This is a genomic window from Cupriavidus sp. 05N39 (genome assembly GCF_056397325.1).
The window spans coordinates 1-54,988 of record NZ_JBFTNE010000024.1 but is presented as its reverse complement, the minus strand read 5'-3'; the positions used below and the strand labels follow the sequence as shown (position 1 = coordinate 54,988).

57 protein-coding genes, 1 tRNA gene and 1 riboswitch (1 of these 59 cut by a window edge) are annotated in these 54,988 nt (G+C 66.1%); of the genes, 23 read left to right on the top strand and 35 right to left on the bottom strand.

The window, feature by feature from the left end:
- From AC1DN0_RS14025 to glyA, 12 genes are all read right to left on the bottom strand, one after another.
- Positions 1–180: the 5' portion of a pilus assembly protein gene (locus AC1DN0_RS14025; protein ID WP_477111663.1), read on the bottom strand. 1,809 nt of this gene lie to the left of the window's left edge; the window shows 180 of its 1,989 coding nt (coding positions 1–180); its start codon is at positions 178–180; its stop codon lies off the left edge, out of view.
- Positions 177–827 carry a pilus assembly protein gene (locus tag AC1DN0_RS14020; protein ID WP_477111662.1) on the bottom strand — a complete coding sequence of 217 codons (651 nt, stop codon included), beginning with the start codon at positions 825–827 and terminating at the stop codon, positions 177–179. Before AC1DN0_RS14020 ends, AC1DN0_RS14025 begins: the two co-directional genes overlap by 4 nt.
- Positions 821–1,786 (bottom strand): PilW family protein, encoded by a 966-nt coding sequence (locus AC1DN0_RS14015; RefSeq protein ID WP_477145790.1) that lies wholly within the window; start codon positions 1,784–1,786, stop codon positions 821–823. Before AC1DN0_RS14015 ends, AC1DN0_RS14020 begins: the two co-directional genes overlap by 7 nt.
- Positions 1,783–2,241, bottom strand: coding sequence for a type IV pilus modification PilV family protein (locus AC1DN0_RS14010; RefSeq protein WP_477102319.1), 459 nt, complete (start codon positions 2,239–2,241; stop codon positions 1,783–1,785). The genes AC1DN0_RS14015 and AC1DN0_RS14010 overlap by 4 nt, the downstream gene beginning before the upstream one ends.
- Before the next feature lie 128 nt (positions 2,242–2,369).
- Entirely contained in the window at positions 2,370–2,915 is a 546-nt protein-coding gene (locus tag AC1DN0_RS14005; RefSeq protein ID WP_441624845.1) for a GspH/FimT family pseudopilin, read from the bottom strand.
- Positions 2,912–3,355, bottom strand: coding sequence for a type IV pilin protein (locus tag AC1DN0_RS14000; protein ID WP_441624843.1), 444 nt, complete (start codon positions 3,353–3,355; stop codon positions 2,912–2,914). The genes AC1DN0_RS14005 and AC1DN0_RS14000 overlap by 4 nt, the downstream gene beginning before the upstream one ends.
- Complete coding sequence (locus tag AC1DN0_RS13995; RefSeq protein WP_477145789.1) at positions 3,352–7,224, bottom strand: pilus assembly protein; 3,873 nt, start codon at positions 7,222–7,224, stop codon at positions 3,352–3,354. Before AC1DN0_RS13995 ends, AC1DN0_RS14000 begins: the two co-directional genes overlap by 4 nt.
- 35 nt (positions 7,225–7,259) lie before the next feature.
- A complete protein-coding gene (locus tag AC1DN0_RS13990; RefSeq protein WP_477102317.1) occupies positions 7,260–7,883 on the bottom strand; it encodes a pilus assembly PilX family protein in 624 nt (207 codons plus the stop codon).
- On the bottom strand, positions 7,880–8,905 hold the full coding sequence (locus tag AC1DN0_RS13985; protein WP_477102316.1) for a PilW family protein: 1,026 nt from the start codon (positions 8,903–8,905) through the stop codon (positions 7,880–7,882). The genes AC1DN0_RS13990 and AC1DN0_RS13985 overlap by 4 nt, the downstream gene beginning before the upstream one ends.
- Entirely contained in the window at positions 8,905–9,492 is a 588-nt protein-coding gene (gene pilV, locus AC1DN0_RS13980; RefSeq protein WP_441624835.1) for a type IV pilus modification protein PilV, read from the bottom strand. The genes AC1DN0_RS13985 and pilV overlap by 1 nt, the downstream gene beginning before the upstream one ends.
- Before the next feature lie 180 nt (positions 9,493–9,672).
- Complete coding sequence (gene nrdR, locus AC1DN0_RS13975; RefSeq protein WP_035863927.1) at positions 9,673–10,140, bottom strand: transcriptional regulator NrdR; 468 nt, start codon at positions 10,138–10,140, stop codon at positions 9,673–9,675.
- 158 nt (positions 10,141–10,298) lie between these two features.
- On the bottom strand, positions 10,299–11,546 hold the full coding sequence (gene glyA / locus AC1DN0_RS13970) for a serine hydroxymethyltransferase (RefSeq protein ID WP_276287961.1): 1,248 nt from the start codon (positions 11,544–11,546) through the stop codon (positions 10,299–10,301).
- Positions 11,547–11,669: 123 nt separating this feature from the next.
- Positions 11,670–11,772, bottom strand: a riboswitch (ZMP/ZTP riboswitch).
- A gap of 162 nt (positions 11,773–11,934) precedes the next feature.
- Between glyA and ybgC the strand changes: the two genes are divergently transcribed.
- The 10 genes from ybgC (at position 11,935) to AC1DN0_RS13920 (ending at position 19,709) form a co-directional block, all read left to right on the top strand.
- On the top strand, positions 11,935–12,339 hold the full coding sequence (gene ybgC / locus AC1DN0_RS13965) for a tol-pal system-associated acyl-CoA thioesterase (RefSeq protein WP_441624832.1): 405 nt from the start codon (positions 11,935–11,937) through the stop codon (positions 12,337–12,339).
- Positions 12,336–13,019: a protein TolQ gene (gene tolQ / locus AC1DN0_RS13960; RefSeq protein WP_035863933.1), complete on the top strand. Its 684-nt coding sequence runs from the start codon at positions 12,336–12,338 to the stop codon at positions 13,017–13,019. The genes ybgC and tolQ overlap by 4 nt, the downstream gene beginning before the upstream one ends.
- Before the next feature lie 43 nt (positions 13,020–13,062).
- Positions 13,063–13,500, top strand: coding sequence for a protein TolR (gene tolR / locus AC1DN0_RS13955; protein ID WP_035863937.1), 438 nt, complete (start codon positions 13,063–13,065; stop codon positions 13,498–13,500).
- 15 nt (positions 13,501–13,515) lie between these two features.
- On the top strand, positions 13,516–14,676 hold the full coding sequence (gene tolA / locus AC1DN0_RS13950) for a cell envelope integrity protein TolA (RefSeq protein ID WP_477102315.1): 1,161 nt from the start codon (positions 13,516–13,518) through the stop codon (positions 14,674–14,676).
- Positions 14,677–14,901: 225 nt separating this feature from the next.
- Positions 14,902–16,230 carry a Tol-Pal system beta propeller repeat protein TolB gene (gene tolB / locus AC1DN0_RS13945; protein ID WP_441624828.1) on the top strand — a complete coding sequence of 443 codons (1,329 nt, stop codon included), beginning with the start codon at positions 14,902–14,904 and terminating at the stop codon, positions 16,228–16,230.
- 17 nt (positions 16,231–16,247) lie between these two features.
- A complete protein-coding gene (gene pal / locus AC1DN0_RS13940; RefSeq protein WP_441624826.1) occupies positions 16,248–16,763 on the top strand; it encodes a peptidoglycan-associated lipoprotein Pal in 516 nt (171 codons plus the stop codon).
- 18 nt (positions 16,764–16,781) lie between these two features.
- The gene (gene ybgF / locus AC1DN0_RS13935) at positions 16,782–17,540 is read left to right on the top strand and encodes a tol-pal system protein YbgF (protein WP_035863945.1); all 759 of its coding nucleotides are present in this window, start codon (positions 16,782–16,784) and stop codon (positions 17,538–17,540) included.
- Between the two features lie 139 nt (positions 17,541–17,679).
- Positions 17,680–18,363: a 7-cyano-7-deazaguanine synthase QueC gene (queC, locus tag AC1DN0_RS13930; RefSeq protein WP_441624824.1), complete on the top strand. Its 684-nt coding sequence runs from the start codon at positions 17,680–17,682 to the stop codon at positions 18,361–18,363.
- A gap of 83 nt (positions 18,364–18,446) precedes the next feature.
- Positions 18,447–19,562 carry a YeeE/YedE family protein gene (locus AC1DN0_RS13925; protein ID WP_441624822.1) on the top strand — a complete coding sequence of 372 codons (1,116 nt, stop codon included), beginning with the start codon at positions 18,447–18,449 and terminating at the stop codon, positions 19,560–19,562.
- 71 nt (positions 19,563–19,633) lie between these two features.
- Positions 19,634–19,709 (top strand) — tRNA-Lys (locus AC1DN0_RS13920).
- A 109-nt stretch (positions 19,710–19,818) separates the two neighbouring features.
- Here the strand turns inward: AC1DN0_RS13920 and AC1DN0_RS13915 are convergent.
- The 5 genes from AC1DN0_RS13915 to AC1DN0_RS13895 form a co-directional block, all read right to left on the bottom strand.
- Positions 19,819–21,714 (bottom strand): S9 family peptidase, encoded by a 1,896-nt coding sequence (locus tag AC1DN0_RS13915; RefSeq protein WP_477111659.1) that lies wholly within the window; start codon positions 21,712–21,714, stop codon positions 19,819–19,821.
- Positions 21,715–21,760: 46 nt separating this feature from the next.
- On the bottom strand, positions 21,761–22,921 hold the full coding sequence (locus AC1DN0_RS13910) for an AI-2E family transporter (protein WP_441624818.1): 1,161 nt from the start codon (positions 22,919–22,921) through the stop codon (positions 21,761–21,763).
- A 148-nt stretch (positions 22,922–23,069) separates the two neighbouring features.
- Positions 23,070–23,570, bottom strand: coding sequence for a DUF3318 domain-containing protein (locus tag AC1DN0_RS13905; RefSeq protein WP_441624816.1), 501 nt, complete (start codon positions 23,568–23,570; stop codon positions 23,070–23,072).
- Positions 23,567–23,947, bottom strand: a complete 381-nt coding sequence (locus AC1DN0_RS13900; RefSeq protein ID WP_441624814.1) for a phage holin family protein — start codon at positions 23,945–23,947, stop codon at positions 23,567–23,569. Before AC1DN0_RS13900 ends, AC1DN0_RS13905 begins: the two co-directional genes overlap by 4 nt.
- Positions 23,948–24,117: 170 nt before the next feature.
- Positions 24,118–24,435: an ElaB/YgaM/YqjD family protein gene (locus AC1DN0_RS13895; RefSeq protein WP_324291756.1), complete on the bottom strand. Its 318-nt coding sequence runs from the start codon at positions 24,433–24,435 to the stop codon at positions 24,118–24,120.
- Positions 24,436–24,664: 229 nt separating this feature from the next.
- Here AC1DN0_RS13895 and AC1DN0_RS13890 point away from each other — a divergent pair, with 229 nt between their 5' ends.
- A complete protein-coding gene (locus AC1DN0_RS13890) occupies positions 24,665–25,303 on the top strand; it encodes a peroxiredoxin (protein ID WP_441624812.1) in 639 nt (212 codons plus the stop codon).
- 162 nt (positions 25,304–25,465) lie between these two features.
- On the opposite strand, the gene AC1DN0_RS13885 is transcribed toward AC1DN0_RS13890, so the two are convergent.
- Positions 25,466–26,659 carry an acyl-CoA dehydrogenase gene (locus AC1DN0_RS13885; RefSeq protein WP_035863960.1) on the bottom strand — a complete coding sequence of 398 codons (1,194 nt, stop codon included), beginning with the start codon at positions 26,657–26,659 and terminating at the stop codon, positions 25,466–25,468.
- Between the two features lie 212 nt (positions 26,660–26,871).
- Here AC1DN0_RS13885 and AC1DN0_RS13880 point away from each other — a divergent pair, with 212 nt between their 5' ends.
- Positions 26,872–27,687 carry an IclR family transcriptional regulator gene (locus AC1DN0_RS13880; RefSeq protein ID WP_477145788.1) on the top strand — a complete coding sequence of 272 codons (816 nt, stop codon included), beginning with the start codon at positions 26,872–26,874 and terminating at the stop codon, positions 27,685–27,687.
- Positions 27,688–27,738: 51 nt separating this feature from the next.
- Here the strand turns inward: AC1DN0_RS13880 and kynA are convergent, their stop codons facing one another.
- From kynA to kynB, 3 genes are read right to left on the bottom strand one after another with little or no spacing between them, the layout of a single operon-like run.
- On the bottom strand, positions 27,739–28,602 hold the full coding sequence (kynA, locus tag AC1DN0_RS13875; RefSeq protein WP_477111671.1) for a tryptophan 2,3-dioxygenase: 864 nt from the start codon (positions 28,600–28,602) through the stop codon (positions 27,739–27,741).
- A 39-nt stretch (positions 28,603–28,641) separates the two neighbouring features.
- Positions 28,642–29,898 carry a kynureninase gene (kynU, locus tag AC1DN0_RS13870; RefSeq protein WP_441624807.1) on the bottom strand — a complete coding sequence of 419 codons (1,257 nt, stop codon included), beginning with the start codon at positions 29,896–29,898 and terminating at the stop codon, positions 28,642–28,644.
- A gap of 37 nt (positions 29,899–29,935) precedes the next feature.
- Positions 29,936–30,592, bottom strand: a complete 657-nt coding sequence (gene kynB / locus AC1DN0_RS13865) for an arylformamidase (protein WP_477102312.1) — start codon at positions 30,590–30,592, stop codon at positions 29,936–29,938.
- A 163-nt stretch (positions 30,593–30,755) separates the two neighbouring features.
- Between kynB and AC1DN0_RS13860 the strand changes: the two genes are divergently transcribed.
- Positions 30,756–31,238, top strand: a complete 483-nt coding sequence (locus tag AC1DN0_RS13860; RefSeq protein WP_035863970.1) for an Lrp/AsnC family transcriptional regulator — start codon at positions 30,756–30,758, stop codon at positions 31,236–31,238.
- Positions 31,239–31,257: 19 nt separating this feature from the next.
- Here AC1DN0_RS13860 and AC1DN0_RS13855 read toward each other — a convergent pair whose 3' ends face one another.
- Together AC1DN0_RS13855 and AC1DN0_RS13850 are read right to left on the bottom strand one after the other, a co-directional pair.
- Complete coding sequence (locus tag AC1DN0_RS13855; protein WP_441624803.1) at positions 31,258–31,704, bottom strand: MarR family winged helix-turn-helix transcriptional regulator; 447 nt, start codon at positions 31,702–31,704, stop codon at positions 31,258–31,260.
- 28 nt (positions 31,705–31,732) lie between these two features.
- On the bottom strand, positions 31,733–32,275 hold the full coding sequence (locus AC1DN0_RS13850) for a flavin reductase family protein (protein ID WP_045236038.1): 543 nt from the start codon (positions 32,273–32,275) through the stop codon (positions 31,733–31,735).
- A 168-nt stretch (positions 32,276–32,443) separates the two neighbouring features.
- Here AC1DN0_RS13850 and AC1DN0_RS13845 point away from each other — a divergent pair, with 168 nt between their 5' ends.
- The 4 genes from AC1DN0_RS13845 (at position 32,444) to AC1DN0_RS13830 (ending at position 37,222) form a co-directional block, all read left to right on the top strand.
- Positions 32,444–33,532 carry a 2,5-dihydroxypyridine 5,6-dioxygenase NicX family protein gene (locus AC1DN0_RS13845; protein ID WP_477111658.1) on the top strand — a complete coding sequence of 363 codons (1,089 nt, stop codon included), beginning with the start codon at positions 32,444–32,446 and terminating at the stop codon, positions 33,530–33,532.
- Between the two features lie 2 nt (positions 33,533–33,534).
- Complete coding sequence (locus tag AC1DN0_RS13840; RefSeq protein WP_441624799.1) at positions 33,535–34,356, top strand: alpha/beta fold hydrolase; 822 nt, start codon at positions 33,535–33,537, stop codon at positions 34,354–34,356.
- An 83-nt stretch (positions 34,357–34,439) separates the two neighbouring features.
- The gene (locus AC1DN0_RS13835; RefSeq protein ID WP_477111657.1) at positions 34,440–35,684 is read left to right on the top strand and encodes an acyl-CoA dehydrogenase family protein; all 1,245 of its coding nucleotides are present in this window, start codon (positions 34,440–34,442) and stop codon (positions 35,682–35,684) included.
- Positions 35,681–37,222: a class I adenylate-forming enzyme family protein gene (locus tag AC1DN0_RS13830; RefSeq protein ID WP_441624796.1), complete on the top strand. Its 1,542-nt coding sequence runs from the start codon at positions 35,681–35,683 to the stop codon at positions 37,220–37,222. Before AC1DN0_RS13835 ends, AC1DN0_RS13830 begins: the two co-directional genes overlap by 4 nt.
- Positions 37,223–37,246: 24 nt before the next feature.
- On the opposite strand, the gene AC1DN0_RS13825 is transcribed toward AC1DN0_RS13830, so the two are convergent.
- Positions 37,247–38,137 carry a LysR family transcriptional regulator gene (locus tag AC1DN0_RS13825; RefSeq protein WP_441624794.1) on the bottom strand — a complete coding sequence of 297 codons (891 nt, stop codon included), beginning with the start codon at positions 38,135–38,137 and terminating at the stop codon, positions 37,247–37,249.
- A 192-nt stretch (positions 38,138–38,329) separates the two neighbouring features.
- Here AC1DN0_RS13825 and AC1DN0_RS13820 point away from each other — a divergent pair, with 192 nt between their 5' ends.
- Positions 38,330–39,277, top strand: coding sequence for a cyclase family protein (locus tag AC1DN0_RS13820; RefSeq protein ID WP_441625006.1), 948 nt, complete (start codon positions 38,330–38,332; stop codon positions 39,275–39,277).
- Between the two features lie 107 nt (positions 39,278–39,384).
- The gene (msrA, locus tag AC1DN0_RS13815) at positions 39,385–39,927 is read left to right on the top strand and encodes a peptide-methionine (S)-S-oxide reductase MsrA (protein WP_045236043.1); all 543 of its coding nucleotides are present in this window, start codon (positions 39,385–39,387) and stop codon (positions 39,925–39,927) included.
- 15 nt (positions 39,928–39,942) lie between these two features.
- On the opposite strand, the gene AC1DN0_RS13810 is transcribed toward msrA, so the two are convergent.
- The 5 genes from AC1DN0_RS13810 to AC1DN0_RS13790 form a co-directional block, all read right to left on the bottom strand.
- The gene (locus AC1DN0_RS13810; RefSeq protein ID WP_477111656.1) at positions 39,943–41,025 is read right to left on the bottom strand and encodes a DUF72 domain-containing protein; all 1,083 of its coding nucleotides are present in this window, start codon (positions 41,023–41,025) and stop codon (positions 39,943–39,945) included.
- Between the two features lie 6 nt (positions 41,026–41,031).
- On the bottom strand, positions 41,032–42,264 hold the full coding sequence (locus AC1DN0_RS13805) for a class I SAM-dependent methyltransferase (RefSeq protein ID WP_441624792.1): 1,233 nt from the start codon (positions 42,262–42,264) through the stop codon (positions 41,032–41,034).
- A 162-nt stretch (positions 42,265–42,426) separates the two neighbouring features.
- The gene (pdxH, locus tag AC1DN0_RS13800; RefSeq protein ID WP_441624790.1) at positions 42,427–43,065 is read right to left on the bottom strand and encodes a pyridoxamine 5'-phosphate oxidase; all 639 of its coding nucleotides are present in this window, start codon (positions 43,063–43,065) and stop codon (positions 42,427–42,429) included.
- Positions 43,066–43,201: 136 nt separating this feature from the next.
- Complete coding sequence (locus tag AC1DN0_RS13795) at positions 43,202–44,395, bottom strand: MFS transporter (protein ID WP_477145787.1); 1,194 nt, start codon at positions 44,393–44,395, stop codon at positions 43,202–43,204.
- 283 nt (positions 44,396–44,678) lie between these two features.
- Positions 44,679–46,961, bottom strand: coding sequence for an AsmA family protein (locus AC1DN0_RS13790; RefSeq protein ID WP_477111655.1), 2,283 nt, complete (start codon positions 46,959–46,961; stop codon positions 44,679–44,681).
- Between the two features lie 188 nt (positions 46,962–47,149).
- Between AC1DN0_RS13790 and tcdA the strand changes: the two genes are divergently transcribed.
- Complete coding sequence (gene tcdA, locus AC1DN0_RS13785) at positions 47,150–48,037, top strand: tRNA cyclic N6-threonylcarbamoyladenosine(37) synthase TcdA (protein ID WP_477111654.1); 888 nt, start codon at positions 47,150–47,152, stop codon at positions 48,035–48,037.
- Positions 48,038–48,046: 9 nt separating this feature from the next.
- Here tcdA and AC1DN0_RS13780 read toward each other — a convergent pair whose 3' ends face one another.
- Complete coding sequence (locus tag AC1DN0_RS13780; RefSeq protein WP_477111653.1) at positions 48,047–48,625, bottom strand: P-loop nucleotide/nucleoside kinase family protein; 579 nt, start codon at positions 48,623–48,625, stop codon at positions 48,047–48,049.
- Between the two features lie 156 nt (positions 48,626–48,781).
- Here AC1DN0_RS13780 and AC1DN0_RS13775 point away from each other — a divergent pair, with 156 nt between their 5' ends.
- Positions 48,782–49,222 carry a bacteriohemerythrin gene (locus AC1DN0_RS13775; RefSeq protein ID WP_441624780.1) on the top strand — a complete coding sequence of 147 codons (441 nt, stop codon included), beginning with the start codon at positions 48,782–48,784 and terminating at the stop codon, positions 49,220–49,222.
- On the opposite strand, the gene AC1DN0_RS13770 is transcribed toward AC1DN0_RS13775, so the two are convergent.
- Both AC1DN0_RS13770 and trxA read right to left on the bottom strand, forming a co-directional pair.
- Positions 49,219–49,608, bottom strand: coding sequence for a cupin domain-containing protein (locus tag AC1DN0_RS13770; protein WP_045236051.1), 390 nt, complete (start codon positions 49,606–49,608; stop codon positions 49,219–49,221). The genes AC1DN0_RS13775 and AC1DN0_RS13770 overlap by 4 nt on opposite strands.
- Positions 49,609–49,689: 81 nt before the next feature.
- Positions 49,690–50,535 (bottom strand): thioredoxin, encoded by an 846-nt coding sequence (trxA, locus tag AC1DN0_RS13765; protein WP_477111652.1) that lies wholly within the window; start codon positions 50,533–50,535, stop codon positions 49,690–49,692.
- 247 nt (positions 50,536–50,782) lie between these two features.
- On the opposite strand from trxA, the gene AC1DN0_RS13760 reads away from it, so the two are divergent.
- Positions 50,783–52,501, top strand: coding sequence for a long-chain fatty acid--CoA ligase (locus tag AC1DN0_RS13760; protein WP_477111651.1), 1,719 nt, complete (start codon positions 50,783–50,785; stop codon positions 52,499–52,501).
- A 62-nt stretch (positions 52,502–52,563) separates the two neighbouring features.
- Here the strand turns inward: AC1DN0_RS13760 and AC1DN0_RS13755 are convergent, their stop codons facing one another.
- Positions 52,564–53,364, bottom strand: a complete 801-nt coding sequence (locus AC1DN0_RS13755) for an ankyrin repeat domain-containing protein (protein WP_477102308.1) — start codon at positions 53,362–53,364, stop codon at positions 52,564–52,566.
- 16 nt (positions 53,365–53,380) lie between these two features.
- Positions 53,381–54,085 carry a gamma-glutamylcyclotransferase gene (locus tag AC1DN0_RS13750; RefSeq protein WP_441624772.1) on the bottom strand — a complete coding sequence of 235 codons (705 nt, stop codon included), beginning with the start codon at positions 54,083–54,085 and terminating at the stop codon, positions 53,381–53,383.
- Positions 54,086–54,293: 208 nt separating this feature from the next.
- On the opposite strand from AC1DN0_RS13750, the gene AC1DN0_RS13745 reads away from it, so the two are divergent.
- Positions 54,294–54,614 (top strand): hypothetical protein, encoded by a 321-nt coding sequence (locus AC1DN0_RS13745; RefSeq protein WP_035864014.1) that lies wholly within the window; start codon positions 54,294–54,296, stop codon positions 54,612–54,614.
- Between the two features lie 108 nt (positions 54,615–54,722).
- Here the strand turns inward: AC1DN0_RS13745 and AC1DN0_RS13740 are convergent.
- A partial coding sequence (locus AC1DN0_RS13740; RefSeq protein ID WP_477145786.1) for an FKBP-type peptidyl-prolyl cis-trans isomerase occupies positions 54,723–54,988 on the bottom strand: 266 nt, incomplete at its 5' end.

The following is a 54,988-nucleotide window of genomic DNA, read 5'->3' as shown; positions in this document are numbered from 1 at the left end:
CGGTAACGCTTGCGCTACCTCGTGCTCGCCCGATGGAAGTGCCAGGCTGCGCAGGCGGCCGCTCCAGGCATGGATGCCAGGCTCCGCGACGTAAGCGTCCGCGCCCCGCGCCGCGCCGGTACACGGCAGCCACGCGGGGAGGGCAATCAGCGCGATGCAACACCGGGCGAAGAGGGTCATGGCTGGAACTCGCTTTGCAGCAAGCTGCGTACCGCGATGTCTCTTCCCCTGCCGAGCGCCGTAATGCGAAAGCGCAGCCGCGGTCCCGCGCCAGCCGCATAGTCCGCTCCCAGCCATTCGCCGGGCGGGCGCTCGTGCAGTAGTTCCACGACATAGCGTGGCAAGGTGTCGACGCCTGCCGTTCCGGCCGGCAAGCCGGGCAAGGTGGTGCCGCTGAAGGTGCCCAGCGCAACGCCGGTGGCCTCATCCGGCCGGCGCGCCGCGAGCCATTCCTCCCACGGCGGCGGAGAGTTCGCCGCAGGCCGGCACAGCCCCAGTTGCGCTCCGATGCCGCACCGGCCAGGCGGCGGCCACGCGGCAAGGCGCGCGTCGGCCCCGGCAGCGCCGGCGCGCAGCGCCTCCAGCAGTTCCGCTTCCGCATCGAGCAATGCCGTCTCCGCCGCGCGAAAGGCGATTTCGCGTTCCAACTGATATGTGGTCACTTGACGGCTGGAGAGCAGGAAATGCAGGCCGGCCAGCGTGGTGGCAACCACAAGCAGCAGCATCGTGGCTGTCAGCAGCAGTGTGGTGCTTCCGCCGGCACGCTTGCGGTGCACTGTGGCAACGCGCTGCATTGGCACGCCTGGCGTCCATGCCGGATTCAACATAGCGTTTCCATGCAAGGGCTTGCATTGCGCAGCCGCACGGATGTCGAGAACACGCGGCGCATCAAGGTGGACCCGGGAGGGGGATCGAAGACGAGGTCGCCGCCATGCGCGCCCGGCCCCGGCGGCGGAAACAAGACAAGCGCGGCGGCCGCGGCAGCCCGCGGCAACGGGCGTTCGCCACGCAGCACCAGTGCCACCTGGACTACCCGCACCTCGTGCCAGGCCGCTTCACCCCTGGCGCGGATCTCCTCGGCCCGCAGGAACATATCGGCCTTGCCGTCGCCATCGGTATCGATGCCGTAGCGCAACTGCATTGTCTCCAGGCCGCGCACCAGCGYGCCGGAAGTCCAGTTGCCCTGCTGCACCCGTCCGTCGCGCCGRCTGGAATAGCGGCACAACAGTTGCGGCTCGCCATCGGCACCGTTGGCTACATAGAGCAAGTTCGCGCCGGCATAGGTACCGCCGCTTCCGATGGCATCGCCGCCGGCGCTGGCAGCCGGGAGCGCATAGCCGCTGCAGTCGGTCATGGTCTGGTCGGGCAGCGTGGGATCTTGCGCGCGCCCACTGCCGCTGAAGCGCACCAGCAGCGCGTCGCTGCCATTGACACCGCGGCGCGCGCAGGTGGGTTGCGCGGCAATGCCGGGCTGGCCGCAATCGTCGCGCCCGGACAGCGCCGGTGGCGTGTCGGGCAGGGCGGTTGCACCAGGCGGCCGCCAGCCGCCGTGCCGGATCAGGTGGGAGACCACGGCAATGGCACGCTGGCCCCGCTCCTCCAGCAGCACAAGGTCGACCGCGGCGCGGTAGGCGACTTGTACCGCGTGGAAAGCCGACGCAGCCAGCGCGCCTGCGAGCATGCCAAGCGCAAGTCCGATCATCAGTTCGATCAGCGAGAAGCCTCGCGGGCGCTTGGGACGCGTGTCGCTCCAGATGCGGATGCCGTGCCTGCAAAGGCGTCTCATGGCCTGATCCACAGCGCGACGGCGCGCAATGCAGCTTCGTCGTCCGGGCTAGCGGAACGAGGCAGCGGCCCCACGACCGCCAGCTTCCGCCCGGGTGCGCAACCCGGCAGGCCATGCTCCGTGCCCGCCGGAGCGAGCGACCGGCACAGTTGCAGATGAGGCGCGCCGATGCCGCGGGCGTGCAGCGGCGACAGCGCCAGGCGGGGATCCTCCAACTCCGCCAGTTCAGCGGCGGCACGCGTCGCGTGCCCGATGTCTTCATAGTGGCGCAGCGCGCCGAGCGCGACAGGTGCGAGCGTGGCAAGCGGAAGCATGCCGATCGCGAGGAGCGCCAGGGCGGTGAGGGACTCGACCAGGAGGTAGCCGCCTGTCGGGCGGCGCACGGCAACGCGTCGCCTGGCCCGCGTGTTGCGCGGAACCGGCATGGCGGTCAGGGCAGCATGGAGGATCGGCACGGCACGCTCGCAAGTTGGGCAGAGGTGCCGACGATAACGTCAAACAACGGGGTGAAACGTTGCGGATTGTGCTGACTACGGTGCGTATGAGCGGACTGGCGAGAATCATCCGCTTGCGCGCCTTCGTACTACGCCTTGCAAGCCGTCGGCTGGGCTGTATCGGGAGTGCAGACGCGGACCCGGCCTAGCTGGCTGACGTCGATGAGGCGAGTCTGACTGTCGCTGCCGAGCGTCACCAGGATCTGCGCCGACATCATGGCGTCGGTCAGTGTGCGGGTGTAGCCCACGGGGGAATAGGAGAGCACGCTGACCTGCGGCGTTCCGGTGAAACTGATGGTGAGGTTGCGTGGCAGCTGGGCATGTTGCAGCAGGATGGTCTGGCCCGACGAGCAGTCGGCGCTGCGGGCGGGGTTCAGGCATACCGTCCAGCCGTTCTGCCAGTCGTTGTTGACGGGCGCGACCGTGACCCAGGTATTGTGCGAGATGGCATTGGCGCGTGCGGTGCCCAGCGCGGACGCGAGCGCCCCTGCCTCGGCATTCAGCGCGTTGCGCTGCATGAAACCCGTAAAGCTGGGCATGGCATAGCCAACCAGGATGGTCATCACGACTATGGTGGTCAACAGCTCGATCAGGGTGAAGCCGCGCGATGGGCGGGCGGGGCGGACGCGCGTCATTGGCAAGCCTGTGGCAGGTTGGTGAAGCTCGATACATTGCTGACCAGGATGCCCTGTTCGCCAGTGCTACGCAGCAGCAGCGTGCCGCATGTGGCGTCAGTCAGCCTGGGGACGGCATTGACCTGCACGCATTCATTGAAACTGAGCGCGCCGCACGCCAGGGCGGATAACGTATAGAGATTGCTGTTGGACTGCAGGGGGAAGCCCTGCCATCCCTTGGTCGGATCGGCGGAATCCGCATACGTGTTGAATTGCCCGTAATGGCGCTCGAGCGCCTGCATGGCATTGAGCATCGCCGCCTTGGCTTCCGCACGCCGGCCGCGTGCAACGTACTCGGTGTAGTTCGGATACGCAATCGCCGCCAGGATGCCGATGATGGTGACGATGATGAGCAGCTCCATCAGCGTGAAGCCGCGTACCGCACGCCTGCGCCAGTTCATTTCGTCGCTCCGAAGTTGCGGATCTCGCGCCAGCCCAACCGGCCCGTGATGGGCAGGCCGCCCGGAGTCAAGCCAGGCGTTGCGGTCGTGTCGGCATATGGGTTGCTGGACAACTTGGCGCCCCCCGTGCGGCCGCCGCCGCTGGCGCCGAAGGAGTAGACATCAATGGTCTTGTTCGTGGTCACCTGGCCGACGGAATTGCGCTGGCTGTCGACAGTGGTCAAGGTCTGGATCAGCACCGGCGCGCCGAGCATACCGAGGGTCGACGTCGTCCCTGAGCTGGGCGCCGTGACCGGCGTGCCCGTGCTGGTGCCCGAGATCGGCATGCCCGTCAGCGCGGACAGCTGATAGCTATGGCTGCCGCTGCCGGCACCGCACAGATCGGCCCCCGTCATCAACGAATTGAACCAGATCTGGCTGTACGCGGAGACGAGCGAAGTGACCTGGCGCTCGCCACTGTCGACGAAATCGAAGTACCAGCCGGCCCTCGGGGCGGGTTTGTCCTTGGTGGGGAAACCGAGGCTGTAGGCACTGCTGCTGAAGTCGTAGCCGCCATTCGAGTTGGCCTTCAGCGTGACCCGGTTGAGCACGGAGCGCCCGCTCACAGCCTGGGCGCCGCCGCTGTCGTAGACCCCGTACATCGAGTTCTGGGGCTGCGAGGAGCCTGTGCCGGTGTCGGCCGATTCGTAATACTTGCCCGTGCCGAAGACCACCATATAGCCGCCCGGGGCATAGACCCACTGCGGCTGGATCGTGATGGCCTGCGGATTTCCGCTCGCATCGCGGGCCCGGAACAGCGGCTGGCCCAGGTTGCCCCCGCCGTAGTAGGGCAGCGCCCCACTGGCGTTCCAGGTGGAAGGGCCGCCGCCAAGCACGAATTTCCACAGCCGCCCTTGCAGGTCGCCGGCATAGGCGGCCACGGTCTGGCGCGAGGCCAGGGTCACCAGGGACGGTGAGCCCAGTCCGTTGGCGACGGTGCTGTTGCTGTCCGCCRCCATCGAAATCTTCCAGTAGTTCGAATTCAACCGCCACGGTGTGCCCGGTGCCTTGTCGAGTGACAGGATGAACAGGGCGGAAGGCGCTGCCGCATTGCTCGATCCGTCGTTCAGGTTGTTGTTGATGCCGTTGCCGGTGATCACGAACCACTGGTATTGCGGGACCTTGTTCGCGTCCACGCCGACATAGAGCTTGGCGAGTTGCGGCGTCGACATGATGTTGCCCATGTCGGCATCGTCCTTGTCGGTGAACTCCCACAGCACATTGCCGGCTCCCACGTTTGACGGGTCGGTCACGTCGAGTGCGAACAGCCCCTGCGCGCCACCGCCGAGTCCGGATGCCAGCACCGTTTTCCAGTTGCCGCCGATCCGGGCTTCCGCTACCACGGGCGTGGCGTCCACATAGGGCCGATGGACGTAGCTGGACGACGTCAGCTGGATCAGGTTCCCCATCACGGCATTGGGTACATAGGCAAAGAGTTCAGCCCCGGTCAGTGCGTTGAATCCATGCAACATGCCATCGTTCGCACCGATGTAGACCACCGGGGTGCGATTCTGGTACAGCTTGTAGAAGGCACCGTAGTCGGACTCGTTGATCGCCGTGGAGGGGGCCGCAACGTAGGCCGGGCCGGAGTTGATGATGTCGCCCAGGATGGAGTTGCGCGCGCGCAGGCTGCCGGTGCCACCGGTCGATTCCTCGTTGCTGCGGTCGCCTCGCAAGTAGTTCAGGCGCGCGGTTCCGGCGCTGTCGCTTTCGTTGGCATTGAGCTTTAGAGAGAGCTTCTGCGCGCTGTTGATGGATGACCAGTCGAATGGCGCGCCGCTGCCAGCACCCGCGCCGCTGCTGGCGGGCACCCACGTGAGAATGTTGCGTGAGCCGGCGCTGCCGCTGCGCGCGGTGAGCAAGGCGCCGGCTTCCCAGCTTTCCTTGCTTGCGATCTGGATGCCGTTGTCATTGCTCAGCGCGAAGGCGGAGAGCTTGCCCGTCCAGTTCTGGTCAAAACCCGGCGCGAAGATAAAGGTGCCGCTGGAAACGCGTGACGAGGTGAGCGCGACGCCGGAGATGGTGCCGCCATAGCTGACGATCTTGGAGAAGATATCGCGGATCGCCTTGATCATGGCGGTCGGCTGACCCGCCAGGAACCACGTCGCAGGCACATTGGATCCGGTCGGGGTCGCTTCCCATTCGCTGTCGTTTTTAGCGACGGTATTGTTGGCGCCCGACGTGGTGAAGGGGCTGCCGTCGCCGTTGACATCGTTGAAACCGCCGTATTTTGCCGCCAGGTACAACTGGCTCTGGCGCTGCGCGGTGCCGACGGTCCCATCGCCGTTCTCGTTGACGTCGATGGTGTAGGTGGTCACGCGCAACGACGGCATATCCGCCCGGAAGCCGTAGGTGTGCGCCCAGTAGGCAACACCCGCCATGTAGTACGTACCGTGGCCGCTGGAGCCCGTGTCGGCCGTACTCATATTGGCCAGCGAGGAGTTGGGCTTGCTATTGCCGTAGGTTGTCGTGCTCTCCATGTCCGCGACCTTCCTGGTCCAGGCCATGACGTCGAAGCCGTCGGCCTCGATCGCGCGCACGGGGTCGTTTGCGGTTACCGCCTTGCCGCCCGATATATAGGTCGTGCGGGTATTGCCGGGAACGTAGCGATCCCAGTGCGTATTGATGTCGGCGATACTCAGCACGTAGTTGCGCTGGCACTTCGCGACGACCGGATCAGACCAGCTGGTATAGACCGGGTAGCCGTCTTTGTAGGCGGTCTGGAGGTCAGTGATCGCTTCCGGTGTGGGCTGCTTGCCTTGCAGGTAGCGGATGCTCTCGTAGTACAGCTCGCTGACCGGGTCCAGGCCCTTGTACTTGCCCGAGCGGCCGAACTGGTTCAGGTAGTTGACCACGCCGCTGATGCCTTCGCCGGCATTTTCCGGGTTGCCAGCGAAGACGCCCGTGCTGGGATCCCACTCGGTCTTCGGATTGCTGACCTGGCTGAAGTTGCCGTCGATCATCTTGGGGCCGACATACTTCATCGGGGCCCGCAGCACGCCGCCGTACCGCGTGGCCGAACTGTCGTTCAGGTAGCCGAAGGCGCCGAAGCGCACGCGGTCGGCGTTTTTCTGCATTTCGCCGACTGGCTTGTAGTTGGTGCCGTAGAGCTTGCAGAGGTCGGTGCGGGAACTGCCTTCGCTCGCATCGCACACCTTGACGCGGGCATACATGGTGCCGAGGTTGGCATAGCTGCCCGGGCTGCCGCACGAAGCGCCGCTGCCGGTCTTGGTGCCGAAGAACACCTTGTTGCTGCACGACGTGATGTAAAGCGTATCGGTGGTGAACGGCGTCACCGCGGAAGGTACGCTGGAACTGGACTTGGTCAGCGTCTTGGCGGGAAAGTAGGAACCGCTGTTGAAAAAATCATCCTGCAGCACGGCGCGCTGAAGCACGGTGTCCGTGGGGGTATCCACCACCCGGTCGCCACCGGTGAGCGCGAAGCGCAGCATGTCGATGGCGGAGGCCGTGGCCCAGTTCATGAAGTTGCCGCTGTACTGGCCCGAGCATTCGTGATTGGCGCTGGCATTGCCAGCGATCTCGAAGTACCCGCTGGATGAATAGTTGTAGCACTTGGCCGGGTTGAAATAGCCGACATATTCCGTGCTGCGGGTGTAGGTGCCGGTCCGGTACGCCGCGCCCACCGTCGGGAACTCCACCGACAGCGACAGCAGCAGGTTCGGGTTGACATTCTGGTTGCGTCCGTAGAGCGGCGACTGCGCAATGTCCACCGTGGACGGTGTCAAGGCGGTGGCCGCCCGCGTTGGCACGGGAAGCAAGCTTGCACCGGCGACAACGAGGGCCAGCGCGATCCGGCATAAGCGTGTCATCAGAGAATCTCCGCGTAGGTCAGGAGCGAGGTCAGTCATTCGGCCTTCCGGTAGTACGACTGCAGCATGGCGCGGGTGGCGGTGTTGGCACCGAAGCCCATCGCGGTGACGCGAAAGATGTAGACGACCGGAGCGTCGGGGCTCCCGGAAGCACCGGGCGATGTGTCCTGGATCGGCTCGATGATGTAGCGGGGCAGGGCGGCGGGCAGCAGGCCCGTGGGCGCGGTCGGGAACTGGCGTCCGGTGAAGGTGCCGTAGGCCACCGCGCGGGCATTCGCCCCGGTCTGCGCAAAGTCCACGGCTTCCCAGTTCGGGGTGCCGCTGTCGACGGCCGCGCACAGGCCCTGGAAGGCTGCGCCAGGCGTGCTCCCCGTGTTGCAGCCGGAGACGAAGGGCAGCAGGTTCGGATTGCTGCCAGAGAACAGGGCGGAGCGGCTGTTGACGGCAACGACACCCTGGATGTCCATCTCGGCATCCTGTAGCGCCATTTCGGCCGCTTGCACTGCAAGGTCGCGGTCGCGCTGATTGGATGCCATGCGTTTGCTGTTGATCGCCAGGCGCGCGCCGGCCACGGCCATGATGCTGATCATCAGGAGCATGACCAGGCCGGTGATCAGGGCAATGCCGCGCTGGGCGGCTGGCTTGAGAGGGGCGCTCATGATGGGGAGCAAGTGCGGCACGTTGCGACGTTGCGCAGTTGGACGGTGACCGAGTATTGGCGGCGCAAGCGCTGTAGCTGCGTGGTCGGCTTGTAGGTCGCGTCGTTGACGGTGCTGTCGCCGCCATAGAGCGTGCCGAAGAGCTGGAAAGTGGGGCCCTCCGGCACCGGGCTGGTCGCGGTGTCGCCGGCCAGTATCAGGGCAATTTTCAGCGACACGACGGTTTGCCATTTGGTGGCCAGAGCCAGCACATCCGTGGCCGGCAGGTAGCGGTCCGGGATGTAGTCATTGTTGGTGTCGACCCCGTACAGCACCTGGAACACCTCAACACCGGAGATGATTGGCACGGAGGTGATCGCGGTGTTCGAGATTTCCTTGTTGGATGCATCGCGAGCGCGATAGCCGCACATCAGTTGCGGGTTGCCGCTCGGGTCGTTGGGGTCTGGCGCCACGAAGAAGCGCGCAAAGCCGCGCGCAAGGTCCGCGTCCTCCCATGCTTGTGGTTCCGCGACGCCATTGCCGGAGCAATCGATCATGCTGTTGTCGGGCACGGTGCGATCCGACGGCGTGCCCGAACCGAAAAAGCGCACCTGCAGCACGTCGCTCTTGTTCACGGGGTTGGTGGTGCCCGGCAGGCACGACAGGTTGAGGCTCGCGTCCTGGCCCGGGCTGGCGCAGTTGTCGACGCCGCTGATCGTGGGTGACAACGCGACGGTGGTCGGCATGATGCCGCCAGGCGCCTGGGCGATGGGCCCGCTGGCCGGGTTTGTTGCCGGCGCGCTGTTGCCGGCGTAGTTGGTCCATGCGGACTGCCGCACGATGCGGACGATGGTGTCCAGGGCAAAACGGCCCTTCTCGTCGAGCGCGGTGGTGTCGTCGATGGTGCTGTAGTTGGTGCGGCTGCCCAAATAAACGGCGGTCGCTGCCAGTGTCAGCAACAGGCCGAGGACCATCGCGACCATCAGTTCGACCAGCGACATGCCCGACTGGGCATGCCGGTACGGCTTGCGGAGCGTACGCATCAGTTCACCGTGCCGGGCGTGGCGACGATGACGATCTGCGGCCGCGTGTTCATGTCGGCGAGATCGGCGCCGGTGCCCAGCGTCTTGCTGCTCAGGCGCGATATCCACCCGACCTTGATGACGATCGGCGCATCGTCGACACGGCCGCTTGCAGCGGCCGTGCAGCCCCAGGAAAAGCCGGACGTCTGGTTATAGGCAACGGTATCGCGGCAGATCACCGCCCGGCCGCCGGGCAGGGCGGCGGCTACCCGGTTCCACCACTCGATCACATCGAAGCGGGCTGTGTCCTGCGCGCAGGAGAGCAGCGTACTGGCGCAGGCCGTCGTATAGGGATTACGCGTCAGCGCGGGCAGCTGGCTGGTCTGGGTGTCGATGAAATACAGGTTGGGCGCGAGGGCCTCGGCGGCCGCGCCCACGCCGGAGACGGCAGTGTTCGCACGCATGCGCTCGGCCATTTCGGTGGCCAGCTGCATGGCAACGGTATCGTAGGAGGCTTGCTGGGAAAAACGCGAGGAATTGAGGAGCAGGCTGGCGACCCCGAGCACGCCAATCGCCAATACGACCATTGCCACCAATGCTTCGAGCATGGCAAAGCCGGCCGTCCCCCGACAGCTTGACTGACCCATTCTGACCCTCGTCCGAAAAGACTACGTTCTTTTGGCTTCGTTCTATTGTTTTGTCACTACTACCCAGGCGGAAGTATAGATATAGGAATGAAGCCTAGGGCACAGTTTGGAAAGAATTAAACAACGTTCCCGTTACTTTTTCTACTGCTTTCGTGGGGTAGACGTTGAAAACTCATCCAGCATGTCGCGGAATTCCGACACGTCTTCAAAGCTCCGGTACACCGAGGCAAAGCGGATGTAGGCGATTTTGTCGAGCCGGCGCAGTTCGCGCATGACCAGTTCCCCGACCTGGCTGCTGGGGATTTCCTTCTCGCCGAGCGCGAGCAGCTTTTCTTCGATGCGGGTGATGGAGGCGTCGATGGCTTCAGCGGAGACCGGGCGCTTGCGCAGCGCCAGGCGCATGGAGTCCTTCAGCTTGTCGCGGGTGTAGTCCGCGCGGGAGCCGTTTTTCTTGACGATGGCGGGGAAGAACAGCTCGATCCGCTCATAGGTGGTGAAGCGGCGGTCGCAGGATTCGCAGCGGCGGCGACGGCGGACTGTATCGCCTTCCTCGGACATGCGCGTGTCCAGGACCTGGGTATTGGAATGAGCGCAAAAGGGGCATTTCATGCCTGACCACCTCGAAGTTTGAACCGGGGCGCGTGCTGCGCGCGCAGCGTCTTGTCATTCTGTGTCGCGCTGGGCTGGGTTGGCAAGGCCCGCCGGCAGCGCTGGCGCGCCGCGGCGGACTGCCGGCCACCCGCGCGTGGGCGGGTGGCGCAGGGGGATCAGCCGTAGACCGGGAAACGCTTGGTCAGGGCTGCCACTTGCTCGCGCACGCTGGCGATATTGGCCAGGTCGTGCGGATTCTCCAGCACGTCGGCGACAAGGTTGGCCACCACGCGGGCTTCTTCTTCCTTGAAGCCGCGGGTGGTCATGGCCGGCGAACCCAGGCGGATACCCGAGGTGACGAAGGGCTTTTCCGGGTCGTTGGGGATGGCGTTCTTGTTGACGGTGATGTGCGCTTCGCCCAGGACCTTTTCGGCTTCCTTGCCGGTGATCTGCATGGCGCGCAGGTCGACCAGCATCACGTGGCTCTCGGTGCGGCCCGAGACGATGCGCAGGCCGCGCTCGGTCAGGGTTTCGGCCATGACGCGGGCGTTCTTGACCACTTGCTGCTGGTAGGTCTTGAACTCGGGCGACAGGGCTTCCTTGAAGGCCACGGCCTTGCCGGCAATCACGTGCATCAGGGGGCCGCCCTGGATGCCGGGGAAGATGGCCGAGTTGATGGCCTTCTCGTGCTCGGCCTTCATCAGGATCACGCCACCGCGCGGGCCGCGCAGGCTCTTGTGGGTGGTGGTGGTGACAAAGTCGGCGTGCGGAACCGGGTTCGGGTACTCGCCGGCGGCGATCAGGCCGGCGTAGTGGGCCATGTCGACCATGAACAGGGCGCCGATCGATTTGGCAACCTTGGCGATGCGTTCGAAGTCGATGCGCAGGGCGAAGGCCGAGGCGCCGGCGATGATCAGCTTGGGCTTCTTTTCCTGTGCCAGCTTTTCCAGCGCGACGTAGTCGATGTCTTCGTTGGCGTCCAGACCGTAGCTCACCACGTTGAACCACTTGCCGCTCATGTTGAGCGCCATGCCGTGGGTCAGGTGGCCGCCTTCGGCCAGGCTCATGCCCATGATGGTGTCGCCCGGCTTCAGGGTGGCGAAAAACACGCCCTGGTTGGCCTGCGAGCCGGAGTTGGGCTGCACATTGGCTGCTTCGGCGCCGAACAGTTGCTTGACGCGGTCGATGGCGAGCTGCTCGACGACGTCGACATACTCGCAGCCACCGTAGTAGCGCTTGCCGGGATAGCCCTCAGCGTACTTGTTGGTCAGTTGCGAACCCTGGGCGGCCATCACGGCCGGCGAGGTGTAGTTTTCCGAGGCGATCAGCTCGATGTGCTCTTCCTGGCGCTGGTCTTCCTTCTGGATAGCGGCAAAAAGCTCGGGGTCGATCTGGTCGATCGTATAGCGGCTGCGTTCGAACATGGCGAAAACTCGTCTGAAAAAAAGGAGATCCGAATCGGCTTCGGGGTAGGGCGCGCGGGGAAGGCACATGCGACCAGCGCCGGAAAGCGTGGCTAGTCCGGCGCAGGGCGCACCCTGCTTCCCATTCGCTGCCCAGGCGAGCGGCAGGCGCTTGATACATCGCGCCAGAGAAACTTGCGCTTCCTCGTGGTAGTGCCCACTGACTTCGCCAGTCGCGCAAGATGGAATGGTTGGCGGCAGTTTAACGCGAGGCGCCGGCTCGCTGCAAGAAGGCGGAGAGGGCTCGCCGCCCGAAAGTCAACGGCTAGTCTGTCAGGTAATGTAATTGTTGTAATGTCGGGTGAGGGTATACACCGGGTCGGGCCGGCTGTCCGTTACAATCGCGGCCATGAGCAACAATGTGTGGGCCTTGCGGGTGTACTGGGAAGACACCGACGCGGGCGGCGTGGTGTTCTACGCCAATTACCTGAAGTTCTTCGAGCGCGCCCGGACCGAGTGGCTGCGCTCGCTTGGCGTCGAACAGCAAGCGCTGGCCGATGAGACCGGTGTCGTCTTCATCGTCAGAAGCACGGCGGTGGACTACAATGCCCCCGCCCGTCTGGACGACATGCTTGAGATCCGGACCCGGATTGAACGGGTTGGTCCAGCGTCTGTCCAATTCGCCCAGGAAGCCTGGCGTGATGAGCAATTGCTGGCTACCGGCGCCATCCGGGTTGGATGTGTCGATCGCACCACATTTCGCCCGACGCCCATTCCCGCTCCCGTCCTAGCAACCATCAAGACCGCTCGATGAATCCCGTGACCGTCACGCAAGACCTGTCGATCATTTCGCTGGTGCTGCACGCCAGTGTGCTGGCGCAGGCCGTCATGGCCCTGCTGCTGGTGATGTCCCTGTTCTCGTGGACATATATCTTCCGCAAGCATTTCTCGCTGCGCTCGGCGCGCACCCAGACCGAGGGCTTCGAGCGCGACTTCTGGGCTGGCGGCGACCTGCAGGCGCTGTACCAGAGCGCGGCCAACAATCGCCACAGCACGGGCGCGCTGGAACGGATCTTCGAGTCCGGCATGGGCGAGTACCTGAAGGCGCGTGAACGCAACCATGACGCCGGGGCGCTGCTCGACGCAGCCCGGCGTGCCATGCGCGCGGCCTACCAGCGCGAGATGGATGTGATGGAATCGCATCTTCCATTCCTGGCCTCGGTGGGCTCTGTCAGTCCTTATATCGGCCTGTTCGGCACGGTGTGGGGCATCATGAACGCCTTCCGCGGATTGTCCAACGTGCAGCAAGCAACGCTTGCCGCGGTTGCGCCCGGCATTGCCGAGGCGCTGGTCGCCACCGCCATCGGTCTGTTCGCGGCGATTCCTGCCGTGATCGCGTACAACCGCTACGCCACCGAGGTGGATCGCCTGGCCATCCGTTTCGAGAGCTTCATGGAAGAATTCCTGAATATCCTGCAACGGCAGACCCGCTAAAGCGCCGAAACCACCAACGTCATCGGTCAAGGAGATACCTGCAATGGCAGCGATACAGCGCCGCGGCGGCTCGCGCCGCCGGGCCAGCGCCGACATCAATGTCGTGCCCTACATCGACGTGATGCTGGTGCTGCTCGTCATTTTCATGGTGGCCGCACCGATCGTGAACCCCGCCGTGGTCGATCTGCCCAGCGTGGCCAATGCCACGCAGCAGCAGAAAGCGCCGCCCATCGTCGTTACCGTGCATGAAGACGGCGCGCTCACCGCGCGCGGCAAGGATGGCGCCGGCAATGCCTTCGAGCGCAAGCTCGACAAGCAGGGCCTGATCGATTTCGTGCACCAGCGCCAGAACGAGAATCCCGACCAGCCGGTGGTGATCGCTGCCGACCGCTCGGTCAAGTACGAGGCCGTGCTCGACGTGATGTCGGTGCTCAAGGCCGATGGCGTGAAGCGCGTCGGCCTGATGGTCAAGCCCAAGTAAGCACCGCCGCCCGCCATGAAGACCGCCGCCTATCCTTACCAGCCGGCCCCGGAGCGGGGAACCCTGCGTTCCTTCCTGCTCGCGGTTTTCATGCACCTGCTGCTTGGCATCGTGCTGTATTTTGGCGTGCACTGGCAGAGCAGCACGCCCGTCGGCGCCGAAGCCGAACTCTGGGACGAGATCCCCGCAACCCCCGCGCCGACGCCGCTTCCCGCTCCGCTGCCCGCACCTGTGGCGGTCGAGCAGGCGCGCCCCGTGCCGCCCGCGCCGGCAGTGAAGTCGCGCGCCGAAGAGGACGCCGAGATCGCCCTCCAGCAGCAAAAGCGCCGCCAGGCCGAAGCCGCCGCCCGCGAGGAGGCGCGCAAGCAGGCCGACCTGCGCGCGCGCCAGGAAACCGAGCGCCAGGAGGCGGCCCGCAAGGAAGCCCAGCATAAGGAAGACCTGCGCCGCGAAGAACAACGCCGCGAGGAGCAGAAGAAGGAAGATCAGAAGAAGGAGGCCCAGCGCAAGGACGACGCGCGCAAGCAGGCCGCCATCCAGCACGATCTACAGCGCAAGGAACAGGCTGAGCGCGAGCGCAAGGAAGCCGAAGCGAAGGCCCGCGCCGATGCCAAGGCCCGTGCCGAGGCCGATGCCAGGGCGCGCGCCGAGGCGGACGCCAAGGCGAAGGCGAATGCCGATGCCAAGGCCGCCGCCACCGCCAAGGCAAACGCGGAAGCCAAGGCCGCCGCCAACGCGAAAGCCAAGGCGGATGCCGACGCCAAGGCCAAGCGCGACGCTGCCGCCAATGCCCAGCGCCATGGCGAACTGGCACGCCTGCAGGCCCTGGCCGGTGGCTCGGGTACCGCCGGTGGCGCCGGCGGCGTCGGCAGCAGCGCGGGCAGCGGCGCCGGCTCGGGCGGCAAGGCTTCGCCCGGCTACCCGGACCGCGTGCGTCGCCGCGTCAAGCCGAATATCGTATTTACTGAAGACGTGCCCGGCAATCCGGCCGCGGTGGTGTCCGTCCAGCTCGCGCCGGATGGCTCCCTGATGTCGTCGCGGCTGGCGAAGTCCAGCGGCAATGCCGCCTGGGACAGCGCGGTGCTGCGCGCCGTCGAGCGCTCGGACCCGCTGCCCCGCGACGAGAATGGCAAGGCGCCGGCCAGCCTTACCATCACGTTCAAGCCGAACGACTAAGGCGAGGGAGCGCGGCGATAGCGATGGCACGGGTGTTTTCGAATTGCAACAGATTGCAACCTGCGTCGAAGCCGGGCTATCCCGGCGCTAGGATGACAGGTTGCCTGACGCGGCCGGCAAATGTGCCCGGTGCACGCGATACGGGCATGCGACATGCTTGCCCGTACCACGGCTTCCAGTTTGCCGGCCGCGCTCGATGAATATTGATCTCGACTGAGGAGCAGCATGCGAAAGCTTTGGGCCCCCCTTTGGCTAGCCGCACGGCGGCACAACACCCCCGCGCACGCCCTGTTTGCCTGGCTGGCCGTGGCGCTGGCCCTTTCGGCCGGCAGCGCACAGGCGCAACTGAATGTTGAAATCACCGGCGTAGGCGCCAGCCAGTTCCCGATCGCCACCGCCAACTTCCAGGGCGAAGCACAGGCCCCGCAAAATGTCACCGCCATCATTCGCGGCGACCTGCAGCGCAGCGGGCGCTTCCGCAATATCGATCCGGCTGGCGCCACCGTGGCCGAATCCGCCAATGCCGACCTTGGCAACTGGAAGTCGCGCGGCGCCGATGCCTTCGTGGCAGGCAGCGTGACCCCGACCGGCAACGGCCAGTACGACGTGCGCTTCCGCCTCTACGATACCGTCAAGGGCCAGAGCCTTGGCGGACTGGCCTTCACCGTCGGGCCGAACCAGTTGCGCGTCGCCGGGCACAAGATCGCCGACTACATCTACGAGAAGCTGCTGGGCGAGCGTGGCGTGTTCGCCACTCGCCTGTCCTATGTCTCACGCGTGGGTGGGCGCTTCCAGCTGCTGATCTCGGACTCCGACGGCCAGAATTCCCAGGTGGCGCTGACCAGCAACGAGCCGATCATCTCGCCTTCGTGGTCGCCGGATGGCAGCAAGGTCGCCTACGTGTCCTTCGAGGCCAAGAAGCCCGTGGTTTACGTGCACGACCTGGCAAGTGGCCGCCGTACGCTGGTGTCCAACCAGAAGGGCAACAACAGCGCGCCTTCGTGGTCGCCCGACGGGCACCACCTGGCGGTCGCGCTGTCGCGCGACGGCAATACCCAGATCTACCAGGTCAACGCCGATGGCTCCGGCCTCAAGCGCCTCACGCGCAGCAGCGCCATCGACACCGAGCCGCAATACGCGCCGGACGGCCGCGGCATTTACTTCACCAGCGATCGCGGCGGCGCGCCGCAGATCTACCGCATGCCGGCCGGCGGGGAAGAAGGCGGTGCAGCCCAGCGTGTGACCTTCAAGGGCAGCTACAACGTGAGCCCGCGCATTTCGCCTGACGGCAAGCAGCTGGCCTATATCACCCGCAGCGGCGGCTTCAAGCTGCAGCTGATGGATCTCGGCAACGGCGATGTCACGTCGCTGACCGACACCGCCAACGACGAGGCGCCAAGCTTCGCCGCCAATGGCAAGTACATTCTTTATGCCACCCGGGTGGGAGGTCGCTCGGTGCTGGCGGCAGTGTCCACTGACGGGCGTACCCGGCAGGTTTTGTCGCTCCAGTCCGGCGAGGTTCGCGAGCCGTCCTGGGGCCCATTCATGCAATAAACGAGGAGTTCCTAGCCATGACCCAAATGATGACCAAAACCCTTGCCGTCGCTGCCCTGCTGGCCCTCGGCGCTTGCAGCTCCGGCGTCAAGCTGGACGACACCGCCAACGCCGGTGCCGGTGGCAAGGGCACGCCTTCGAACGACGCTCGCGCCGTGGCGCCGGTGGACGTCTCGCGCGATCCGCTGAACGACCCGAACAGCCCGCTGGCCAAGCGCAGCGTGTACTTCGACTTCGACAGCTACAGCGTCAAGTCCGACTACCAGGGCATGCTGTCCGAGCACGCCAAGTACCTGGCCGCCAACAAGGGCCGCCGCATCCTGATCCAGGGCAACACCGACGAGCGCGGTACCAGCGAGTACAACCTGGCGCTGGGCCAGAAGCGTGCCGAGGCCGTGCGCCGCTCCATGTCCTCGCTGGGCGTGCCGGAAAGCCAGATGGAAGCCGTCAGCCTGGGCAAGGAAAAGCCCAAGGCAACCGGCCATGACGAAGCCTCGTGGGCGGAAAACCGCCGCGCGGACATCACGTACTAATCCGCGGATAGCCAACTCATGAAAGCACGCGTCTCCAAGTTGGTATTGCTTACTGCGATGTCCTGCGCCAGCCTGCTGCATGTTGCGCAGGCGCGGGCCGGCGTGTTCGATGATGACGAGGCGCGCAAAGCCATCGTGACCATGCGGGACCAGTTCAACGGTTTCCAGGCGACGGCATCGCAGCGCATCGACCAGAACAGCCGCGCCCAGCTCGACATGCAGAACCAGCTCGAGGGCCTGCGCCAGGAAGTGGCGCGGCTGCGCGGCCAGAACGAGATGCTGCAGAACGAAGTGACCACGCTGCAGAAACAGCAGAAGGACTACTACGCCGACCTCGATGCGCGCCTGAAGAAATTCGAGCCGCAGCAGGTCACCGTGGATGGCCGGGAAGGCCTGTCGCAACCCGGCGAGAAGACTGAATACGATGCCGCGCTCAAGCAGTTCCAGACCGGGGACTTCAAGGGTGCCGGCAACGTGTTCTCGGCCTTCATCAAGAAGTACCCGCAGAGCCCGTATGTGCCGCTGGCGCAATACTGGCTAGGTAACTCGTTGTATGCGCAGCGGGATTACAGCCGTTCCACCACGGTGCTGCAAAACATGGTGCAGGCCTATCCGGATCACCCCAAGGTGCCGGATGCGCTGATCGCCATCGCCAACAACCAGATCGAATCGGGGCAGAAGCCCGCGGCCCGCAAGACCCTGGAGCAGGTGGTAGCCAAATACCCCGGCACCGAGGGCGCGCAGGCGGCGACCAATCGCCTCAAGACGCTGAAGTAAGCGCCGCGCTGGGCAGGGCGCCGGTGGCAGGCGAACGACGCAAGGCCCGCATCCGCGGGCCTTTTGTCGTGGTCGCGCTAAAATGCGCGATTCGCCTTGAATTTTGCGTGGCGCCGCCAGGCGCCGCCCCCCCGCCATCATGAAAAAACGCGCTATCGTCCTGCTTTCCGGCGGCCTGGACTCCGCCACCGTCCTTGCCATGGCCAATGCGCAGGATTTCGAGACCTATGCGCTGTCGATGCGCTATGGCCAGCGCCATTCCTCGGAACTGGAGGCAGCCAAGCGCGTGGCGGCGGCCCTGGGCGCGGTGCGCCACGAGATCATCGACCTCGACCTGCGCCGCTTCGGCGGCTCGGCGCTGACCGACGATAGCCTGGACGTGCCCACCGACGGCGCGGTCGGCGGGATTCCGGTCACCTATGTGCCGGCCCGCAATACCATCATGCTTTCGCTGGCCCTGGGCTGGGCCGAGGCCGTTGGCGGCCGCGACCTGTTCTTCGGCGCCAACGCGGTCGATTACTCAGGCTATCCGGATTGCCGGCCCGAGTATGTTTCGGCCTACGAGACGCTTGCCAACCTGGCCACCAAGGCCGGCGTGGAAGGCGAGCGCATCCGCGTGCACGCGCCCATCATCGACATGACCAAGGGCGAGATCATCCGCGCCGGCGTCGGGCTCGGGGTGGACTACGGCATGACGGTGTCGTGCTACAAGGCCGACGACGACGGCCGCGCCTGCGGCGTGTGCGACTCCTGCCGCATCCGCCGCGCGGGTTTCGAGGCCGCAGGCGTGCCCGATCCCACCCGCTACCAGGGCGCCGCCTGACGGTTGCGCAAGAAGAGCGCGCGTCCGCGCGCGCTCAACCCTGACGCCGCACACACCCGTTCCGATTCCCCCGCCGGACTCTCATGCCCGATATCGATCTCGCAGCGCTCAGCCGTACCATACTGGCGAGCACCTTCATCCTGACCTTCCTGTTTGGGGTGGTGCTCCAGCGCACGCACTTCTGCACCATGGGCGCGGTCTCCGACATCGTCAACATGGGCGACTGGAGCCGCATGCGCATGTGGGGCCTCGCCATCGGCGTGGCCATGATCGGCACCGCCGGGCTGGCGGCGGGCGGTTACATCGATCCCGCCAAGACCATCTATGCCGCAAGCAAGCTCAGCTGGCTTTCCGCGCTGGTGGGCGGGCTGATGTTCGGCTTCGGCATGGTGCTGGCCTCGGGCTGCGGCAGCAAGACCCTGGTGCGCATCGGCGCGGGCAACCTGAAATCGCTGGTGGTATTCGTCTTCCTCGGGCTGTCCGCCTATATGACGTTGCGCGGCCTGTTCGGCGTGATTCGCGTGAATACCGTCGATGCGGTGGCGCTCACGCTGTCCACCACGCAGGACCTGCCCTCCGTGCTGGCGCATGCCAGCGGCATGGCGCGTGGCACCCTGCAGCTTGGCATCGGGCTGGTGCTGGGCGGCGCGCTGGTGATCTGGGCGCTGGCCGGACGTGGCTTCCGAACTTTCGATAACCTGCTGGGCGGCATTGCGGTGGGGCTCATCATCGTGGCGATGTGGTACGTCTCGGGGCATATTGGCTATGTGTCCGAAGATCCCAACACGCTCGAAGAGCTGTTCGTGGGCACCAATAGCGGCCGCATGGAAAGCCTGAGCTTCGTCGCTCCGTATGCCTATACGCTGGACTGGCTGATGATGTTCAGCGACAAGAGCAAGGTGTTGACCATTGGCATCGTCAGCGTGTTCGGCGTGGTGGCCGGGGCCGCCGCCTATGCGCTGGTCACGCGCACCTTCCGCTGGGAAGGCTTTGGCAGCGCCGAGGACGTTGGCAACCATCTGGTGGGCGGCATCCTGATGGGCGCGGGCGGCGTGACCGCCCTGGGCTGCACGATCGGCCAGGGCTTGTCGGGCGTATCGACGCTGGCAATCGGCTCGTTTATTGCGCTGGCCGGCATCCTGGCCGGCTCGGTGCTGGGCTTCCGCTACCAGATATGGCGCCTTGAGCGCATGATCTAGCACGAACGTTTAACGCGCTAAGGTTGACATTAGGGCCAGGATATTCCTATAATCGCGGCTTCAGTTTTTCCGGGTCGTTAGCTCAGTCGGTAGAGCAGCGGACTTTTAATCCGTTGGTCGCGTGTTCGAGTCACGCACGACCCACCAGCATTGCGAAAAGGCGTAGCGGGCAACCGCTACGCCTTTTTTGTTTTGGGTCCTGGCCGGGGAAAACGGCTGGGCAGGGAACAAAAGCCTGCCCCCTGGCCAGCAGCAATCAGCCTTGCCTTGCCAGATGCCTGGCCAGAAACGCTTCCATCGCCTCATAGAAGTCGAAGCGGTTCTCCTCGTTGTGAAAGCCGTGGCCTTCGTTTTCCTTGAGCAGGTACTCCACATCGATGCCACGCGCTCGCAGCGCCTCGACAATCTGGTCGCTTTCGGCTTGCTTGACGCGCGGATCGTTGGCGCCCTGGGCCACCAGCAGCGGCGTGCGGATCCGGTCCGCGAAGAACACCGGCGAGGCATCGTGCATGGCCTGGCGGTCGGTTTCGTCGTTGGGATTGCCAATCATCTCGTACAGCATGTCGAGCATCGGCGTCCAGTACGCGGGAATCGTCTCCAGCAGCGTGAACAGGTTCGATACGCCAACATAGTCGATGGCGGCGGCATAACGGTCCGGCGTGAAGGCGACGCCGGCAAGCGTCGCATACCCGCCATAGCTGCCGCCGAAGATCGCCATGCGCTTCGGATCCACGATGCCCTGCGCGACGAGCCAGTCGACGCCGTCGTCGATGTCGCGCTGCATCGTCTTGCCCCATTGCTTGAAGCTCGCTTCCCAGAACTTGCGGCCGTAGCCGGTCGAGCCGCGGAAGTTGATCTGCAGCACCGCGTAGCCGCGGTTCGCCAGCAACTGCACCTCGGGGTTGAAGCCCCAGTCGTCACGCGTCCAGGGGCCACCGTGCGGGTTGACCACGAGCGGCAGGCCCTGGGGCGCGGGCTCGCCAGCAGCGGCTACCGGCACCGTCAGGTAGCCATGGATCTGCAGGCCGTCGCGCGAGGTGAACCGGATCGGCCGCATGCCGGCCATGTCGGCTTCATCGAGCCACGGTAGCACCTTGCCTAGCGTGACCAGCTTGCGCGTGCCGCTGTCATACAGGTAGCGGGTGCCGGCGGTCCTGTCGCTCGACGCGGAGACGATCATGCGGGTCTCGTCGCGCGTGAGGCTGGTGATGTGGTGCTCGTAGCCCGGCAGCTGCCGTTCCAGGTCGGCATGGATCTGCCCGGCGTGCGCGTCAAAGAAATGGCGGTGCGTCTTCCAGTCCGTGTACCAGGCGGCGCTCAGCACACGGCGGTGACGCGAGTAGCTCAGGCCGCCGACGTCGACTTCATCGTGCTCGAAGACCAGCCGGCCTTCCTGTGCCGTCTGCGGATCGAATTCGAAGATCGCCAGCTTGTCGCGTCCGCGATTGGATTGCACATACAACTGCTTGTTGTCGAAGGTGAAGAACAGCGGCGCGACCGTCTCGCGGAAATCGGTAGTCAGGATCGGGCGGAAGGGCTGGTCCTCGGTATCGCGATAGAGCAGGGTGGTATTCACGCCGTCGCTGGCGGTCGCCACGCGCAGGCGGCCGGCATGATCGGTGCCCCAGCTCATCACATTGCCGGGGTTCTCGGCGATCTGCACCGACTCGCCGGTCACGACATCGACGCGCAGCACATCGAAGACCTGCGGCTCGCGCTTGTTGTGCGACAGCAGGATATGGCGCTCGTCGTCCTCGAGATCGTCGACGATCTCGGCCCGTACGCCGGGGTACGGCGTCAGGTCGACCGGGTCGCCGCCGTCGATCGGCACCGACAGCACGTGGAAGTTCTCGTCGCCGCCAAAGTCTTTCACGTAGAGGATGTGCGCATTGCCTTTCCAGGCGTGGAAGGGCAGGTCACGCTCGGTTTCGCGGGTCAGCGGCCGGGCTTCGCCCAGCAGGTTGCCGTCGGTGTCGATGGCCTGCACGAAAATATTCTGGCGGCCCTGATGCCTGGCCAGGAACGACAGGTGACGTCCATCCGGAGAGATCGAGAACTGGGAGCGGTCCGGCTTGCGAAACAGTTCGCGCACGCTGTAGTGCTTTACCTTCGCGGGTGCCTGCGCACCGGATGAATCGTGGTTTTGACGCAATGCTCACTCCTTGGTGTGTTTGGGGCCGGCAAATACAGCGGCGGGCTCAATCCGTGTGGGCCGCCTCGGGGTGTGTGTCGCCGCGGGCGCCGGCTGGGCCTTCCGGCGGTGCCGGTGGCGTGGAATCCTTGTCCTGGGCCGCATCGCGGCGCTCGATTTCGTCGCGCGTCGAGGTGGACAGGTCCCAACTGGCGATAAACAGCGCGGCGATCAGCGGACCGATGACGAAGCCATTCAGCCCGAACAGCGCCATGCCGCCCAGCGTGGAGATCAGCACCACCCAGTCGGGCATGCGGGTGTCCTTGCCGACCAGGATGGGGCGCAGGACGTTATCCACCGCGCCGATCACCACCGCGCAGAAGCCGATCAGGATCGAGCCTTTGCCCACGTCGCCGGTCAGCAGGAAGTAGATGGCCACCGGCCCCCAGATCAGGGCGGCGCCCACGGCCGGCAGCAGCGACAGGAAGGCCATCAGCACGCCCCATAGCAGCGAGCCCTGGATGCCGAGTATCCAGAAGATCAGGCCGCCCAGCGCGCCTTGCACCGCGGCGACAGCGATATTGCCCTTGACCGTGGCACGGGCCACGGTGGTGAACTTGCGCAGCAGGTGCTGTTTGTGCGGCTCGCTCAGGGGAATGGCCTGCATGATCAGCCGTGAAATCTGCGGACCATCGCGCAGCAAGAAGAACAGCAGGTACAGCATCACGCCGAAGCTGACCACGAACTGGAAGGTGTTCTGTCCGATACTCAGCGCCTGCGTGGCGATGATCTGGCTGGCCTGGGCGGCGCCATTGGTGAGCTTTTGCTGCAAGTCGCCGATATCGAGGAGCCCGAAGCGGTCCAGCACCCGTCCCACCGAAGGTGGCAGCGCGTGCACGGCCTGCTGGAAGTAGGCGCCGAAATTGAGTTGCCCCGACCTGATCTGCTGGTAGACCGTGCCGCCTTCCCGGAGCAGGGCGCCAGTGACGAAGATCAGCGGCAGCACCACGATCAGCATGCACAGCGTCAAGGTGGTCAGCGACGCCAGGTTGCGCCGGCCGCCCATGCGGCGGGTCAGCCAGTTGTTGGGCGGCGTGAAGATGATGGCCAGGATGGTGCCCCAGAACACCGCGCCAAAGAAGGGCCAGAGGACGAAGCAAAAGGCTACCGAGACTACTGCCAGCAGCAGATAGAACGCCTTCTGCTGCATATCCGATCGATGGGTCATTGCGCTGTCCCTTGGGTCAGGTTGGCATCGCGGGGGCGCCGCACGGGCTGCCGCTGGTCGCCAAGGCGCATCGCGCCCGCCACGGGCAAGCGCGCGCTCGAAAGGCAAGGCCAGCGTGTGCCATGGCCTTGCGTCGGGGGTTGCGGTACTAGCGTACCAGCGGGTCGCGAAATCCGGTGTCGACGGTTTCGACGGTGTCGGGCGGAGCCCGCCGGGCAGCTTCCGCGCTGCCCTTCTGCCAGGTTTGATAAACCCAGTAGCCGGCACCTGCCAGGATGCCGAACTTGGAGGCCTTCCACGTCCAGCGCAGCACCGGCGTCTTGCGCAGCAACGGCAGTGCCAGGGACACGGCCGAGCTGAGCAGCGGATATTCCTTGGCCAGGCCCAGCAGCTTGAGCCAGGAAGCAGGCCGGGTCATGCGCGGCAGCCAGGTGCTGAAACGGCCGAACCGGGTTGCGCTGCCCCGTACATGGTGAAGCGCCTGGGCGCAGTCGTAGCGTTCCAGCGCGGCGCGCGTGATCAGAAGTTCCTTGCGGATGGCGAGCGGCAAGCGCACCTCGCGCGAGAAACGCACCGGGCGCTGATGTTCCCGGTGCGGGGTGCCGGCCACGTTCTCCGTGGGCTGGTCTGGCTTGTTCGGGTGGCTCATCGGCGCAGGATCTCCCGGTCTTTGTCGATCTCGGCCAGCGTGGCTTCGAACAGGGGCGGGGCATTGCGCGCCAGGTGACGGGCGAATGCGAGGCAGGCTGCGCAGGCGGTCAGGTAACACGCAACCAGCACGCAGAGGGCTTGCCAGCGGTAAGTGTCCCAGAACAGGATGGCGATCAGCACGGTCAGCGTCACCAGGGCCAGGCCGAAGAACACCAGGCCGAAACAGGCCAGCAAGGCCATCTTAATCAGCCGCGCGCGTTCTTCCGCGAGTTCTACGCTGGCAAGTTCGAGGCGCGTCTGCACCATCGCCACCAATGATCCTGCCAGGCTGCGCAGGGCATCCATAAATTTGGGGGAGGAGGTGGGGTCGCTCATGCAATTCCGGCGAAGGCGTGCAGCGGCAATGCRCTGCACCAGCTACAGACGGGAAGCCCCGCCAGCGGTGTCGGACCACTGGCGGGGCGTTGCCCTGCACCGCCTCGCGACCTACGGAGGACTGGGTGCGGGGCATTCGGGTTCATACGCGAGGCTTGTGGCCTTGCGAATTACTTGCGGTTCAGCAGCAGGCCGATCAGCAGGCCAACACCGGCAGCCACGCCGACGGCGCGCCACGGGTGGTCGTGTACATAGTCATCGGTGGCGCGTGCGGCCGCCTTGCTCTTGGTGACTACGGCGTCCTGCAGGTCCTGGGCCTTTTCCTTGGCTTGCTTCAGCAGGCCCATGCCGCGCTCGCGCAGTTCGGCAGCTTTCTCGCCGGTGGTCGAGGCCGCTTGCTTAAGCAGTTCTTCGGCATCGGACAAAACGGTCTTGACATCGCTCATCAGTTTCTCCTGTTTGCGGGCGGTGGTTTCGGATTGTGACATTTTGCCTTCCTCGCACGTTCTCGGGCAGCTTCTCACCCTCTTTACTAGCATATGCGGGGAACCGCCGTGGTTTCAACACCACGAGTCCGACACCGTGTGTGGGACATTGACGCAGACAAAGGTCCTAAGACAAAAAGGTGATTTTGTAGTGACTTTATATTCGTTTGGGTTGGATCGCAATCTCACTACACTGGTTCAACCCGAATTTGCCCCCTTTGCGGACACCCTTATGACACTACGTCTTGGCGACATCGCACCGGATTTCGAGCAGGATTCCAGTGAAGGCCCGATTCGCTTTCATCCATGGCTTGGCGACAGCTGGGGCGTTCTGTTTTCGCACCCGGCCGACTTCACGCCGGTCTGCACGACCGAGCTGGGTTTGACGGCGAAGCTAAAGGACGATTTTGCCAAGCGCAATGTCAGGGCGATCGCGCTGTCGGTCGATCCGGTCGAGTCCCATCGCGAGTGGATCAAGGACATCGACGAGACCCAGGGTACCACGGTCAATTTCCCCATCCTCGCCGATGGCGACCGCAAGGTTTCCCAGCTCTACGACATGATCCACCCCAATGCGAACGAGACCCTGACGGTACGTTCGCTGTTCGTGATCGATCCGAAGAAGAAGGTGCGCCTGATCATCACCTACCCCGCCAGCACAGGGCGCAATTTCAACGAGATCCTGCGCGTGATCGATTCGCTGCAGCTCACCGACAGCCATAGCGTTGCCACGCCGGGTAACTGGCAGGACGGCGACGACGTGGTGATTGTGCCCTCGCTGAAGGACGAGGAGGTGATAAAGCAGAAATTTCCGAAGGGTTACAAGGCCGTGCGGCCTTACCTGCGGCTGACGCCGCAACCCAACAAGTAAGCGGCTGGCCGGGGCGCACCGCGCCCCGCCGGCCGACCCGTGTTGTACAACGATGGGCTCGCCCGTCGTCTCTCCTTGGTAGTGTGCTTGGCCCGGCTTCGCAGCCGGGCCTTTTTAATTTTCTGCCGGAGAACGGGCGGCCCGGCTTCCAGGCCCGGGAATTTAGAAGAAGGCCTGGATGCCGGTCTGGGCGCGGCCCAGGATCAGTGCGTGGATGTCATGGGTGCCTTCGTAGGTGTTGACCACTTCGAGGTTGACCACGTGACGGATCACGCCGAACTCGTCCGAGATGCCGTTGCCGCCGAGCATGTCGCGCGCGACGCGGGCGATGTCCAGCGATTTGCCGCAGGAGTTGCGCTTCATGATCGAGGTGATTTCCACCGCGGCGGTGCCTTCGTCCTTCATGCGGCCCAGGCGCAGGCAGCCTTGCAGGCCCAGCGTGATCTCGGTCTGCATGTCGGCCAGCTTCTTCTGGATCAGCTGGTTGGCCGCCAGGGGACGGCCGAACTGCTTGCGGTCCAGCGTGTACTGTCGCGCGGTGTGCCAGCAGAATTCGGCGGCGCCCAGGGCGCCCCAGGCGATGCCGTAGCGGGCCGAGTTCAGGCAGGTGAAGGGGCCCTTCAGGCCGGATACGCCCGGCATCAGGTTCTCTTCCGGCACGAACACCTGGTCCATGACGATTTCACCGGTGATCGAGGTGCGCAGGCCGACCTTGCCGTGGATGGCCGGAGCCGACAGGCCCTTCCAGCCCTTTTCCAGGATAAAGCCGCGGATGGCTTCCTTGCCGTCGTCGCCGACCAGCTTGCCCCACACCACGAACACATCGGCGATCGGCGAGTTGGTGATCCACATCTTGGCGCCGGAGAGTTCATAGCCACCCGCCACCTTCTTGGCGCGCGTGACCATGGAGCCCGGGTCGGAGCCGTGGTTGGGTTCGGTCAGGCCGAAACAGCCGATCCACTCGCCGGTGGCCAGCTTGGGCAGGTATTTCTGCTTTTGCGCCTCGCTGCCGAACTCGTGGATCGGCACCATCACCAGCGACGATTGCACGCTCATCATCGAACGGTAGCCCGAATCCACCCGTTCCACTTCGCGCGCGATCAGGCCGTAGGCCACGTAGTTCAGGCCGGGGCCGCCGTATTCCTCGGGAATGGTGGGGCCGAGCAGGCCAAGTTCGCCCATCTCGCGGAAGATCTCGATGTCGGTCTTCTCGTTGCGGAACGATTGCAGTACGCGCGGTGCGAGCTTGTCCTGGCAATAGGCCAGTGCGGCATCGCGCACCATGCGCTCGTCGGCGCTCAGCTGGTCGTCCAGCAAGAGGGGGTCGGCCCAGTGGAATTCGGCGTTGGCAGCCATATTACGTCTCCTTCGATAGTGCAGGTCGGTGCAGGTCGGGATGGGCAGCCGCGCGGGCCGGCCCTGAATTCATGAATTATCGGCGCATTCCGCGCTCTGCCGAGGACTCTTTGAGTTCCGCATTGCGGAACTTTGTTCCGATGATGTAGTATATCGCAATGCGCGGTCCGTGCAATAGGCGCGCGCCTTCATCCCACCCGCGGAGACTTCCTTTGGCCACCGAATCGCAAGCCACGCCCGCAGCAGATGTCGTCAGCGCCACACCGCGCGAAAGCGATCCCAATTTCGTCACCGCGCTGGCGCGCGGCCTTGAGTTGCTGCGTTGTTTCCGCACCGGCGAATCGATGCTCGGCAACCAGGATTTCGTGCGCCGCACCGGCTTCCCCAAGGCAACCGTGAGCCGGCTGGCCGGCACGCTGGTGCAACTGGGCTACCTGCGCTACGACGATAGCCTGGGCAAGTACGCGCTCGACGCCGGCGTGCTGGCGCTGGGATATTCTTACCTCTCCGCTTCCAACGTAGTCACGCTGGCGCGCCCGCACATGCTGGCGTTTGCCCAGGCTTACGGGGTATCCGTCTCGCTGGGCAAGCGGGAGCGGCTGGAGGTGATCTATCTTGAATCGATCCGGAACGATGCGGGTGTGATGCTCGGGCTGGGGGTAGGGTCGCGCCTGTCGCTGGTGTCGAGCTCGATGGGGCGCGCCTACCTGGCGGCCTTGCCGGCGGYCAAGCGCGAGCGGGTGCTGGCGGAGTTTGCCCAGGCCTATCCGGAGCAGTGGAAAACGCAGGAGGCGGCGATGCGTGCCACGGTGGCGGAGGCCGCGACCCTGGGTTACGCGGCGTCATTCCGCGACTGGCATCCTGCCATCCACGCGTGCGCGGTGGCGTTCCGGCCAGTGGGGGAGAAGGAGTTGCACATGCTCAGTTGCAGCGCGTCCTATGGCTCGGTCGAGGAGGCGGTATTCCACGACAAGCTGGCGCCGGCCTTGCGCGCGCTGGCGGCGCGGCTGTCGGACCCGGCGCTCTGAGCGCTCGGGGGCGGCGGTACCGGCCTGGCCGGCACCGCCTTGCGGTCGCGCCTACAGATCCGTGCGCAGCTTCCACAATTCGGGGAACAGCACCACGTCGAGCATCTTGCGCAGGTAGCTGACGCCCTCTGTGCCGCCGGTGCCGCGCTTGAAGCCGATCACGCGCTCCACGGTCGTGACATGGCGGAAGCGCCACTGCCGGAAGGCGTCTTCCAGGTCGACGAACTTCTCGCCCAGTTCATACAGTTCCCAGTGCGCCTCCGGCTGGCGATAGACTTCCAGCCACGCGGCTTCCACCGAGGCGTTTTCGCCGGCCGGCAGGGTCCAGTCGCGCTCGATGCAGGTCGCATCGATGGCAAAGCCGCGCCGTGCCATCAGGCGGATCGCCTCGTCATACAGCGATGGCGTGCGCAGTGCTTCCTCCACCAGGGCCAGGTGTTCGGGCTGGTGTGCATGCGGGCGCAGCATGGCGGCGTTCTTGTTGCCGAGGATGAATTCGATTTCGCGGTACTGGAAGGACTGGAAGCCGGACGACATCCCGAGGTAGGGACGCATCGCCGAGTATTCCGGCGGCGTCATGGTGGCCAGCACATTCCACGCCTGCACCAGTTGCTCCATGATGCGCGACACCCGCGTGAGCATCTTGAAGGCTGGCGGCAACTGGTCCTGGCGCACGCATTCGCGCGCGGCGCGCAACTCGTGCAGCGCCAGCTTCATCCATAGCTCGCTGGTCTGGTGCTGCACGATAAACAGCATCTCGTTGTGCTCGGGCGAGAGCGGATGCTGGGCGTTGAGAATCTTGTCCAGCGCCAGGTAATCGCCGTAGCTCATCTCCTTGGCGAAATCCATCTGGGCGTCGTGCCAGCTGGCGTCGTCGCCGGCGGTCTCTTTTGCACCCAGGCCCGTACCCGACATCGGGCATCCTTTGTTGCTATTCATGTTGCGTGCTCCTGCTCAGGTCACTTGGCCACGGGTCTGGTGACGCTCGGCCTTGTAGCTGCCGCTGTCCAGCACGTCGCGCATGATCTCGACCGCATCCCACACTTCCGTGAAGCTGGTGTACAGCGGGGTGAAGCCGAAGCGCGCGACACGCGGCTCGCGGTAGTCGCCGATGACGCCGCGTTCGATCAGGGCTTGCACCAGCCCGAAGCCGTCCGGATGGGCAAAGCTGACATGGCTGCCGCGGCGCGTGTGAGCGCGGGGGGTGACCAGTTCGAGCGGGTGATGGCCGCAGCGTGCCTCCACCAGCGCGATAAAGAGATCGGTCAGCTGCAGCGACTTGGCGCGCAGCGACTGCATGTCGGTCTGGGCAAAGATATCCAGGCCGCATTCGACCATGGCCAGCGAGGTGATGGGCTGGGTGCCGCACAGGAAGCGGGCCACGCCCTCGCGGGGGCGATAGCCGGGTTCCATCGCGAACGGCGCGGCATGGCCCCACCAGCCGGACAGCGGTTGCCAGAAGGCGTCGCGCAGTGCCGGCGCGACCCACAGGAAGGCGGGTGAGCCCGGGCCGCCATTCAGATATTTGTAGGTGCAGCCAACCGCATAATCGGCCTTGGACGCGTTCAGCGCCACCGGCACCGCGCCGGCTGAATGGGCCAGGTCCCATACGGTGAGCACGCCGCGGGCGTGCGCCATCTCAGTGAGGCCTGCCATATCCAGCATTTCGCCCGTCTTGTAGTTGACGTGGGTCAGCATCAGCACGGCGGTGTCGGCGTCGACCGCCGCATCGATTTCCTCGGGGGCGTTCACCAGGCGCAGCGAGTAACCCTGCTGAAGCAGGTCGGCCAGCCCTTGGGCGATGTAGAGGTCGGTGGGGAAATTGCTTGCCTCCGAGACGATGACCTTGCGCTTCGGGTCGCGCGTCTGCTGCACGCGCAGCGCGGCCGCCAGCACCTTGAACAGGTTGATCGACGTGGTATCTGTGACGACGATTTCATCCTCGCCGGCGCCCACCAGCGGTGCGAGCATATTGCCCAGGCGTTGCGGCAGCTCGAACCAGCCGGCGGTGTTCCAGCTGCGGATCAGGCCCGTGCCCCACTCCTCGCTTACCACTTCGGCGGCACGTGCCGCGGCGCTGCGCGGGCGGGCGCCCAGCGAGTTGCCGTCGAGGTAGATCACGCCGTCCGGCAGTGCGAACTGTTCGCGCAGGCTGCGCAGCGGGTCCTGCTGGTCAAGGGCGAGGCATTGCTCGCGGGTCATTGCAGTCATGGGTGAGAGGTTTCCTGGAGGGGGCGGTTCGGTGGGTTCAGGTCAGGCTGCGCAGCACGGCGCGTACCGGGCTCGCATCGAGTCCGGCAAAGCGCAGGGGCAGCGCGATCAGTTCGTAGTCGGCTTCCGGCACCGCGTCGAGCACCAGTCCTTCAAGGATGGCGAGACGATGGCGGCGCACCATGTTGTGCGCGTCCATGGTCTTGGATTCCTGCGGGTCCAGCGAAGGCGTATCGATGCCGACCAGCGTGACGCCATGCGCGGCCAGCAGCGCGATGGTCTCTGGCGCCACCGCGCAGAAGCCGGGATCCCACTGCGCCAGCGGAGCTTGCCGGTAAGTGCGCAGCAGCACACGCGGCGGCACGCCCGCGAGGGCATGCCCGATATGGTGCGGTTCGACCAGCGGGCTGGCGCCGATGCAATGGATCACCCGGCAAAGACCGAGATAGGGCGCCAGGTCCACTTCACCGATGGGCGCGCCGTCCGCGGCGTAGTGCAGCGGTGCGTCGGCATGCGCGCCGGTGTGCGGCGACAGCGTGATGCGCCCGACATTGACCGGGCAGTGCGCGTCCATCTGCCAGGCGGCTTGCTGCTGGAAAGGCGTGTCTCCGGGCCACACAGGCGTGTCGGGCGAGAGCGGCGGGCTGATGTCCCACAGCTGGCGCTGGATGTCGGGGGCGGGGCGGTTTGTCATTGGGTGGCTGATGCCGGGGGCCGGCGTTCCGGTGCTCTACGTGGAGCGGATGACGGCATGATAGTCAATATTCCGGGCAAGAGGCTTGCTTATTGACCGGGTTGGTGGTGCATATTTCGCATAGAATTTCATGAATGAATAAAGCCATCGAAGAATCTGCGAAATGAACCTCGATCCCATCGATTTGCGCATCCTGACCTGCCTGCAGGAGAACGGGCGCATCAGCAACCAGGACCTGGCCGACCGCGTGGCGCTGTCGCCCTCAGCCTGCTTGCGGCGGGTCCGGCTGCTGGAGGAGAGCGGGGTGATCGGCGGCTACCGCGCCTGGTTCGATGCCGAAATGCTCGGCCTGGAGCTGGAAGCGATCGTGCAGGTGTCCATGCGCCCCGAAACGGAGGGATGGCACGACACGTTCAACGCGGCGGTGCAGGCCTGGCCCGAAGTGGTGTCGGCCTACATCATCACCGGCGACAGCAATTACATCCTGAAGGTGCAGGCGCGCAATCTCAAGCATTACTCGGATTTCATCGTCAACCGGCTCTATCGCACGCCCGGCGTGATGGATATCCGTTCGAACATCGTGCTGCAGAGGATCAAGACCGACGGGTCGCCGCTGGCGGTGATCAAGGGCGATCCGTCGTCCTGAGCCGCCGCCCTGGCGCCAATCAGCGCGGCGTGCGCAGCGCGATCAGCCGGCGCAGGGTGTCCTTGAGCTGATCGCCTTGCTGCGGGCCGAAGTCGTCCAGCACCTGCTGCTCGTGCGCGGCGGCTTGCTCGAGCAGTGCGCGGGCGCGGGCGCGGCCGCGCGGGGTGATCGAGACCAGCGCATGCCGGCGGTCGTCCGCGCCGTTGCGGCGCGCGACAAGGCCGCTGGCGGCCATGCGGTCGATCAGCTTGGTCAGGGTGGGTTGCTTGGTCAGCGTGATGTCGGCCAGGGTGCCGATGGTGCAATCCGGCCGGTCGGCCAGCGTGGCGAGCACGCGCCATTCGGGCACAGAGAAGCCCGCCGCTTCCACCTGCCGGTGGAATTCTCCGGACACAAGGTAGCTGGCCCGCGCCAGCAGATAAGGCAGGTAGCCGTCGACAAAAGCGGGCTTGGGCGAATCCGTCATGGCTGCGATGGCCTTGTGCGCCTGCGTTTCAGTCCGTCAGCGGGCGGGTGGTGGCAAAGCGGCCGTCGTGGAACACCAGCGGGTTGCCCGCGTTGTCGTGCACGCCGCAACGTTCCACCTCGCCCACGAAGATGACGTGGTCGCCCTCGTCGTAGCGGCTGCGGTTGTGGCATTCGAACCAGGCCAGCGCATTGGCCAGGATCGGCAGGCCGGTCTCGGAGAGGCGGTAGTCGACACCGGCGAAGCGGTCGCCCTTGAGCGTGGCGAAGCGCTGGCACAGATCGAGTTGCGATGCCGACAGCACATTGATTATGTAGTGCGAACCGTCGCGGAACATCGGCAGGCTGTTGGCGCGCGTGGCCATGCTCCACAGTACCAGCGGCGGATCGAGCGAGACCGAGTTGAACGAACTGGCGGTGATGCCCACGAACGGCGCACCCGGCGGCGAGCCAGGGCCCGCGCGGGTGGTGATGACCGTCACGCCGGTGGCGAACTGGGACAGCGCGCGCCGGAAGTGCAGCGTATCGAAATCGGGAGAGGCGGCCTTGCCGGAGGCCTCAGGCATGCCCATCGTGCGGGCTCCACTGGGATCCATGAAATTTCATATATTATTTGCGCCAGCGACAAGAATCACAAGCACAAGCTAATGCGCCCGGCGGCGGCATCGGTGGGCAGACCCACCAAGACTGCCGCCGGGACCATGCCAAGACCACGGCAGGATCGCACCAGGAGGAGACAAATGCTCATCGAGCAAATCGAGCACCGCTGGCTGGCGGCTTTTCGGCGCACCCTTGAACTGTGCGCCCTGACCGCCCAGGAAGTGGTTGGGATTGTAACGGAGTCCCAATCCCGACGCGTCAATGTGGAGTTGGCTGAACTGGCCGTGCAATCGCTCGGCGCCACGCCGGTGCGCCTCCGGGTACCGTCCCCGGTGCTTCAGGCGCCAGCGCCGGTGCGTTCCACCGGGGCCAGCGATGCCCTGCAGCAGCTGGCACCCGTGGTAGCCGCCTTGCAGCGCTGCCACCTGGTGATCGATTGCACCGTGGAGGGCCTGCTCCATGCGCCCGAACTGCCCCTGATCCTGAAAGGCGCCGACGGCATCATGCCGCGCCTGTTGATGGTCAGCAACGAACACCCCGAAATCCTGGAGCGCTGCCTGCCCGATCCCGCGCTGGAGGGCAGCGTGCGCGCCGCGATGAAGCGGCTGCGCGGCGCGCGCGAGATGCGCGTGCACTCGGCGGCAGGCACCGAGTTGCGCGTCGGCCTGGCAAGCGCGCGCGTGGGCGGTGTCTGGGGCTACTGCAACAAGCCGGGCCAGGTCGCGCACTGGCCGGGCGGCCTTTGCCTGGCATTCCCCGCCGGCGGGCAGGTCAACGGCACCCTGGTGCTGGCGTCAGGCGACGTCAACCTGACCTTCAAGACCTACCTGCGCGACACCATCGTCTGCCATATCGAGGATGACTACATGGTCGGCATCGAAGGGCAGGGCATGGACGCCGACATGATGCGCGGCTACTACGCAGCCTGGGCTGACCGCGAAGGCACGCGCGATGCCTATGCGGTCTCGCATGTGGGCTGGGGCCTGAACCCGCAGGCCCGCTGGGATGCCATGACCTTCTATGACAAGCGCGACTGCAACGGGACAGAGTTGCGCGCCTTCGCCGGCAACTTCCTCTATTCCACCGGCGCCAACGAGGTGGCCGGCCGCCATACGCTGGGCCACTTCGACCTGCCGCTGCGCAACTGCACGATCACGCTCGACGGCGCGGGCGAGGTCGACGAGGGCCGGCTTGCCGGTCCAAGCCCATCCACCAAGGCGGATGCCTGAGCATGAACGCAAACACGAATCTCCAGATTCTCCCCAATGGCGTTGCCGTGGTCGCACAGGGCACAGGGCCGGTAGCCGTCTTGATGCTGCATGGCATCGGCGGCGGCAAGGCAGCGTGGCCGGCACAACTCGATGCGCTGTCGCAGGCGGGTTATCGCGCGGTAGCGTGGGACATGCCAGGCTATGGCGATAGCGCCCTGATCGCGCCTTACGATTTTGCCGGGCTGGCGCAAGCCTTGCAGCCGGTACTCCAGGCCGAGCGCGATGCCGGCAGGCGCGTCGTGCTGCTGGGCCACAGCATGGGCGGCATGGTGGCGCAGGAAGCTTACGCAGCCATGCCCGGCCTGATCGACGGCATGGTGCTGTCCGGTACCTCGCCCGCGTTCGGCAAGGCCGACGGGCAGTGGCAGCGCGATTTCGTTGCAGCGCGCACGGCACCGCTCGATGCCGGCAAGACGATGGCGCAGATGGCGGCCGGACTGGTGCGCGCCATGGTCGCGCCGGATGCCGATGCGCAAGCGGTGGCGTTCGCGGCCAGCGTGATGGCAGCGGTGCCGCCAGACACCTATCGCGCCGCGCTGCAGGCGCTGGTGCGTTTCGACCGGCGCGAAATGCTCGCGCGCATCGGCGTGCCGGTGCTGGCGCTGGCGGGCGAGCACGATGCCAATGCGGCACCGGCCGTGATGGAGCGCATGGCGCAGAAGATCGCCGGCGCCGAGTACCTTTGCCTGCCGGGCGTGGGGCACCTGGCCTGCATGGAGCGGCCGGTGGATTTCAATGCCGCCGTGCTGGGCTTCCTCGGCCGGCATTTCCCCGCGCGCTGAATACGGCGCCGCCAGTCAGCGAGCACAGAAAAATACCAACGAGGCATCGCCGCGTGCAAGCGGCGCCCCGGGAGACAACAGACATGCCACTGGACTTCATCCCTGCCGTCGGCAGCGCCGATTTCACCGAAACGCAGGCGCGCCTGCTGACACTGGCCAACCGGCTGGGCCGCGAACGCTTTGCCCCGCGCGCGGCGCAGTGGGACCGCGAGGCCAGCTTCCCCTTTGCCAACTACGACGACCTGCGCGAAGCCGGGCTGCTGGCCTTGTGCGTGCCGCGCGAGTTCGGCGGCGAGGGCGCGGACTTTGCCACCTATTGCATGGTGGGCGCGGAGATCGGCCGCTTCTGCGGCGCCACCGCGCTGACCTACAACATGCATATCTGCTCCACCATGTGGACCGGCATGTTGGCCGACGGCATCGCCATGACGCCTGAGCAGCGTGCCGAACACGAGGCGCGGCGGGAACTGCATTTCGCCCGCGTGGTCAGGGACGGCGCGATCTATGCCCAGCCCTTCTCCGAAGGCTCGGCGGCTGCCGCCGGGCGCGCGCCGTTCGGCACCAGCGCGCGCAAGGTGGAAGGCGGCTGGGTGCTCAACGGCCGCAAGATCTTCGCCTCGCTGTCGGGCGCGGCCGACTACTACGGCATCCTCTGCACGGAGGAGTGCGCGGACCATTCGCCCGATATGCGCGACACGCTCTATATCGCGGTGCCGGGCAATGCCGAAGGCCTTACCGTGACCGGCGAGTGGGACCCGATGGGCATGCGCGGCACGGTGTCGCGCACGCTGCTGCTCAAGGATGTGTTCGTCGCCGACCAGGAGCAGCTGATGCCGCGCGGCGTCTACTACAAGGCTGCGCAGTCCTGGCCGGCGATGTTCTTCACGCTCTCGCCCACCTATCTCGGCGTGGCGCAGGCCGCCTACGATTTCACCGTGCAGTACCTGCGCGGCGAAGTGCCGGGCCAGCCGCCGGTGAAGCGCCGCATGTATCCCACCAAGCAGATCGCGGTGGCGCAGATGCGTATCCAGCTAGAGAGCATGCGCTCGATCTTCTGGCGCGTGATTCACGAAGCCTGCGCCAGTCCGTCCAAGGATGCGCGCATGCGCCTGTACGCCGCCCACTACACGGTGATGGAAGGCGCCAACGATATCGCCCGGCTGGCGATCCGCACCTGCGGCGGCCAGTCCATGCTTAAGGACCTGCCGCTGGAGCGCCTCTATCGCGATTCGCGCTGCGGCGCGCTGATGCTGCCCTGGACCGCGGAGTTGATCATGGACCGCATGGGCCGCGAGGCGCTCTACGAAGCGGGTGAGCGCGACGAATGAGCGAGCGTGCCGACCGGCTCTTCGCCGGCACCCCGGATCCGGGCGCCTTGCTGCGCGCGCTGCATGCGCACGTGAGCGTCGCACCGCAGCGTCCGGCGCTGCATAGCCAGGGCCGCACCATCAGCTATGGCAGGCTGTGGCGGCGCGTGGAGCGCGCATGCGCCCACCTGGCCGGCACCTGGGGCGTGCGGCCGGGCGATCGTGTGGCCACGCTGTGCCTGAACCACGATCTGCAACTCGCGCTGCTGTTCGCGTGCGCCAGGCTCGGGGCCATCTTCGTGCCGCTGAATTTTCGCCTGGCAGTGCCGGAGTTGAGCGCTATCGCCGCGCATGCGGGCATTCGCATGCTGTTTCACGACGCTCCGCACGCGCAGACCGCGGCGGAGGTGGCGGCAGCTGCCATGCACGCGCCCATCGACAGCCTGATCGACCGGCCGGCAGCGCTGGACACGCGGCTGCCGCAGCCATCGCAGCCGCCCGGGCAGGCACCACTGCTGCTGGTCTACACCTCCGGCTCCACGGGCCAGCCCAAGGGCGCGCTGCATACGCAGGCTGGCCTGCTGGCCAACGCCCGCGCGAGCTGGTGGGCGCACGGCATGACGCAGGACGACCATATCTTGTCGGCGCTGCCGCTGTTCCATGTTGGCGGCCTTTGCATCCAGACCTTGCCGGCGCTGCTGGCCGGGGCGCAGGTGACGCTGCACCAGCGCTTCGCGCCGGATGCCTGGCTCGCTGCACTGGCGCAGACGCGAGCCACGTTGGCGCTGATGGTGCCGGCCACGCTGCGCGCGGTGCTCGAGCATCCCGGCTGGCCGCGGGCGGATCTATCCTCGCTGCGCGGCGTGATGGCGGGCTCTTCGCCCATTCCCCGCGCGTACATCGATGCCTTTCACGCGCGCGGCGTTCCGCTGGGGCAGGTCTACGGCGCTACTGAAACGGGACCGGTATCGGTCGTCCTGCGCCTGGACCAGGCCATGGCGCGGCCGGGCTACGCAGGCTGGCCGCAGCCGGAGGTGCGGGTGCGGCTGGCCGGCGCGGATGGCACCGAGGTGGCCGATGGCGAAGTCGGCGAACTCTGGCTGGCCGGCGCCAACCTGATGCAGGGCTACTGGCGGCAGCCGGACCATCCGGACTTCCATGACGGCTGGTTCCACTCCGGCGATCTAGCCCATCGAAATGCCGACGGCTGTATCGAAGTGGTCGGGCGCAGCAAGGACATGATCATCTCCGGCGGCGAGAACATCTATCCGGCCGAGATCGAGAATGTGCTGCTGGGCCTGCCCGGCGTGCAGGACTGCGCGGTGGTTGGCCTGCCCGATCCGCGCTGGGGCGAAGTGCCGGTCGCGGTCGTGGTGCCGGCCGCGGGGGCGGACCGCGCCGCGCTGGCGCAAGAGGCGCTGCGCGAAACGCTGGCCTTGTCCATTGCGCGCTTCAAGCTGCCGCGGCGGGTGGTGCTGCTCGACAGCCTGCCCAAGAGCGCGCTAGGCAAGGTACTCAAGCCGCAATTGCGGGCCATGCTGGCCATGCCGTCTGGCTGACGCGCGCCAGGCCGCGCGCGCCTGCTATTGACCCCGCAAGGCCTCCGCCAGGAAGTCCATGAATATGCCGACCTTGCGTTGCAGATGGCGATGGCTCGCATAAAGCGCGTAGATGCTGCGTCCGGCCAGCGCATGCTCAGGCAGCACCCTGATCAGCTCGCCGCGCGCCAGCAACGGCAGCGCGATGAACGAAGGCAGCGCGCCGATGCCCATCCCGGCCAGCAGCATGTCGCTGAGCAGCAGGCTGTTGTTCGCCGAGAAGCGGGCCGGTACTTCGATGCTGGTGGTTCCCAGCGGCCCCTCCAGGTGCCAGCTGCCCGGATAGTCGGCCAACTGGTAGGCAAGGCAATCGTGGCCGCGCAGGTCCTCGACGCTGCGCGGCGTGCCGCGGGCTGCCAGGTAGCCGGGTGCGGCGCAGATGAACTGCTCGACCTCGCCCAGCCGCCTTGCGATCAGGGACGAGTCCGTCAACGCGGAGCGGATGCGCAGCGACACGTCGAAACCCTCCGACACCACGTCCAGCAGCCGGTCGTCCAGGGTCAGCTCGACCTGCAGCTGCGGGTAGCGCGTCATGAATGCCACCAGGATTGGCGAAAGCACCTTGAGGCCGAATGAGAGCGGCGCATTCACGCGCAGGCGGCCGCTGATCTCCTCCTTGCCCGCCGCCGTGGCCCGCTCCAGCGCATCCAGCTCGTCGAGCAGGCGGCAGCATTCGGCAAAGTAGGCGCGGCCGGTTTCCGACAGGCTCATGCGCCGCGTGGTGCGCAGGATCAGCAGCGCGCCCAGGCGCGCCTCCAGTTGACGCACCTGCTTGCTGACCGCCGCGGTTGATTGCCCGAGATCGGCGGCGGCCTGGCTGAAGCTGTCGCGCTCCACGACCCGGCGGAAGGTGCGCATGGCCGCAAGCAAATCCATATATTTTCCCTTGGGTTGAATATGTTTGTCTGAATGCGCAGATTATCTACCGAAGAATGCCTAATAGGATGGCGACATGGCTTCCACGTGGCCGTGGAAAGCGCCAACCTTTCAGGAGTTCCCATGTCGCAATCCATCCCGTCCCATCCCGCCCGCGCCGCCGGGCGCCGGTTCGCCAGGTTTTCCCTGTCGATGTTGTTAGCCGTGCTGAGCGGTGCCGCCGCCGCGGCGCCTCAGGTAGGCGTCAGCCCCTGGGGCCCCAAGGATGAGATAGGCCGGCTCAACCTGATCACCCCGGCCTCGCACGCGGCCATCATGGCGCGCGTCTCGGGCGCGCAGGCCTACGATCTGGCGGTCGACTACTTCATCGGCATGCCGAGCTGGCAGGCGGCCGGCGACCCGCCGTACCAGATGTGGATGACCCATACCCCGCACGGCAACCTGGTGGCCGACTCCATGCAGGTGGGCGAGGCGATGAACCGGCATGTCAGCTACAGCGGGTCGGCAGTTTCCATGTACGCGCACATGGGCACGCATATCGACGCGCTCAATCACTTCGGCCTGAACGGCAAGATCTGGAACGGCTATTCCGCCGCCGAGCACCTGGGCGATCGCGGCTGGAAAGTCACCGGCGCGGAGAAGCTGCCGCCGATCGTCGCCCGCGGCGTGCTGATCGACGTAGCCGCGGCCAAGGGACTGGATATGCTGCCCGACAACTACCGGGTGACCCGGCAGGACCTGCGCGACGCGCTGGCCATGCAAGGCACAGGGCTGCAGAAAGGCGACGTGGTGCTGATCCGCACGGGGCGCATGCAACATTATGAAAATGCCCAGGCGTACATGGCCAACCCGCCGGGCCTTGGCCTGGATGCGGCCAGGTTTCTCGTGGAAGAGGGCGGCGCCATGGTGGTCGGCGCCGATAACCTGAGCTTCGAGACCTTCCCGGCGGAAGTGCCCGACAACTACATCCCGGTGCACACCTATCTGCTGGCGCAGCAGGGCGCACCGATTATCGAACTGGTGAACCTGGAGGCGTTGTCGCGCGACCGCGTCTACCAGTTCGCCTTTATCGGCGCATCGCTGAAGTTCCGCGGCGCCGATGCCGCGCCCATCCGGCCGGTCGCCTTGCCCATCAAATAGCGTCGGCAAGACTCCGGCGCGGTCACCCGGTCCGGCGAGCCATACTTCGGCGGCAGGCCTGGAGCCGAACGAGTATGCTAGCTATTGTCACGAGCCGGAGAATCAAGATGGACAACGAGCGGGAAATTGCCACCCTGGGGGGCGGTTGCTTCTGGTGCCTGGAGGCGGTGTACCAGCAAGTCAAGGGCGTGCGCGCCGTGGAGTCGGGTTACACCGGCGGGCACGTGAACCATCCGACCTACGAGCAGGTTTGCGACGGCGACACGGGACACGCCGAAGTGGTGCGCGTGAGCTTCGACCCTTCGGTGATCAAGTATCGCGAGATCCTTGAGATCTTCTTTGCCATCCACGATCCCACCACGCTGAACCGGCAGGGCAACGACGTGGGCACGCAGTACCGCTCGGCCATCTTCACCCACACCGAGCCGCAACGTGCCATGGCTGAGTACGTGATGCGCGAGGTGACCGCGCAGAAGCTCTACGACGCGCCGCTGGTGACGCAGATCGAGCCCGCGCAGCCGTACTGGCGCGCCGAGGAAAGTCACCAGAACTACTACCAGAATCACCCGAACCAGGGCTATTGCTCCTTCGTGATCTCGCCCAAGCTGGCCAAGTTCCGGCAAAAGTTCGCCCACCTCCTGAATCGCTGAGGTGCTGGCCGGCGGCTAGCTGCCGGCCAGCCGTTCGGCAATCGCTTCGGCCAGGCGCAGGCAGGTCAGCGGCGCGGAGCCTTCGGCCTTGTTGCTGACGATCACGTAGGCGGGCTGGCCCGCCCGCAGCGTGCGTACCACCTGCTCCGCGATCACCGCGCGGGTATGCGGGTCTTCGTCGATCAGCCGGTCGAACGGCGCGTAGCGGGATTCGGCCTGCTCATAGGCAAAGCCGGCATGCAGCATCCAGCGCAACACCAGGGGACCGGGCTCACCTTCGTCCATCAGCGCCTGCGCCGGCAATTGCCGTTCCGCGGGCGGCATGCGCTCGCGCGCCGACAGGCAAAAACGTACGCCGCGTGCGCGCAGCAACTTGATAAAGCGGGGCGTGAGCAGGCTGGCGTCGCGCAGTTCCACCGCGTAGCAGGCGTGCGGCGTGGCGCCGGGGTCGAGTGGCGGCAGGGCGCCGAGGAAGGCGTCGAGCCGCGACAGGAAGCCGGCACTGTCCGCGGCCATCGCGCCCAGCGGCGAGAGCTGGAACAGCAAAGGCCCGCATTTGGTGTCGAGGCCCGCGGTGGCGGGCGCCACGAAATCCCGCGCGGCGATCGAGGCATCCAGGAAGCTGGCATTGGCGAGCCGGCCCGCACCCTCGGACGTGCGCAGCCACGGATCGCAGACGCTCGCCGGAGCCTTGACCAGGAAGCGGAAATGTGCCGGCACCTGGGCCGCGTAGGCCACGTGGTCGGCCAGCGGAATCGGTGCATAGAAGCCGCGATCGATGCCGGCGGCCCGCAGCAAGGGATGCTGGGAGTAGGCGGCCAGCCCCTTGCGCGAGAGCAGGCTGTCGCTGTATTCGCCCTGGTAGACCAGCCCGTTCCAGCCCCCATAGGACCATGACGACGTGCCGAGATGCAGGCCGGCCGGCAGGCGCTCCGCCAGCGCCAGCAGGGCAGGGTCCGGCTGCGGCGCCTGCACGATCTTGCCGCGCGCGGGTTTGGTGGCAGGCGTTGCCGGGTTCGCCCTGGCACTGGTTGCGGTAGTGCCGTGAGCGGGCGGCGCCGCTGGCTCCGGCAGGCCGCCGAACAGGTCTTCAGTCAAGTAGCTTCAGTCAAGCGATTTGTCGTAGATATAGCGACGCGACCAGGGCAAGCTCTGCGACGGCAGGCCGGCCTTGTGGCAAACCACCTGGTAGATCGACATCTTCTCGGTGTCGAAGGCATGCCCGCATCCTGCCAGGTAGATGCGCCAGATGCGGTACTTCTTTTCGCCCACCATGGCGCGGATGGTATCACCCTGGGCTTCGAAGTTATCCGCCCAGTGGCGCAGCGTGCGCGTGTAGTGGCCGCGAATCAGTTCGACATCGGTGGCCTCCAGGCCCCCGCGCTGCAGCGTGTTGAGCACCATGCCGATGTGCGGCAGCTCGCCCTGCGGGAAGACGTAGCGATCCATGAACTCGGAGCCGTCCATGGGCGTGGCGCCGCTGTCGGGATCGGGCGACGTGATGCCATGGTTCATGGCGTAGCCGTCGTCGGCCAGCAGATCGCGCATGCGGCTGAAGTAAGCGGTCAGGTTGTTCTTGCCCACATGCTCGAACATGCCGACGCTGGTGATGCGGTCAAAGGTGCCGGCGGTATCGCGGTAATCCTGCAGGCGGATCTCGATGCGGTCCGACAGCCCTGCCTGCCTGACGCGTTCGGTGGCCAGGTCGAACTGGTTCTGCGACAGCGTGATGCCCACGCAGCGCGCGCCGAACTTATCCGCCGCGCGCATCACCAGCGCGCCCCAGCCGCAGCCGATGTCGAGCAGCGTCTGGCCTGGCTGCAGCCGGATCTTGGTCAGGATGTGGTCGATCTTCTTGCGCTGCGCGGTGGCGAGATCTTCGTTGCCATGCTCGAAATAGGCGCAGGAATAGACCATGCCCGGATCGAGCCAGAGCCGGTAGAACTCATTGGAAACGTCGTAGTGGTACTGGATGGAGGCTTTATCGGCTGCCTTGGTGTGCGCGAAGTGCCGTGCCACCCGCGCCAGCGCGCCGCCGGCCTGTGCGCTGGCGGCCGCCGAGAAACGGTACGCCACGGCGATGATGTCGCTCAGCTTGCCGTCGAGATCGATTTTCTCCTGCACATAGGCTTCGCCGAGATTATCCAGGCTGGGCGTCAGCAGCAGGGGTAGCGCGCCCGCCTCGCGTACCGTGAGCGTCACCGCCGGCTGCTCGAAGCGGCCGAGCGGATACTCGTTGCCGTTCCACAGGCGCAGCCTGACAGGGAGATTGGCCCGATCGCGCAGATCGGCGATCCAGTGGTCCAGTTGCTTGTCCAGTGCTTGCTTGAAAAACATGCGGCCTCCCTCCTGACAGGTTGCGGCACACTCCTCGAACTCACAGCAGCGGGCAGGCGGGGCCTGCTCGTGGCGGCCGCCGCCTCCCGGTGGCGACCTTTATCCACTTTACGACAAATCTTAATATTGTGCAGTGCGCGGCCTTGGCGGCCGGCACCGCGTTCAGGGCGACAGGCGCACGATCTGCCAGGCACCATCCGCCTGCAGCCGGTAGGCGATCCGGTCGTGCAGGCGCGAAGGCCGCCCCTGCCAGAACTCGATCCGGGTCGGCACCACGCGATAGCCACCCCAGTGCGCCGGGCGCGGCGGGTTATCGCCGAACTTGGCGCGGAAATCCGCTTCGCGCTGCTCCAGTATCGTGCGGTCCGCTACCTCGCGGCTTTGCTCCGAGGCCCACGCGCCGAGGCGCGAGCCAAGTGGCCGTGTTGCGTAATAGGCATCGCTCTCGGTTTCGGTAACTTTTTCAACGCGACCTTCCACGCGTACCTGGCGCTCCAGTTGCACCCAGTGGAACAGCAGCGCCGCGCGTGGGTTGGCGGCAATGTCCAGGCCTTTGCGGCTTTCGTAGTTGGTGAAGAAGGTGAAGCCCATTGCGTCCATGCCCTTGAGAAGCACGATGCGTGCCGAGGGCTGGCCGTCGGCGTCGACGGTGGCCAGCGTCATGGCATTGGGCTCGGGGAGTTTGGCGTGGATGGCTTCATCGAACCAGCGCTGGAACTGGCTGATGGGATCGGACGCCACATCGGATTCGGACAGCGATCCGAGTACGTAGGTGCGGCGGAGGTCGGCGAGTTGGGTCATGTCGGATCAGGTATCGAGTCAGCAGGCCGCGCGCGGGCAGGCGCCCTGCGCGTGCGGCCTGTCTGCTTTGAGTATAGCGAAAGCGAAGCAAGCCGCATTTGCGCGCGCGCAAGTCGCCGGCGAGGCCGCTTGCGCTTCAGGCCGGCGGCGGAGGCAGCTTGCGGGCCTGGCCGCGCGAGTAGTAGCCCGCCACACCCATCGCGCCGGCCGTCGACAGGAAGATCGGCAACATGCCAAGCGCCGTGCCGACCACGCCGAACGTCAGCGGCCACACTACCTGGCTGGTATTGAGCACGGCCGAGCGCAGGCCCAGCGCCTCGCCGGCGCGCCCGGTGGGCGAGGCCGTATGCAGGATGTTCATGACGTTGGGCTGGGCGCTGCCCAGCGCCAGCCCGAGCAGGAAGGCCAGGCAGCACATCAGCCAGAACGCGGTGACGAAGGGATAGATCAGGTAGGCCACCGCGCCGACCAGCAATGCAACGCGAATCACCTTCCATTCGGACAGCCGGCGCGACACCAGCGGCATCGCCACGCGGATGGCAAAGGTGGCAATGGCAAAGGCGCCCAGCACCCAGCCGATCGACGAGGGCGAGAGGCCGACCCGGGTGCCCTGGATGGGAATCAGGAAGGCGTGCAGGTCCCAGGCCGCGGACAGGACCGCGCTGGCGATAAAGACCGCGCGCAGTTCCGGATGCGCGAGCAGGCTCAGCGTGGAGTTGCGCGTGCCGTCCACGATCGCGCCGCGCGCGGCCCGCCCGCCCTGTGCCGGCAGCCGTCCGCGCACCAGGTGCAAGCCAAGCACGCCGATTGCCGCTACCGCCACCAGCACGAAGAAAGCCGGGCGGTAGCCTGCGTGTTCGATCACGTAGCCCATCACGACCGGGCCCAGCGTGCCGGAGAACGACAAGCCCAGCGCGTGCAGCGTGTAATTGCGCAGCCGAGTGGCATCGGTGGAAATCTGCCCGATCAGCAACTGCATGGCAACCTGCACCAGCATGAAGCCAACGCCGATCAGCGCGCAGGAGAGATAGAGCGCGGCAATGTCCGGCCACACCGCCGGCAGCAGCGTGCCCGCAGCCACCATCAGCGAGCCCGCCGTCATCGGCTTGCGCGGGCCGATCTCGTCGATGCGTTTGCCGGCGTGGATGGCGAGCAGCATCGGCAGCAGCGCATACAGCGACATCAGGATGCCGAGCGTGACGGTCGAGGCTTTGAGCGAGAGGGCGAACAGCGACACCACCACGCGGCTKGCATTGAAGGCCACGTGGTTGCACACCGTTAGCGCGATCAGGCAACTGATCGGCGGGACGGTGGCGTGTAGCGGCGTCATGCTGGGGCGGGGGCTGGAAGGAAATCGGAAAAAACAAGTGCGGCCGAAACCGCACCCAAGAAGGACTCCAACGCCGGAATCAATCCGCCGCCGGACATCCGCTTCGTGCCATGTATTGAAGACTTTGTTGTAAATGGCTGTTTAATTATGCGAGCGGCGTGGGCGATATACAACGACAGACTGTGCTTATGCACCAAAGTGTTGCGAAATTGCGTCGCGGAATATGCTCGTCAGTGGGCGCGTGTCGCCGACAGGCAACGCCGGGCCGGCAGCCCGGCACGGCTTAGCCGCCCTGGTACAGGGAAGTCTCTGGCGTAGCGCGCTGAGGTGGGCTGGGGCGCGCCGCACCCGCTGGCCGGGCGGGCGCGGCCCGTGCGTCGGGCGAGGGCGGGGGCCCGGCGCTCTGGCCGGTCTTGCCTGTGCTGCCTGTGCCCGGCTCCTGATAGGCCTGGCCGGGCGGCGGCGCGGTGGGGCGCTTGCGGATTTCCGCCAGCAGCCTGCCGCATTGGCTGCTCTCGTCGGCGGTGGAAAGGTCGATCAGCGGCAGGATGGCGGCGCCAACCGGCGCCACCAGCGCCAGCGCCACCACGCCGCCGGCGCGCAAGGCAAGCACGCCGATGTCCGGGCTGACCGATGGCTTCTTCAGCGTGCCGCCCACGTAGAGCGGCGAACGCAGCGAAAAAATGCGCAGGCCCTTGGACTCGGGCCGGACGGTGAGCGCAAGCCGCTCGCTGGCGAGGTCGACGGCGCCGCTGGTCTCGATCACCGCGTCCTGGGTGTCGAGGACGAAGGTGCGCGCGCGGGCCACCCCCTTGGTGAAAGTGAAATCGCTGACGCCGCAGTTGATCTGCACCGGCTTGTCGCCGAACAGCTGGCGGATCACCACGCTGCCCACGTTCAGGCCCATTGCCTCCAGCAGGAACTTGCTGACGGTGCCGTTCTCCACCAGCAGCTTGGCTTCGCCATTGGACGTGCCCAGCAGCGTGGCCACCGAGTTGCCGGTGGCGCTCAGTCTGGCGCTGCCGTTGAGCTCGCCGATGCTGGCGCGCATTGTCTCGAACTTCGGGAACAGTTGCTTGAGCTGGAGATGGCGCGCCTTCATGTCGATGGTGGCGGCCAGCGGCTCGCGCTTGCCGTCGAGTTGCAGCGACGACGTCAGGTTGCCGCCCGCCACGCCGAAATTCAGCGGGTCGAGCGTGAGCACGCCATCGTCGAGCTTGAGATGGGTGACGAGGTCGGTGATCGGCAGGTCGGTGGTGCGGATGATGCGGTTGCCCGTGAACTTCACGTCGGCGTCGATGCTGTCCCAGCGCTCCGTGCGGAATGGCGCTACCGGCAGGGCCTTGTCAGCCGGCTGGCGCACCGTGCTGTCCGAGGCAGCCTGCCCGGGCTTGGCGTCGGCGCCGATCAGCGGAGCCAGGTCTTCGAAGCGCAACTGGTTCGATTCCAGCTCGCCGGATAGCAGGGCGCGCGGCTGGCGCTGGGTGTACGTGAGCGAGCCGTTCAGGTCGCTGCCGCCGACGCGGCCGGTGAACTTGTCGTAGCGGTATTCCGATGCGCCCTTGCGCAGTGTGGCAACGAGCCGGCCGCGGGTTTCGTAGGGCGGGGTGCTCGGCAGCACGATGCCGGTCAGCGGGTAGAGCTTGGCCATATTGTCGCCCGACAGTTGCAGGTGCATGTCCAGCGCACCGAGGTGGGCAGGGTTGGTCAGCGTGCCCTCCACCACCGCGCGCGTATTGCCGACCCGGACATCGGCCTGCAGGGGAAAGGGCACGTTGGCGTCGCGCAGGCTCAGTACGGCACCGGCCTTGCCGCTGGCGTTGATGGTGGTCTCGTTGTAGCGGCCCGTGGCCTTCCAGCGGATGCCGTAGCGCGGACCGCCGGCGCTGCTTGCACTGCCGGCGTGGCCGGATGCGCCGATGGCACTGGCGGCCCCCGTGCCGGCCGCGCCGGACGCCGGCGGCGCGATCAGCGCGCCGTCGCGGGTCTTCTCATAGAGGGCCGCGTCGCCGATGGTGTCCAGGCGCGCCTGCAGTTCGATCTTCATCGCCTTGTCGGTCAGGGCGAGATCGCCGCGCGCCAGCGCCACTTCGCCGATATCCAGCCGCCACTGCGAAGGCGTTTTGCTTGCGGGGGTGGCGAAGGTCCAGTTGTTGCGCTGGTCCGCCAGCCGCTCCAGCCAGACTACGGGACTGTCTACGACGATGGTGGGAATCGCGATCTGATGGGAGAGCAGCGGCACCGGGCGCAGCACGAAGATCAGTTCGCGCACGGTGGCGAAGTTGGGCTCGCGGGCCCACTCCGGATTGCCAATGGTGATATCGCGCGCGGAAAGGCGCGGCCAGGGCACCCAGGTATGCCAGCCGGTTTCGCCCTCGGCGCCGCGCCAGGTCAGGGTAAGGTCGCCGTTGACGGCGAAAGGCCGGCCGATGGCCTCCGAGACCTTCTGGTTAAGCCATGGCTTGAGGCGGTTCCAGTCGAAGGTCAGAATCACCACGACGAGCGCAGCGATGAGCACCAGCGGTGTCAGTACACTCCAGAGAATGGCCTTGCGGCGCACGGGCATGGGGTCGGTTTCCTGATTGGCGCGGGCAGCCGCGCGCTGTCTGCGAGACAATGCGGCGGTCGAACCACGGCTGTGGGTATTGTATAGTTGCGCGCCCCGTTCTCCTGTCGGCGCTTGGCTGACAAGGTGCCTCAATGCGCGCTTTTCCCCCCAGTCTCTCTTCAAAACCAGCAAGCTTCGAGCAAGAAATGAGCAACCTCGTCCCGGAAACCTCCGTCCCGCCGGAACTGGCGCAACTGCCGCCGGCCCTTACCCACGAGAGCCCGGAGGACGACGACTACCACCGCCGTTTCGGCGGCGTGGCGCGCCTGTATGGCGCGGAGGGCCTGGCGCGGCTGGAGGCGGCGAACGTCTGCGTGGTCGGCATCGGCGGGGTGGGCAGCTGGGCGGCCGAGGCGCTGGCGCGCAACGCGGTCGGCCGCGTCACGCTGATCGATCTCGACCATATCGCGCTATCCAATACCAACCGCCAGATCCACGCGCTGGGCGATGCCTATGGGCGCGCCAAGGTGCAGGCCATGGCCGAGCGCATGGTGCAGATCAACCCGCGCTGCCAGGTCATGCAGGTTGACGATTTCGTTACCCCGGACAATGTCGTGGAACTGCTTGGCGGGTACGACTACATCATCGACGCGATCGACTCGGTCAAGGTCAAGATTGCCATGCTGGGCTGGGCGCGCCGCGAGGGCCGGCGCATCATTACCTGCGGCGGTGCCGGCGGCCAGCTCGACCCGACCCGTATCCGCGTCGTCGATTTCTCACGCACCGTCCAGGACCCGCTGCTGGCCAAGGTGCGTTCCAGCCTGCGCAAGGACTGGGGCTGGCCGCGCAATCCCAAGAGAAAGTTCGGCATCGACGCGGTCTACTCGGACGAGCCCTTGCGCTATCCCGAGCCCGAACAGCAGTCCTGCGAGATCGACGAGGCCCCGGAAGGCGCGCCGGCCGCGCCAACCGCGCCGCCAGCCGGCCCGCAGGGACTGGCCTGCTCCGGCTTTGGCTCCTCGGTGGCGGTGACCGCGGTGTTCGGGATGGTGGCGGCTTCGAGTGTGCTGGCCGCCCTCACGGCGCCCGACTGAGGTCTCGCGTCACGCCGCAAGGCGCGCCAGCAGGGCGGCCAGTTCGGCCTCGCCCGGCGCGGTGTTGTCGAAGTAGGCCAGTTCGGGGTACTGCTCCGGTGCGGGCATGAAGCGCCGCGTGCGGTAGTCGTCCCAGTGCGCCAGCTTGTAGGCGTCGTTGGGGTTGCCGCGCCGCACGATGCGGGCGCGGGCCTCGTCTTCCGGCAGGTGCACCCACAGCGTGCGTACCCTGGTGCCGGCGGGCACGCGCAGCCAGTCGGTGTCGTGCAGCAGATGGTCGCGCACCTCGCGCGATAGCGGACCCACGACGATCACACTGATGCCCAGCGCGAGATTCTCGCGCGCGGTATCGAGCAGGCCGTGGTATTCGGCATTGCGCAGGTGCTTGAGGTAGGTGGGGCTGTCGCGGTCGTTCGGGTCGCCGGTCAAGGCGCCCATCGCCGCGGCGCTGTAGGCGCCATAAAGCGTGTCCTTGTCGAGCAGGCAGAAGGGCTCGCCGGTGGCCTGCATCAGCGGGCCGATCAGGCGGTGGGCCAGTGTGGTCTTGCCGGTGCCGGCATGGCCGCAGAAGAAGAGCAGTCGGGGCATGGGAAGCCAGGGCGCAGCCTGGTGAGAGGAAAGAGCCAGCCGTCAGCATAACCCGCGGGCGCGGGCTGCCCCCGCCGCGCAGCGATTTGTCCTGGATCAGCCCCGCCCTGCGTGGATTCGGTATCCTTGCGGTTTGCGCGCTTTTGTCCTCTCGATATGACCGATTCCTCCTCCCCAAGCACCGCCACCCTGGCCTCCGACCTGCTGCTGGGCGAGCCGGTGACCGACGCCACCCACGCCGAATTCGTGCAACTGCTGGATGCCGCCACGCGCGCGGACGATGCCCGTTTCCTGGCGGCGCTGGACGAGTGGATCGATCACACCCGCCATCATTTCGGACAGGAGGAAGCGTGGATGGAGGCGATGGCCTTCGGCCCGCAGCATTGCCATCGCGGCGAGCACCAGCAGGTGCTGGCGGTGGCTGGCGCGGTACGCGAGAAAGTGGCGCAGGGAGACCTGGCGCTCGGCCGGCGCCTGCTGTCGGAACTACCGGGCTGGTTCGACCAGCATGTGAAGGGCATGGACGCGATGATGGTCAGCCACATGCGCGAGAACGGCTTCACGCTGATCGAGGCACCGTCCGGGCAGGTGGCCTAGTCTGCCTTGGCAGCCGCGCGGTCCAGCACGACAAAGTGCTTGCGCACCGCTTCGAGCACCTCGAACAGGCCGGTGAAGCCTGCCGGGATCACGCAGGCGTCGCCGGGGCCGAATTCGCGGGCATTGCCGGCGTCGTCGCTGATGCGCAGGCGTCCGCTGATGACATGGAAGAATTCCTCTTTGCCCGCCGGGAAGGCAATGCGCCAGGCGCCTGGCTCGCAAGCCCAGATACCGCAGTCGAAATCCCCCTGGCTGGCGCTGTAGTGCGTCCAGGTGGTGCGGTCCGGGTTGCCGGCGACCAGCCGGTCGGGGCGCGGCCGGTCGTGGCTGGGCAGCGGTTCGGGGGCGGTCTGGAAATCGGTCAGGCGGGGCGGGGAAGCAGTCACGGCGAGAACAGGATCAAGGCGAACAGGGGCGGCAGGGCCAAGTAAGGCGGCGGGCCCGGCCCGCCGCACGCACCCGGCAGTTTAATTGAGCGCCGAGGCCAGCAGCCGGCGCCAGCGCGCAACCGCTTCGGGCTGGTCGCTCATCAGCGTGAATACCGACAGCATTGCCGTGCGCCCGATATCGTCCTCGAAGGTGCGGTCCGTCCGCACGATGGCCAGCAGCTGTTCCAGCGCTTTCTCGTATTGCCGATGTGCGATCAGCGCGCGGGCCAGGTCCAGCCGCGCCCGCAGGTCGCCGGGCGCGGCGGCGACGCGGGCCTCCAGCGTGGCTGCGTCGGGCAGGTCGGAGACGCCGCGCATGGCCTCGATCCGGGTGCGCAATGCCGCGTAACCGTCCTCCTGGGCCGCGCCCGGCGACAGCATGCCGAACTCCGCCTGGGCCTGGTCCAGGGTGTCCTCGTCAAGCAGGAAGCCGATGTACTCGAGGCGAGCCGCGTCAAAGCCGGGATCGAATGCCAGCGCCGCCTGGAAGGCTGACCTGGCGGCGTCGCGGTCGCCCACGGCGGCATGGTCGAGCGCCGCGCGCAGGGCCACCTGGCCCGGATCGGGCATCACGCGGGCAATAAACTCACGCAGGCCGGACTCGGGCAGCACGCCGGTGAACTGGTCGGCCGCCTTGCCGTCGGCAAATGCCACCACGTGTGGAATGCTGCGCACGCCGAAATGTGCCGCCAGTTCCTGGTTTTCATCCACGTTCACCTTGGCCAGCCGCCATTTGCCGGCGGCTTCCCCTTCGAGCTTTTCCAGCATCGGCCCGAGGGTGCGGCAAGGACCGCACCAGGGCGCCCAGAAATCCACCAGCACCGGGATGTGGCGCGACGTCTCGATCACGTCCGTCTCGAAATTCTGCAGGGTTACGTCACTCATGGCTTAGTCTCGAAAGTGGCACACCCGCGGCGGGGCCGCGAGGGAAAACGCGCAATGACGCGCCTTGCGCGCCGACCTCCCGCATTTTGGGGCGGGACCCGCCGATTGCAACCGTGGCCCATCGAAGCAACGATGGGCAAGGGTAAGCGATGGATTGAAAATAGAACGGTCGTTCGGTTATATTCCTTGATTCATTGCTTCACTTGCATTCCAAGACCAGGTCGGACAGACCGCACAGGAGACCCTTATGCAGACCACCCAGCCCGCGCGCCCGCATTTCCAGTTCTGGCCCAAGCGCGCGCCCACCGAGATCGTGCTGCCGGAGACCTCGCTCTGGTACAACCTGGTGGTCTCCGCGCAGCGCTACCCCGACAAGGCAGCCATCCGGTATTTCGGTAACGCCATCACGTTCCGGGCGCTGGAAGCCCAGGCCAGCGCAGTGGCGGGCTGGCTGCAGCAAAAGTCGGGCGTGAAGAAGGGCGACCGGGTGCTGCTCTACATGCAGAACTGTCCACAATTCATCATTGCCTACTACGCGATCCTGCGCGCTGACGCCGTGGTCGTGCCGGTGAACCCGATGAACCGTACCGAGGAATTCAAGCATTACATCAGCGATGCGCAGGCTACCGTGGCGATCTGCAGCGCGGATCTCGCCGGCGGGGCCGAGCAGGCCAACGCCGAGCTGCCGGCCGGTGAGCGCCTGCAGCATCTGCTGGTCACGCAATACAGCGATGCGCTGCCGGCCAGCTACGAAAACCCGGAAGACGCCCCGGCGGCCTGGCTGACCACCCAGCATCCGCTGCCCGCCGGCGCTACGCCGTGGGCCGAAGCGCTCGCCGCGCAACTGGTGCCCGGACCGCATACCGCCGGCCCGGACGACATGGCGGTGATGCCCTATACCTCGGGCACCACCGGTTTCCCCAAGGGTTGCATCCATACCCACCGGTCCGTCATGCATAACGTGGTCGGGGGTGGCATCTGGAGCGGCAGCGGCGCGGAGTCGACGATCCTGTCGGTGCTGCCGCTGTTCCACGTGACCGGCATGCAGTACGGCATGAACGGCCCGATCTATAGCGGCGCCACCGTGGTCATGCTGCCGCGCTGGGACCGTGAAGTCGCGGGCCGGCTGATCTCGCGCTACCAGGTCACGCACTGGACCAACATCCCGACCATGGTCATCGACTTCCTGGGCAGCCCGAATCTCGACCAGTTCGACCTGTCGAGCCTGCGCTATATCGGCGGCGGCGGCGCGGCGATGCCGCAGGCGGTGGCCGAGCGCCTGAAGCAGCAGTTCGGCCTGAACTACATTGAAGGCTACGGGTTGTCCGAGACCATGGCCCCGACCCACAGCAACCCGGGCGACCGGCCCAAGCTGCAGTGCCTCGGCGTGCCAAGCTTCAATACCGACGCGCGCGTGATCGACCCGGTCACGCTCAAGGAGGTGGCGGTCAATGAGGTCGGCGAGATCATCGTGTGCGGCCCGCAGGTGTTCAAGGGCTACTGGCGCAAGCCGGATGCCACGCGCGATGCCTTTATCGAATTCGAGGGCAAGACCTTCTTCCGCACCGGCGACCTGGGCCGCATGGACGAGGAGGGCTACTACTTCCTCACCGACCGGCTCAAGCGCATGATCAATGCGTCGGGCTTCAAGGTGTGGCCGGCCGAGGTCGAGAACCTGCTGTACAAGCATCCCGATGTGCAGGAGGCCTGCATCATCGGCACGCGCGACGCCTACCGCGGTGAAACGGTGAAGGCGGTGGTGGTGCTAAAGACGCATGCCAGGGGCAAGACCACGCCCGAGGACATCATCGAGTGGGCCAAGGAGAATATGGCGGCCTACAAGTACCCGCGCGTGGTGGAGTTCGTCGACGCGCTGCCCAAGTCGGGCACCGGCAAGGTGATGTGGCGCGCGTTGCAGGAAAGCGAGAATGCTCGCAACGCGGGATCCCAGCCGGCTGCGGCCTGACCCCATGGCGCTACGCCTCGGGCACGCCCCGGGGGCAAACCGGCGCGGCGTGCGCGGGTACATCAGTGCCCGCGCACGCGCACCAGCATCTTCACCATGGTCTTGTAGCTGCGCTCGCGCGCGTGGCGGGTCGGCGAGGTGCCGTCGCGGTCGGGAAGGTTGGCGTCCGCGCCAGCGTCGAGCAGCAACTGCACCGTGTCTTCATAGCGCGCGCTGCCATCGCCCATGACGATGGTTTCCAGCAGGGCGGTCCAGCCCTGGCGGTTGACATGGTCGACCGCGACGCCAGCCTTCAGCAACACCTTCACCACTTCGGTATTGCCATGCTCGCAGGCCACGATCAGGGCGGTGCTGTCGTTGATGTCGGTGCTGGTGAGGTCGGCGCCATGCGTGAGCGCCAGCTGTACCATTTCAAGCTGCCCGGTGGCCGCGGCCAGCAGGAAGGGGCTGTTGGATTCGATGTCCTTGCGGTTGACGTCGGCGCCAGCCGCCACCAGCGCCTTCGCCACTTCGGTGTGCCGGCTATAGACCGCCACCAGCAGGGCGCTGCGGCCGCGTTCGTCGGTGGCCTGGGCCGAAGCGCCGGCCGCCAGCAAGCGCTTGACCAGTTCGAGGTCGCCCAGCGTCGCTGCCGCGATCAGGTTGCGGTCGAGCCCGCCCACGCTATCGTGCGCGGTGGTGGCGGAGCCGGCGCCTTGCGCGTGCGAGCGCGGCGAGGCCTGGGCCGGGCCGCCGCCGGCGGGGCGCGCCGCCAGGCTCGTTCCGCCGGGGCCGGCCAGCAGCGCACCGCCCATTAGCAGGCCGGTCAGTCCCAACACTTCGGCAAGCACCAGTCGGCGGGGGCGGGCGGAAGTGCGCGGCATCCTGGTGGCTCCCGGATCAGGCGGTTTCGCTGACAGCCTGTGCGGCCGTGGCATCCGTATCCTGCAGCCGGCGCCATAACCGGCCAAGGTAGGGATCGTCGACGCCGTTGGTGGCAAGGCCCAGCAGCGTCTGCTGCAGATATTCGCGCGCCGGCCCGTAGAGGCCGCAGGCGTGACGCAGGCGCGCGACCACGCTGTCGTCGGGCAGGCGCCCGGCATAGGCCTCATGCGAGCGGTTCATCACGAAGGCCAGCGCGCGCTGCGGCGGGCAACCGTTCATCTTTATGTTGAGCCAGCGCGGATGATAGGCGCCGGTGAGCATCTCGCGGCGCCACAGCAGGCGGAACTCCTGCTCGATCATGTGATGGGGGATGCGGAAGACGACGCCCTGGCAAGAACCGCCACGGTCCAGGCCGAGCACCAGGCCGGGGTTGTCCCAGGTGCCGCGATTGATGCGCGAATACAGGTAGAAGCCGCGATGGTACCCGTGCACGCTGGCCAGCCGGCGGTCCGTGTGAATCACCATCGGGTTCCAGATCAGCGAGCCGTAGCCGAACACCCAGACATCGCCTGCCAGCCCGGGCGTATCCGGCCGCTGGTCCAGCGTAGCGCGTAGCGAGCGTTCGAAAGCTTCTTCGGGAAGTAGCGAGGAAGCCACCGGCGTGCTGCAAAGTGAATCACGCAGCCGATCCGTTTCGAGATCTTGTCGGGTGATGGCCATGGTGCAAGCATAATCCAAAGCCGCGCGGCAGGCGGCAGGGAAACCACATGGCGTGCAGAAATCTCTGCAAGCTCCGGCTGGTTGTATGCGATAGACAACGGTCATGCCGAGATTCGGCAGGTACCCTTGGCCGGCCAATCTGCCAGGGCGAGGTGGCGGTACCGGCCGCTATGTCTTTACAATGTGGCATCAACCAGGAGATCAGGCTATGGCGCGCACGCTCACGGTAGTTTTCGGTACCGGCAAGGAATTTGGCTTCACGATTGGCGACGCCGAGCTGGCGGCGGTTACCGAGGACGCTGGCTGGCGCTGGTTCGACCGCGAATATGCCGAACTCGATTGCCAGGCTTCCAGCCCGGTGGGCAAGGTGCTGGTGATCGACAAGATCCTGAGCGTGGCCAAGTTCTCCGGCGAGCAGCGTTTCGCCAGCGATGCCGCCTGGGCCCAGGACTATGCGCGCCATGCCGCGCGCCTGCTGGACCGTGACAAGGTGCGGGTCGAYGTGAGCAGCGCGGCGATCAGTTTCTGAACGCACGGGCCGGAATGCAAGAGGGGCGCCCGCGGGCGCCCCTCTTGCTTGTGCCCATCCGCGCGGGATGGGATGCCGGTGAGCGCCGCCGGGGCGGCGCCAAGGCGATCAGACCGCCAGCAGTTCCACTTCGAACAGCAGCGTGGCGTTCGGCGGAATCACGCCGCCCGCGCCGCGCGCGCCGTAGCCCAGATCGGCCGGGATCACCAGGCGGCGCGTGCCGCCCACCTTCATGCCTTGCACGCCTTCATCCCAGCCGCGGATGACGTGGCCGGCGCCCAGCGGGAACACGAACGGGTCGTTGCGGTCCTTGCTCGAGTCGAACTTGCGGCCAGCCTGGCCGTTCTCATAGAGCCAGCCGGTGTAATGCATGC

Coding starts and splice junctions, on each gene's coding strand:
- AC1DN0_RS13750 (WP_441624772.1), bottom strand. CDS start 54,085: ATGGCCATCACCCGACAAGATCTCGAAACGGATCGGCTGCGTGATTCA.
- AC1DN0_RS13905 (WP_441624816.1), bottom strand. CDS start 23,570: ATGAGCCACCCGAACAAGCCAGACCAGCCCACGGAGAACGTGGCCGGC.
- AC1DN0_RS13860 (WP_035863970.1), top strand. CDS start 30,756: ATGAACCTCGATCCCATCGATTTGCGCATCCTGACCTGCCTGCAGGAG.
- AC1DN0_RS13910 (WP_441624818.1), bottom strand. CDS start 22,921: ATGACCCATCGATCGGATATGCAGCAGAAGGCGTTCTATCTGCTGCTG.
- tolR (WP_035863937.1), top strand. CDS start 13,063: ATGGCAGCGATACAGCGCCGCGGCGGCTCGCGCCGCCGGGCCAGCGCC.
- AC1DN0_RS13820 (WP_441625006.1), top strand. CDS start 38,330: ATGTTGTTAGCCGTGCTGAGCGGTGCCGCCGCCGCGGCGCCTCAGGTA.
- pal (WP_441624826.1), top strand. CDS start 16,248: ATGACCCAAATGATGACCAAAACCCTTGCCGTCGCTGCCCTGCTGGCC.
- AC1DN0_RS13925 (WP_441624822.1), top strand. CDS start 18,447: ATGCCCGATATCGATCTCGCAGCGCTCAGCCGTACCATACTGGCGAGC.
- AC1DN0_RS13900 (WP_441624814.1), bottom strand. CDS start 23,947: ATGAGCGACCCCACCTCCTCCCCCAAATTTATGGATGCCCTGCGCAGC.
- nrdR (WP_035863927.1), bottom strand. CDS start 10,140: ATGAAATGCCCCTTTTGCGCTCATTCCAATACCCAGGTCCTGGACACG.
- AC1DN0_RS13850 (WP_045236038.1), bottom strand. CDS start 32,275: ATGGGCATGCCTGAGGCCTCCGGCAAGGCCGCCTCTCCCGATTTCGAT.
- AC1DN0_RS13830 (WP_441624796.1), top strand. CDS start 35,681: ATGAGCGAGCGTGCCGACCGGCTCTTCGCCGGCACCCCGGATCCGGGC.
- AC1DN0_RS13990 (WP_477102317.1), bottom strand. CDS start 7,883: ATGAGCGCCCCTCTCAAGCCAGCCGCCCAGCGCGGCATTGCCCTGATC.
- ybgC (WP_441624832.1), top strand. CDS start 11,935: ATGAGCAACAATGTGTGGGCCTTGCGGGTGTACTGGGAAGACACCGAC.
- kynU (WP_441624807.1), bottom strand. CDS start 29,898: ATGACTGCAATGACCCGCGAGCAATGCCTCGCCCTTGACCAGCAGGAC.
- pdxH (WP_441624790.1), bottom strand. CDS start 43,065: ATGACCCAACTCGCCGACCTCCGCCGCACCTACGTACTCGGATCGCTG.
- AC1DN0_RS13780 (WP_477111653.1), bottom strand. CDS start 48,625: ATGCCCCGACTGCTCTTCTTCTGCGGCCATGCCGGCACCGGCAAGACC.
- AC1DN0_RS13985 (WP_477102316.1), bottom strand. CDS start 8,905: ATGCGTACGCTCCGCAAGCCGTACCGGCATGCCCAGTCGGGCATGTCG.
- AC1DN0_RS14005 (WP_441624845.1), bottom strand. CDS start 2,915: ATGACGCGCGTCCGCCCCGCCCGCCCATCGCGCGGCTTCACCCTGATC.
- glyA (WP_276287961.1), bottom strand. CDS start 11,546: ATGTTCGAACGCAGCCGCTATACGATCGACCAGATCGACCCCGAGCTT.
- tolA (WP_477102315.1), top strand. CDS start 13,516: ATGAAGACCGCCGCCTATCCTTACCAGCCGGCCCCGGAGCGGGGAACC.
- AC1DN0_RS13845 (WP_477111658.1), top strand. CDS start 32,444: ATGCTCATCGAGCAAATCGAGCACCGCTGGCTGGCGGCTTTTCGGCGC.
- AC1DN0_RS13835 (WP_477111657.1), top strand. CDS start 34,440: ATGCCACTGGACTTCATCCCTGCCGTCGGCAGCGCCGATTTCACCGAA.
- AC1DN0_RS13790 (WP_477111655.1), bottom strand. CDS start 46,961: ATGCCCGTGCGCCGCAAGGCCATTCTCTGGAGTGTACTGACACCGCTG.
- kynB (WP_477102312.1), bottom strand. CDS start 30,592: ATGACAAACCGCCCCGCCCCCGACATCCAGCGCCAGCTGTGGGACATC.
- AC1DN0_RS13895 (WP_324291756.1), bottom strand. CDS start 24,435: ATGTCACAATCCGAAACCACCGCCCGCAAACAGGAGAAACTGATGAGC.
- kynA (WP_477111671.1), bottom strand. CDS start 28,602: ATGTCGGGTACGGGCCTGGGTGCAAAAGAGACCGCCGGCGACGACGCC.
- AC1DN0_RS13805 (WP_441624792.1), bottom strand. CDS start 42,264: ATGTTTTTCAAGCAAGCACTGGACAAGCAACTGGACCACTGGATCGCC.
- AC1DN0_RS14020 (WP_477111662.1), bottom strand. CDS start 827: ATGTTGAATCCGGCATGGACGCCAGGCGTGCCAATGCAGCGCGTTGCC.
- ybgF (WP_035863945.1), top strand. CDS start 16,782: ATGAAAGCACGCGTCTCCAAGTTGGTATTGCTTACTGCGATGTCCTGC.
- queC (WP_441624824.1), top strand. CDS start 17,680: ATGAAAAAACGCGCTATCGTCCTGCTTTCCGGCGGCCTGGACTCCGCC.
- AC1DN0_RS13760 (WP_477111651.1), top strand. CDS start 50,783: ATGCAGACCACCCAGCCCGCGCGCCCGCATTTCCAGTTCTGGCCCAAG.
- AC1DN0_RS13775 (WP_441624780.1), top strand. CDS start 48,782: ATGACCGATTCCTCCTCCCCAAGCACCGCCACCCTGGCCTCCGACCTG.
- AC1DN0_RS14000 (WP_441624843.1), bottom strand. CDS start 3,355: ATGAACTGGCGCAGGCGTGCGGTACGCGGCTTCACGCTGATGGAGCTG.
- tolB (WP_441624828.1), top strand. CDS start 14,902: ATGCGAAAGCTTTGGGCCCCCCTTTGGCTAGCCGCACGGCGGCACAAC.
- AC1DN0_RS13755 (WP_477102308.1), bottom strand. CDS start 53,364: ATGCCGCGCACTTCCGCCCGCCCCCGCCGACTGGTGCTTGCCGAAGTG.
- msrA (WP_045236043.1), top strand. CDS start 39,385: ATGGACAACGAGCGGGAAATTGCCACCCTGGGGGGCGGTTGCTTCTGG.
- pilV (WP_441624835.1), bottom strand. CDS start 9,492: ATGCTCGAAGCATTGGTGGCAATGGTCGTATTGGCGATTGGCGTGCTC.
- tolQ (WP_035863933.1), top strand. CDS start 12,336: ATGAATCCCGTGACCGTCACGCAAGACCTGTCGATCATTTCGCTGGTG.
- AC1DN0_RS13885 (WP_035863960.1), bottom strand. CDS start 26,659: ATGGCTGCCAACGCCGAATTCCACTGGGCCGACCCCCTCTTGCTGGAC.
- AC1DN0_RS13890 (WP_441624812.1), top strand. CDS start 24,665: ATGACACTACGTCTTGGCGACATCGCACCGGATTTCGAGCAGGATTCC.
- AC1DN0_RS13855 (WP_441624803.1), bottom strand. CDS start 31,704: ATGACGGATTCGCCCAAGCCCGCTTTTGTCGACGGCTACCTGCCTTAT.
- tcdA (WP_477111654.1), top strand. CDS start 47,150: ATGAGCAACCTCGTCCCGGAAACCTCCGTCCCGCCGGAACTGGCGCAA.
- AC1DN0_RS13825 (WP_441624794.1), bottom strand. CDS start 38,137: ATGGATTTGCTTGCGGCCATGCGCACCTTCCGCCGGGTCGTGGAGCGC.
- trxA (WP_477111652.1), bottom strand. CDS start 50,535: ATGAGTGACGTAACCCTGCAGAATTTCGAGACGGACGTGATCGAGACG.
- AC1DN0_RS13840 (WP_441624799.1), top strand. CDS start 33,535: ATGAACGCAAACACGAATCTCCAGATTCTCCCCAATGGCGTTGCCGTG.